The organism is Nitrospira sp. Vd2 (assembly GCF_979581665.1).
Map to the genome: position 1 here is coordinate 110,967 of NZ_CEFZSK010000039.1, position 57,463 is coordinate 168,429.

52 protein-coding genes, 1 tRNA gene and 5 pseudogenes (2 of these 58 only partly in view) are annotated in these 57,463 nt (G+C 63.1%); 3 read left to right on the forward strand and 55 right to left on the reverse strand.

Annotated features, from left to right (window positions below; all coding sequences use genetic code 11):
• The 11 genes from greA to AC1U7K_RS16265 form a co-directional block, all read right to left on the reverse strand.
• A protein-coding gene (greA, locus tag AC1U7K_RS16215; protein ID WP_480252636.1) for a transcription elongation factor GreA crosses the window boundary here: on the reverse strand, positions 1 to 153 show its start. 324 nt of this gene lie to the left of the window's left edge; 153 of the gene's 477 nt are visible here — the first part of the coding sequence; it begins with the start codon at positions 151 to 153; its stop codon lies beyond the left edge, outside the window.
• Positions 154 to 219: 66 nt separating this feature from the next.
• The gene (gene carB / locus AC1U7K_RS16220; protein ID WP_480252637.1) at positions 220 to 3,504 is read right to left on the reverse strand and encodes a carbamoyl-phosphate synthase large subunit; all 3,285 of its coding nucleotides are present in this window, start codon (positions 3,502 to 3,504) and stop codon (positions 220 to 222) included.
• A gap of 61 nt (positions 3,505 to 3,565) precedes the next feature.
• Positions 3,566 to 4,510, reverse strand: coding sequence for a M48 family metallopeptidase (locus tag AC1U7K_RS16225; RefSeq protein WP_480252638.1), 945 nt, complete (start codon positions 4,508 to 4,510; stop codon positions 3,566 to 3,568).
• Positions 4,511 to 4,539: 29 nt separating this feature from the next.
• Positions 4,540 to 5,502: a signal peptide peptidase SppA gene (gene sppA, locus AC1U7K_RS16230; RefSeq protein WP_480252640.1), complete on the reverse strand. Its 963-nt coding sequence runs from the start codon at positions 5,500 to 5,502 to the stop codon at positions 4,540 to 4,542.
• Complete coding sequence (gene carA, locus AC1U7K_RS16235; RefSeq protein ID WP_480252641.1) at positions 5,495 to 6,670, reverse strand: glutamine-hydrolyzing carbamoyl-phosphate synthase small subunit; 1,176 nt, start codon at positions 6,668 to 6,670, stop codon at positions 5,495 to 5,497. The genes sppA and carA overlap by 8 nt, the downstream gene beginning before the upstream one ends.
• Complete coding sequence (locus AC1U7K_RS16240) at positions 6,667 to 7,188, reverse strand: DUF4149 domain-containing protein (protein ID WP_480252642.1); 522 nt, start codon at positions 7,186 to 7,188, stop codon at positions 6,667 to 6,669. Before AC1U7K_RS16240 ends, carA begins: the two co-directional genes overlap by 4 nt.
• Position 7,189: 1 nt before the next feature.
• A complete protein-coding gene (locus AC1U7K_RS16245) occupies positions 7,190 to 8,482 on the reverse strand; it encodes a dihydroorotase (protein WP_480252644.1) in 1,293 nt (430 codons plus the stop codon).
• Between the two features lie 8 nt (positions 8,483 to 8,490).
• A complete protein-coding gene (locus AC1U7K_RS16250; protein WP_480252646.1) occupies positions 8,491 to 9,414 on the reverse strand; it encodes an aspartate carbamoyltransferase catalytic subunit in 924 nt (307 codons plus the stop codon).
• Positions 9,411 to 9,992: a bifunctional pyr operon transcriptional regulator/uracil phosphoribosyltransferase PyrR gene (gene pyrR, locus AC1U7K_RS16255; protein ID WP_480252774.1), complete on the reverse strand. Its 582-nt coding sequence runs from the start codon at positions 9,990 to 9,992 to the stop codon at positions 9,411 to 9,413. The genes AC1U7K_RS16250 and pyrR overlap by 4 nt, the downstream gene beginning before the upstream one ends.
• A gap of 221 nt (positions 9,993 to 10,213) precedes the next feature.
• A complete protein-coding gene (locus AC1U7K_RS16260) occupies positions 10,214 to 11,971 on the reverse strand; it encodes a hypothetical protein (RefSeq protein WP_480252647.1) in 1,758 nt (585 codons plus the stop codon).
• A gap of 157 nt (positions 11,972 to 12,128) precedes the next feature.
• Positions 12,129 to 13,385 carry a glutamate-5-semialdehyde dehydrogenase gene (locus AC1U7K_RS16265; protein ID WP_480252776.1) on the reverse strand — a complete coding sequence of 419 codons (1,257 nt, stop codon included), beginning with the start codon at positions 13,383 to 13,385 and terminating at the stop codon, positions 12,129 to 12,131.
• Between the two features lie 223 nt (positions 13,386 to 13,608).
• Here AC1U7K_RS16265 and AC1U7K_RS16270 point away from each other — a divergent pair, with 223 nt between their 5' ends.
• From AC1U7K_RS16270 to AC1U7K_RS16280, 3 genes are all read left to right on the forward strand, one after another.
• A complete protein-coding gene (locus AC1U7K_RS16270; protein WP_480252648.1) occupies positions 13,609 to 14,043 on the forward strand; it encodes an NfeD family protein in 435 nt (144 codons plus the stop codon).
• 14 nt (positions 14,044 to 14,057) lie between these two features.
• A complete protein-coding gene (locus AC1U7K_RS16275; protein WP_480252650.1) occupies positions 14,058 to 14,990 on the forward strand; it encodes an SPFH domain-containing protein in 933 nt (310 codons plus the stop codon).
• A gap of 173 nt (positions 14,991 to 15,163) precedes the next feature.
• A tRNA-Phe gene (locus AC1U7K_RS16280) sits at positions 15,164 to 15,239 on the forward strand.
• Between the two features lie 558 nt (positions 15,240 to 15,797).
• On the opposite strand, the gene AC1U7K_RS16285 is transcribed toward AC1U7K_RS16280, so the two are convergent.
• The 44 genes and pseudogenes from AC1U7K_RS16285 to AC1U7K_RS16500 all read right to left on the reverse strand — a co-directional run.
• The gene (locus tag AC1U7K_RS16285; RefSeq protein WP_480252651.1) at positions 15,798 to 17,342 is read right to left on the reverse strand and encodes a 1-acyl-sn-glycerol-3-phosphate acyltransferase; all 1,545 of its coding nucleotides are present in this window, start codon (positions 17,340 to 17,342) and stop codon (positions 15,798 to 15,800) included.
• Between the two features lie 64 nt (positions 17,343 to 17,406).
• Complete coding sequence (locus AC1U7K_RS16290; RefSeq protein ID WP_480252652.1) at positions 17,407 to 17,727, reverse strand: DUF4010 domain-containing protein; 321 nt, start codon at positions 17,725 to 17,727, stop codon at positions 17,407 to 17,409.
• Positions 17,714 to 18,646 carry an MgtC/SapB family protein gene (locus AC1U7K_RS16295; protein ID WP_480252654.1) on the reverse strand — a complete coding sequence of 311 codons (933 nt, stop codon included), beginning with the start codon at positions 18,644 to 18,646 and terminating at the stop codon, positions 17,714 to 17,716. The genes AC1U7K_RS16290 and AC1U7K_RS16295 overlap by 14 nt, the downstream gene beginning before the upstream one ends.
• 21 nt (positions 18,647 to 18,667) lie before the next feature.
• Positions 18,668 to 19,117, reverse strand: coding sequence for a cupredoxin domain-containing protein (locus AC1U7K_RS16300; RefSeq protein ID WP_480252655.1), 450 nt, complete (start codon positions 19,115 to 19,117; stop codon positions 18,668 to 18,670).
• Positions 19,118 to 19,385: 268 nt separating this feature from the next.
• On the reverse strand, positions 19,386 to 20,441 hold the full coding sequence (gene hypE, locus AC1U7K_RS16305) for a hydrogenase expression/formation protein HypE (RefSeq protein ID WP_480252657.1): 1,056 nt from the start codon (positions 20,439 to 20,441) through the stop codon (positions 19,386 to 19,388).
• Between the two features lie 147 nt (positions 20,442 to 20,588).
• Positions 20,589 to 21,700 (reverse strand): annotated as a pseudogene (gene hypD, locus AC1U7K_RS16310) (hydrogenase formation protein HypD).
• 171 nt (positions 21,701 to 21,871) lie between these two features.
• A pseudogene (locus tag AC1U7K_RS16315) lies at positions 21,872 to 22,333 on the reverse strand (restriction endonuclease); the annotation flags it as partial.
• Between the two features lie 59 nt (positions 22,334 to 22,392).
• Positions 22,393 to 22,605 (reverse strand): DUF2283 domain-containing protein, encoded by a 213-nt coding sequence (locus AC1U7K_RS16320; RefSeq protein WP_480252658.1) that lies wholly within the window; start codon positions 22,603 to 22,605, stop codon positions 22,393 to 22,395.
• A complete protein-coding gene (locus tag AC1U7K_RS16325; RefSeq protein WP_480252660.1) occupies positions 22,602 to 25,172 on the reverse strand; it encodes a DEAD/DEAH box helicase family protein in 2,571 nt (856 codons plus the stop codon). The genes AC1U7K_RS16320 and AC1U7K_RS16325 overlap by 4 nt, the downstream gene beginning before the upstream one ends.
• The gene (locus AC1U7K_RS16330) at positions 25,165 to 26,373 is read right to left on the reverse strand and encodes a PDDEXK nuclease domain-containing protein (RefSeq protein WP_480252661.1); all 1,209 of its coding nucleotides are present in this window, start codon (positions 26,371 to 26,373) and stop codon (positions 25,165 to 25,167) included. Before AC1U7K_RS16330 ends, AC1U7K_RS16325 begins: the two co-directional genes overlap by 8 nt.
• Complete coding sequence (locus tag AC1U7K_RS16335; protein ID WP_480252778.1) at positions 26,370 to 26,540, reverse strand: hypothetical protein; 171 nt, start codon at positions 26,538 to 26,540, stop codon at positions 26,370 to 26,372. Before AC1U7K_RS16335 ends, AC1U7K_RS16330 begins: the two co-directional genes overlap by 4 nt.
• Positions 26,533 to 28,137 (reverse strand): Eco57I restriction-modification methylase domain-containing protein, encoded by a 1,605-nt coding sequence (locus AC1U7K_RS16340; protein WP_480252663.1) that lies wholly within the window; start codon positions 28,135 to 28,137, stop codon positions 26,533 to 26,535. Before AC1U7K_RS16340 ends, AC1U7K_RS16335 begins: the two co-directional genes overlap by 8 nt.
• Positions 28,134 to 28,628, reverse strand: a complete 495-nt coding sequence (locus AC1U7K_RS16345) for a DUF4411 family protein (protein ID WP_480252665.1) — start codon at positions 28,626 to 28,628, stop codon at positions 28,134 to 28,136. The genes AC1U7K_RS16340 and AC1U7K_RS16345 overlap by 4 nt, the downstream gene beginning before the upstream one ends.
• Positions 28,625 to 29,776 (reverse strand): ImmA/IrrE family metallo-endopeptidase, encoded by a 1,152-nt coding sequence (locus tag AC1U7K_RS16350; RefSeq protein WP_480252667.1) that lies wholly within the window; start codon positions 29,774 to 29,776, stop codon positions 28,625 to 28,627. The genes AC1U7K_RS16345 and AC1U7K_RS16350 overlap by 4 nt, the downstream gene beginning before the upstream one ends.
• Positions 29,773 to 30,441, reverse strand: coding sequence for a DNA methyltransferase (locus AC1U7K_RS16355; RefSeq protein ID WP_480252668.1), 669 nt, complete (start codon positions 30,439 to 30,441; stop codon positions 29,773 to 29,775). The genes AC1U7K_RS16350 and AC1U7K_RS16355 overlap by 4 nt, the downstream gene beginning before the upstream one ends.
• A pseudogene (locus AC1U7K_RS16360) lies at positions 30,441 to 30,689 on the reverse strand (hypothetical protein); the annotation flags it as partial. The gene AC1U7K_RS16355 and the pseudogene AC1U7K_RS16360, both read right to left, overlap by 1 nt.
• A gap of 541 nt (positions 30,690 to 31,230) precedes the next feature.
• Positions 31,231 to 31,470, reverse strand: a complete 240-nt coding sequence (locus AC1U7K_RS16365; RefSeq protein WP_480252670.1) for a HypC/HybG/HupF family hydrogenase formation chaperone — start codon at positions 31,468 to 31,470, stop codon at positions 31,231 to 31,233.
• 95 nt (positions 31,471 to 31,565) lie between these two features.
• A complete protein-coding gene (locus AC1U7K_RS16370; protein ID WP_480252672.1) occupies positions 31,566 to 33,296 on the reverse strand; it encodes an HAD-IIB family hydrolase in 1,731 nt (576 codons plus the stop codon).
• Between the two features lie 3 nt (positions 33,297 to 33,299).
• Positions 33,300 to 35,049 (reverse strand): annotated as a pseudogene (gene hypF / locus AC1U7K_RS16375) (carbamoyltransferase HypF).
• Positions 34,947 to 35,627, reverse strand: coding sequence for an acylphosphatase (locus tag AC1U7K_RS16380; RefSeq protein ID WP_480252673.1), 681 nt, complete (start codon positions 35,625 to 35,627; stop codon positions 34,947 to 34,949). Before AC1U7K_RS16380 ends, hypF begins: the two are co-directional and overlap by 103 nt.
• The gene (locus AC1U7K_RS16385) at positions 35,624 to 35,977 is read right to left on the reverse strand and encodes a hydrogenase/urease maturation nickel metallochaperone HypA (protein WP_480252675.1); all 354 of its coding nucleotides are present in this window, start codon (positions 35,975 to 35,977) and stop codon (positions 35,624 to 35,626) included. The genes AC1U7K_RS16380 and AC1U7K_RS16385 overlap by 4 nt, the downstream gene beginning before the upstream one ends.
• A 333-nt stretch (positions 35,978 to 36,310) precedes the next feature.
• A complete protein-coding gene (locus AC1U7K_RS16390; protein ID WP_480252677.1) occupies positions 36,311 to 36,706 on the reverse strand; it encodes a type II toxin-antitoxin system VapC family toxin in 396 nt (131 codons plus the stop codon).
• 3 nt (positions 36,707 to 36,709) lie between these two features.
• Complete coding sequence (locus tag AC1U7K_RS16395) at positions 36,710 to 36,928, reverse strand: hypothetical protein (RefSeq protein WP_480252679.1); 219 nt, start codon at positions 36,926 to 36,928, stop codon at positions 36,710 to 36,712.
• Positions 36,929 to 37,124: 196 nt separating this feature from the next.
• Positions 37,125 to 37,616 carry a hydrogenase maturation protease gene (locus AC1U7K_RS16400; RefSeq protein ID WP_480252681.1) on the reverse strand — a complete coding sequence of 164 codons (492 nt, stop codon included), beginning with the start codon at positions 37,614 to 37,616 and terminating at the stop codon, positions 37,125 to 37,127.
• A complete protein-coding gene (locus tag AC1U7K_RS16405) occupies positions 37,613 to 38,923 on the reverse strand; it encodes a Ni/Fe hydrogenase subunit alpha (RefSeq protein WP_480252682.1) in 1,311 nt (436 codons plus the stop codon). Before AC1U7K_RS16405 ends, AC1U7K_RS16400 begins: the two co-directional genes overlap by 4 nt.
• A 5-nt stretch (positions 38,924 to 38,928) precedes the next feature.
• Positions 38,929 to 39,758: pseudogene (locus tag AC1U7K_RS16410) on the reverse strand (NADH-quinone oxidoreductase subunit B family protein).
• Positions 39,759 to 39,792: 34 nt separating this feature from the next.
• Positions 39,793 to 40,008 carry an iron-sulfur cluster-binding protein gene (locus AC1U7K_RS16415; protein WP_480252684.1) on the reverse strand — a complete coding sequence of 72 codons (216 nt, stop codon included), beginning with the start codon at positions 40,006 to 40,008 and terminating at the stop codon, positions 39,793 to 39,795.
• Positions 39,995 to 40,435 carry a ferredoxin reductase domain-containing protein gene (locus tag AC1U7K_RS16420; RefSeq protein WP_480252685.1) on the reverse strand — a complete coding sequence of 147 codons (441 nt, stop codon included), beginning with the start codon at positions 40,433 to 40,435 and terminating at the stop codon, positions 39,995 to 39,997. The genes AC1U7K_RS16415 and AC1U7K_RS16420 overlap by 14 nt, the downstream gene beginning before the upstream one ends.
• The gene (locus AC1U7K_RS16425; protein ID WP_480252687.1) at positions 40,356 to 40,661 is read right to left on the reverse strand and encodes a hypothetical protein; all 306 of its coding nucleotides are present in this window, start codon (positions 40,659 to 40,661) and stop codon (positions 40,356 to 40,358) included. The genes AC1U7K_RS16420 and AC1U7K_RS16425 overlap by 80 nt, the downstream gene beginning before the upstream one ends.
• Positions 40,662 to 40,688: 27 nt before the next feature.
• On the reverse strand, positions 40,689 to 42,077 hold the full coding sequence (locus AC1U7K_RS16430; protein WP_480252689.1) for an NAD(P)(+) transhydrogenase (Re/Si-specific) subunit beta: 1,389 nt from the start codon (positions 42,075 to 42,077) through the stop codon (positions 40,689 to 40,691).
• Positions 42,074 to 42,367 (reverse strand): NAD(P) transhydrogenase subunit alpha part 2, encoded by a 294-nt coding sequence (locus AC1U7K_RS16435; protein ID WP_480252691.1) that lies wholly within the window; start codon positions 42,365 to 42,367, stop codon positions 42,074 to 42,076. The genes AC1U7K_RS16430 and AC1U7K_RS16435 overlap by 4 nt, the downstream gene beginning before the upstream one ends.
• Positions 42,367 to 42,753, reverse strand: a complete 387-nt coding sequence (locus tag AC1U7K_RS16440; RefSeq protein WP_480252693.1) for a hypothetical protein — start codon at positions 42,751 to 42,753, stop codon at positions 42,367 to 42,369. Before AC1U7K_RS16440 ends, AC1U7K_RS16435 begins: the two co-directional genes overlap by 1 nt.
• Positions 42,726 to 43,562 carry a Rossmann-fold NAD(P)-binding domain-containing protein gene (locus AC1U7K_RS16445; RefSeq protein WP_480252695.1) on the reverse strand — a complete coding sequence of 279 codons (837 nt, stop codon included), beginning with the start codon at positions 43,560 to 43,562 and terminating at the stop codon, positions 42,726 to 42,728. Before AC1U7K_RS16445 ends, AC1U7K_RS16440 begins: the two co-directional genes overlap by 28 nt.
• A 28-nt stretch (positions 43,563 to 43,590) precedes the next feature.
• On the reverse strand, positions 43,591 to 44,742 hold the full coding sequence (locus AC1U7K_RS16450) for a 4Fe-4S dicluster domain-containing protein (RefSeq protein WP_480252696.1): 1,152 nt from the start codon (positions 44,740 to 44,742) through the stop codon (positions 43,591 to 43,593).
• 824 nt (positions 44,743 to 45,566) lie between these two features.
• Positions 45,567 to 45,968 (reverse strand): response regulator, encoded by a 402-nt coding sequence (locus tag AC1U7K_RS16455; protein WP_480252698.1) that lies wholly within the window; start codon positions 45,966 to 45,968, stop codon positions 45,567 to 45,569.
• 204 nt (positions 45,969 to 46,172) lie between these two features.
• Complete coding sequence (locus AC1U7K_RS16460; protein ID WP_480252700.1) at positions 46,173 to 47,192, reverse strand: L-threonylcarbamoyladenylate synthase; 1,020 nt, start codon at positions 47,190 to 47,192, stop codon at positions 46,173 to 46,175.
• A 38-nt stretch (positions 47,193 to 47,230) separates the two neighbouring features.
• Positions 47,231 to 48,610: a bifunctional folylpolyglutamate synthase/dihydrofolate synthase gene (locus tag AC1U7K_RS16465; RefSeq protein ID WP_480252702.1), complete on the reverse strand. Its 1,380-nt coding sequence runs from the start codon at positions 48,608 to 48,610 to the stop codon at positions 47,231 to 47,233.
• A complete protein-coding gene (locus tag AC1U7K_RS16470; protein WP_480252704.1) occupies positions 48,594 to 48,809 on the reverse strand; it encodes a DUF2934 domain-containing protein in 216 nt (71 codons plus the stop codon). Before AC1U7K_RS16470 ends, AC1U7K_RS16465 begins: the two co-directional genes overlap by 17 nt.
• 756 nt (positions 48,810 to 49,565) lie before the next feature.
• The gene (locus tag AC1U7K_RS16475) at positions 49,566 to 49,922 is read right to left on the reverse strand and encodes an isocitrate dehydrogenase (RefSeq protein WP_480252706.1); all 357 of its coding nucleotides are present in this window, start codon (positions 49,920 to 49,922) and stop codon (positions 49,566 to 49,568) included.
• A gap of 11 nt (positions 49,923 to 49,933) precedes the next feature.
• Complete coding sequence (locus AC1U7K_RS16480; protein WP_480252708.1) at positions 49,934 to 50,950, reverse strand: isocitrate/isopropylmalate dehydrogenase family protein; 1,017 nt, start codon at positions 50,948 to 50,950, stop codon at positions 49,934 to 49,936.
• A 255-nt stretch (positions 50,951 to 51,205) separates the two neighbouring features.
• Positions 51,206 to 52,609 (reverse strand): bifunctional folylpolyglutamate synthase/dihydrofolate synthase, encoded by a 1,404-nt coding sequence (locus AC1U7K_RS16485; protein WP_480252710.1) that lies wholly within the window; start codon positions 52,607 to 52,609, stop codon positions 51,206 to 51,208.
• A 51-nt stretch (positions 52,610 to 52,660) separates the two neighbouring features.
• Positions 52,661 to 55,948, reverse strand: coding sequence for a DUF2309 domain-containing protein (locus tag AC1U7K_RS16490; RefSeq protein ID WP_480252712.1), 3,288 nt, complete (start codon positions 55,946 to 55,948; stop codon positions 52,661 to 52,663).
• A gap of 289 nt (positions 55,949 to 56,237) precedes the next feature.
• Positions 56,238 to 57,035, reverse strand: coding sequence for a sulfate adenylyltransferase subunit CysD (gene cysD / locus AC1U7K_RS16495; protein ID WP_480252714.1), 798 nt, complete (start codon positions 57,033 to 57,035; stop codon positions 56,238 to 56,240).
• A 26-nt stretch (positions 57,036 to 57,061) separates the two neighbouring features.
• A protein-coding gene (locus tag AC1U7K_RS16500; protein WP_480252716.1) for a hypothetical protein crosses the window boundary here: on the reverse strand, positions 57,062 to 57,463 show its end. The gene runs 693 nt beyond the window's last position; 402 of the gene's 1,095 nt are visible here — the last part of the coding sequence; the start codon falls outside the window, past its right edge; the stop codon is at positions 57,062 to 57,064.

The following is a 57,463-nucleotide window of genomic DNA, read 5'->3' on the forward strand; positions in this document are numbered from 1 at the left end:
CTTGGCGGCGTCGTATTCCGCGTTCTCGCTCAAATCGCCGTGCGCGCGGGCCTCGGCGATGGCTTCGATGACCTTCGGGCGCTCCACTTTCCGCAATCGATCCAGCTCGGCTTTCAAGGCCTCATACCCTTTACGCGTAATCGGTGTCGGCATAGTCTCTCCACACCAGCAACAGTCGATGAACGTAACTGATGGTTGGACAACTGACGGACGCGAACATCATCGGGCCCGATGATGTTCTTGCAGCGATCGAATGCTCAAGCCTTTTTTTTGTTGTGCCTCGATCCCCATGACGGCGGCACGGGCGCCGCGCATCGTCGTGAAGTAGGAGACGCCTTGCTGCAGGGCTTCACGACGGATGGCGGCCGAATCGGCGTGTGAGGCTTCACTGCCGACCGTGTTCACGACCAGGCTGATCTCACCGTTCTTGACATGATCGACGATATGCGGCCGACCCTCCTTCACCTTCTTGACCAACTCTACGGCCAACCCGTGCTCATGGAAGTACGTCGCGGTGCCGCGTGTCGCTTCGATGGCGAATCCCAGGCGAATCAGCCGTTGTGCCACTTCCAGGGCCGCCGGCTTGTCGTGATCCTTGACGCTGATGAAGGCCTTCCCGTTCGTCGGCAGCGGCGACCCGGCCGCGTCCTGCGATTTCGCGAAGGCCCAGCCGAAGTCCCCGTCGATCCCCATCACTTCACCCGTCGACTTCATCTCGGGACCCAACAGCACGTCGACCCCGGCGAACTTCGTGAACGGGAACACGGCTTCCTTTACCGCCACGTACGATGGGAACTGCACGTCGGTGAAGTGCAACTCATCCAACGTTCGGCCGAGCATCACCTTCATCGCGAGCTTGGCGAGCGGTGCACCGATGGCTTTGCTGACGAAGGGAACGGTCCGCGACGCGCGCGGATTCACCTCCAGCACGTACAGACATCCGTTCTTCACCGCAAATTGCGCATTCATCAGCCCCACCACGCCGAGTTCGAGCGCCAACGCGGTCATGTCCCGGCGGATCTGCTCGATCATCCCGCCGTTGAGCGTGTATGGCGGCAACGAGCAGGCCGAATCCCCGGAATGCACGCCCGCTTCTTCAATGTGCTCCATGATCCCGGCCACCACCACGCGGCGGCCGTCGGAAATCGCATCGACGTCGATCTCAATTGCGTCTTCCAAATACTTATCGATCAAGACGGGATGGTCAGGTGAAGCCTTGACCGCCGTCGCCATATAGGCCAGGAGTCCCGCTTCATCGTAGACGATCTGCATCGCCCGGCCACCGAGGACATACGACGGCCGCACCATCACCGGATAGCCGATGCTCGCCGCGACACGCACCGCCTCGCCTACCGAGCGCGCCATCCCGCTTGCCGCTTGCCGAAGGCCGAGCCGATCCAACAGATCGCGGAACCGCTCGCGGTCCTCGGCACGATCGATCGCGTCTGGACTGGTGCCCAAGATCTTCACGCCCGCGCGTTCGAGCGGCAAGGCGAGCTTGAGCGGGGTCTGCCCCCCGAACTGGACGACGACACCCATCGGACGCTCGCGCTCCACGATGTTGAGGACGTCTTCCTCGGTGAGCGGTTCGAAATAGAGCCGGTCGGACGTATCGTAGTCCGTGCTCACCGTCTCGGGATTGCAGTTCACCATGATCGTTTCGATCTGCTCCTCCCGAAGCGCGAACGCGGCGTGCACGCAGCAATAGTCGAACTCGATCCCTTGACCGATGCGGTTCGGACCGCCGCCCAGGATCATGACCTTTCGGCGCTCAGTGGGGCGAGCCTCGCACGTTCGTTCATACGTCGAGTAAAGGTACGGCGTCTTGGCTTCGAACTCCGCGGCACACGTATCGACCCGCTTGTACGTCACGCCCCACGGCTGCTCCCCATTCGCGGCTGCTTTCCGTCTGCGTTGCACCTCCCCTTGGCTAAGCCGGGTGAGCTGTGCGATCCGGCGATCGGAGAACCCGAGCCGTTTGGCTTCGCGGAGCCAGGAAGGTTCGAGATTCGAGGTTCGAGGTTCCTCGGAGGCCGGCCCTCCAGACAGGGACCTGAGCTGCATTTCAAATTCGACGATCTCGCGGAGCTGCTCGATGAACCAGGGATCGATATGCGTGAGCGCAAAGAGTTCCTCGCTTGACATGCCGAGCCGCAGCGCGTCGGCCATCTGCCAGAGGCGGTCGGCGTGGGGCACACGCAAGGCCTCTCGAATCCGCCCGCGAATCTGCTCCTGCTGAGCCGGATCCGGCAGGCCGTAATCCAGCCCGTGCAACGACACCAAGCCGTAGCGATCGACCTCCAGCGAGCGGATCACCTTCTGGAGCGCCTCTTTGAACGTCCGCCCCATCGCCATGGCCTCGCCGACCGATTTCATCTGCGTGGTCAGCGTCGTGTCCGCGCCGGGAAACTTTTGAAAGGCAAAGCGTGGCATCTTCACGACGACATAGTCGATCGTCGGCTCGAACGAGGCCTTCGTCACCTTCGTAATGTCATTGGTGATTTCATCGAGCGTGTAGCCGACCGCAAGCTTGGCGGCGATCTTCGCGATCGGGAAACCGGTCGCCTTCGAGGCGAGCGCGGAGCTACGCGAGACCCGCGGGTTCATCTCGATTACGACCATGTCGCCGTTCTTCGGATCGATCCCGAACTGGATGTTCGAGCCGCCGGTATCCACGCCGATCTCGCGGATGATCCGCACGGCCGCGTCGCGCATCACCTGGTATTCCTTGTCCGTCAGCGTCATGGCGGGCGCGACCGTGATGCTGTCACCCGTATGAATGCTCATCGGATCGACATTTTCGATCGGGCAGACGATCACGACGTTGTCTTTGAGGTCGCGCATGACCTCCAGTTCGAATTCCTTCCACCCGATGACCGACTGCTCGATCAGCACTTGATGCACGGGGCTCATGGTCAAGCCCCATTCGACATGGTGTTTGAACTCCTCCACGTTGTACGCGATGTTGCCGCCGGTCCCGCCCAGCGTAAAGGACGGCCGGACGATCGCCGGAAAGCCGATCCGTTCGATCTGCCGTTCGGCCTCGCCAAGTGACGTCGCGATCCCGCTGTCCGGTGTCTTCAATCCAATCCGCCACATGGCACGGCGGAACGCGTCGCGATCCTCGGCCTTGTGGATCGCTTCCTCGGAGGCGCCGATCAACTGCACCTTGTATTTGGCGAGCGTCCCGCGCTTGGCCAACCCCATCGCGGTATTGAGCGCCGTCTGGCCGCCCATCGTCGGCAGAATCGCATCCGGCCGCTCCCGTTCGATGACCCGCTCCACGACGTCGAGCGTAATCGGCTCGATATACGTGCGGTCGGCAAGTTCGGGATCGGTCATGATGGTCGCCGGGTTGCTGTTGATGAGGATGACGCGGTAGCCCTCCTCCTTCAGCGCCTTGCAGGCCTGCGCCCCGGAGTAATCGAACTCGCACGCCTGCCCGATGACGATCGGCCCCGAGCCGATCAACAAGATGCTTTGGAGATCCGTCCGTTTTGGCATAGCCCTCGGTTCACTGTTACGCGTCCAAGCCCAACATCAATTGACAGACGCGGTTCATGATTCATCCCGTTCTGGGCACCGGACCGATGATCGGCGGCAGCGGCGGCGCAGGTGGCGGCGTCGTCGCATTGGCCGGTCGATAATATTGCATGGCGTCCGGAAGCCATGCTTCGATTTGATTGATACGCGTGATATCGGATGGGTGCGTTGAAAGAAATTCCGGGATCGCGGTCTGCGAGCGAAAGCACAGTTTGCCGATGAGCTGACGCGGGCAGCCGCTCATCCGCTCCCAGAAGGGCACCGCCTCCCGCGGATCGTAGCCCGCCTCCGCCATGAGCCGCAGTCCGATGTAGTCGGCCTCAGACTCTTGCCGGCGGTTGAATGGTAGTGAGACGCCGATCCCGTACGCGCTCATTGCGCCCATCGCCACGCCCGGATCGACGCGTCCCGCCGCTGCTCCCGCGATCGCCCCGATCTGCGCAATGGACTCGAGCACGCTTCGGCTCATGCGCTCTGCCCCGTGGCGCTGAAGGGCGTGTGCCACCTCGTGTCCCATCACGGTCGCGAGCCCGGCTTCATTCTTGGTGACCTTCAGCAAGCCGGTGAAGACCGCCACCTTTCCACCGGGCAAGGCAAACGCGTTGATCACCTTGTCGTCCTGAATCACGGCGAACTCCCAGTGGTACTCGGGCTTGTTGGCCACGGCCGCAATCCGCTCGCCGACGCGGTGGACCATTTCGTTGATCTCCGGGTTCTCGTTGAGCCGGGCTTGGCGGAGGACTTCGTGAAACGCCTTCACCCCCATCGCGATTTCTTTTTCTTCCGAGATGAAGATGAGCTGGTCGCGGGCAGTGCCCGGCGCGCGATAACAGCCACTCAGGAACTGGAGCAGCGAGCCGGCCGTCGAGACGGCGAACAGGCCCTGCAACGCCAGGGAAAGCGCGCTTCGCCGGGTGACCGGCCTCAGCCACCACTCACTCCGACGTCCGCTCCGGTCGATCTCCACGGTCGGCCTCTCGCACGATGACTCACAGGTCAAGGCGCCCACAGGTACATGAACTGCGGCGTGCCGCCACGGAACAGCGCCATCACATCCAGATTCGCAAGCGCCGCGAACCCGGCTTCCCCGCCCAGAAATTTCGAATAGATGTTATTGCGATACTCGCCGGGGCGGCGGTACGTGACGATCCGCGCTTCGGTCAACCCCGCCTCCCGCTTTGCCACATCGATCGCATCGTCCAGATACCCCACCGCATCGGTCAATCCCAACGCCGTCGCCTGTTCGCCGGTGTAGACCCGGCCGTCCGCGAGCTTGCGAATCTCCTCCGGCGTGAGATTCCGGCGACCCTCGTGGATGACCGTTAAGAAACGCTCATAAAAAGCCGTGATCAGCTTCTGGAAAATCACGCGCTCTTCGTCCGTCATCGCCCGAAACGGAGACCCCATGTCCTTGTTCGGGCCGGACTTCACGGTGGTGGCCTCCACACCGATCTTCTCGAGCAAGCCCCGCGCGTTCATCGTCATCATGATCACCCCGAGACTGCCGGTCACCGACGAGGGATGCACGACGACCTTGTCCGCACCCATCGCGACGTAATAGCCACCGGACGCGCCGACATCCATGATCGAGGCGATGATTGGAATTTTTCGCTTCTGCTTAAAAGCCCGCAGCTCATGATAGATGATGTCCGACGCCGTGACCGTCCCGCCAGGGCTATTGATCCGGAGCACGACCGCTTTCACCTTCTTATCTTCCGCGGCGCGGGTGAGCTGCTCCTTGATGGTCGCCACCATGTTTGGCCGCTCGATGAGCCCCTCGGAGTCGGCCGAGCTGATGACGCCGGACAGGTCGACGAGCAGCACTTTCTGGCTGCCGCTGCCGCTCAACTCTTCCTCCTTCATCGGTCCCGGCGGCGGCGGCAGATTGATCGTAATACAGCCGAACATCGTTAAGGCGAACGACATAGACAGCGCGCCAAACAACCATCGCTTACGCATGCGTCTTCTCCATCATCTGAGCGAATTGCTCGAACACATACGCCGAGTCGTGAGGGCCCGGCGAAGCTTCCGGGTGGTATTGGATCGAGAGCACGGGCGCATCGAGCGCGACCATCCCTTCCACCGATGCGTCGTTCAGGCTCATGTGGCTGATCATTACCCTGCCATACGGGGTCTGCACGACCGGCGGCTTCGGAGCGGATGCCGTCACGCCGGGAATCTGGACCGCGAAGTTGTGGTTCTGCGACGTGATCTCCACTTTTCGGGTGCGCAAGTCCATCACAGGATGATTCGCGGCGTGGTGCCCGAACGTCAACTTATAGGTCTTCAGTCCCATCGCGAGGCCGAGGATTTGATGCCCCAGGCAAATGCCGAGAATCGGCTTCTTGCCGATCAGTTCCTGAACGGCCTTAATCGCATACGGCACACCTTCCGGATCGCCGGGGCCATTGGAGAGCATGATCCCGTCCGGCTGCATCGTCAGCACACGGTCGGCAGGGGTCGAAGCGGGGACGACGGTCACGTCGCAGCCCACATCGACAAGGCGCCGCAACATGTTCTGCTTGACGCCGAAGTCATACGCGACGACCTTCCATCGAGGCGACCCCTTGCCATGGGACCCCTGCCCGTTGAACGATGGCAACCAGGGGCCGGACCCTTCCGTCCACTGATAAGGCTCTCGACATGTCACCTCTGCCGCGAGATCCCGCCCCACGATCGAAGGAGCCTGCCGCGCCTTTTCGATGAGTCGCTTCGGGTCCAAATCGACGTGCGAGATGACACCGGTCTGCGAGCCATGATCGCGGAGATGCCGGGTCAACTCTCGGGTATCGATTCCTTCGATGCCCACGACCTTCGCCTCACGCAAATAGTCATCGAGCGCCTGCTCCGCCCGCCAATTGCTTGGCCGCCGGCTCGATTCCTTCACGATGAAGCCGTCCGCCCACACACGTCGGGATTCGTTGTCTGCGCGCGCAATCCCATAATTGCCGATGTGCGGGCACGTCATCGTCACGATCTGTCCTTTATAAGAGGGATCGGTCAAGATTTCCTGATAGCCGGTCATCGCCGTGTTGAAGACGACCTCCCCGACCGTCTCCCCTTCGAACCCCAAGGGACGGCCTTCGAAGGTCGTCCCATCCGCCAATGCCAAGAGCGCGCGTGTCACCTGGTTGCCCCTTTCACGTTCATCCAGTACTTCAACTTGATCGGAATCAGCGCCACGGCGAGCGCCAGTATCACCACATACAGTGCACGGACAAGGTTGTGGCTTTTGAAAAAGGCCGCATACGCCGCCTTCCGCGCCGCTTCATCCTTGACCGCAAAAGCCTCCTCTTGGAGCTTCACCGAGTTCGGTTCGAGCACGAACACGATCAGGCCGGCCACAGCGACCATGACGAGGGTGACCACCAACTCGGCCCGTCCCACGCGTGCAACGCCTTTGAGCATCGGAACAAGATGCCGCAGGAGCAGCGTGACGAGCAAGGCGCCGGCGGCAACCACCAGCAGCCGGTTGTAGCCCTGGAACACGCGGGTCAGGAACCGCCCGCCCGGTTCCATGCCAAACGAGTTGAAGACCGCCGGAATCACGGACGCCACGATCACGATCAATCCCCCGATCCACACCGCCAACGCGACGAACTCAACCGTGGACATCACGATCCCCCATCGGCTCCCCGGCGCCATCTCAGGCGACTGCTTGATACACGAGGTCGCCCTCGACGATCGTCACGTGCACGCGACCTTTCACCTTCCACCCAGTGAACGGCGTATTACGGCTCTTGGAGCGAAACTTTGCCGGATCGATTTCCCACGTCTCATGCTGATCGACGATCACCACATCGGCCGGCGCACCGGGCTTGAGCGTCCCCGCATCCAGGCCGAAGGCAGCCGCAGGACCGGTGGTGAGCTTTGCGATCGCGGCTTCGAGCGTGAGGACACCTTCATCGACAAGAGCCAGCGTCAGGGGCAGCGCGGTTTCCAACCCGATGATGCCGTTGGGCGCCGATGCAAATTCGTGCTGCTTCTCCTGAATGGCATGCGGCGCGTGATCCGTCGCGATGACATCAATCGTGCCATCGCGCAACCCGTCCTTGATCGCCTGCACGTCGTCCCACGTTCGAAGCGGCGGGTTCATTTTCGCCATCGTGTTGAATCCGCGCACCGCCTCCTCGGTTAACGTGAAGTGGTGCGGGCAGGCCTCCGCCGTCACGCGAATGCCCCGCGCCTTGGCATCGCGAACCATCCGGACGGAATTCGCCGTGCTGACGTGCGCCAGATGCAGCCGGGCCCCGGTCAACTCCGCCAATGCGAGGTTCCTTGCCACCATCACGTCTTCGGCCGCGGCCGGAATCCCCTGTAAGCCGAGCTGCGTCGAGACGAAGCCTTCGTTCATGCACCCGCCTTCGGAAAGATGGAGGTCCTCACAGTGATCGATGACAGGCAGGTCGAACGCCCGCGCATACTCCATCGCGCGCCGCATGATCAAGCTGTTCATCACCGGACGGCCGTCGTCGGAGATCGCCACGCATCCCACTCGGCGCAGATCGCCGATTTCGGAGAGCTCCTTGCCTTCGGAGCCTTTCGTAATCGCCCCGATCGGTAGCACCCGCGCCTGCTTGGCCGCCCGCGCCTGCTCGAGAATGAATTCCGTCACCGCCTGATTGTCATTCACGGGATTCGTGTTGGGCATGCAACAGACCGAGGTAAACCCACCCGCGACCGCGGCCGCCGTCCCCGTCCGGATCGTTTCCTTATACTCGTAGCCCGGCTCACGGAGATGGACATGGAGGTCCACAAAGCCCGGCAGGACCAGCTTGCCGGTTGCGTCGATGATCGTGGCGTCGTTCCGGCCGGCTTTCGACTGGCTGCTCAGGTTCGGACCCACCGCCACGATCTTCCCCTGATCGATCAACACGTCGGCCATCATATTGGTCCGTCCCGGATCGAGCACATGTCCGCCGCGAATCAGAATCGCCATAGTGCCTCTTACGCGTTCCCGCCGCTGAGAAGGTAGAGAATGCCCATCCGCACCGCGACGCCGTTCGTGACTTGATCCAGGATCGCGGATGAAAAGCTGTCGGCGACTTCCGGCGAAATCTCCACGCCTCGATTGATCGGGCCCGGATGCATGATCACCACTCCTTGCTTGGCAAGTCGGACGCGTTCGGGCGTCAGGCAGTACAGCCGCGAATACTCCCGAATCGTGGGAAACAGGGCCTTGCCCTGTCGTTCGAGCTGCAGCCGAAGCATGATGATGACGTCGACATCGCGCAGCGCAGCATCGAGATCATAGAACACCTTGACGCCAAGCCGATCGATCGCGGCCGGCATCATAGTGGGCGGCCCCACCACTCGAACCTCCGCCCCCAGCTTGGTCAACGCGTATATATCCGATCGCGCCACGCGGCTATGCGCGATGTCCCCGACGATCGCGACCCTAAGCCCATTGAACTCCAACTTTTTCTCGCGCAGCGTGAAGAGGTCGAGCAGGGCCTGGCTGGGATGCTCATGCCAGCCGTCGCCCGCGTTGATCACGGACGCTTTCACGCCACGGGCAAGCGTCTCCGCCGCGCCGGCCGACGAATGCCGCAGCACGATGATGTCTGCCCGCATCGCTTCGATATTGAGCGCGGTATCGAGCAGCGTCTCGCCCTTGACCACACTGCTGGATGACGGTGAGAAGTTGATGACGTCGGCGCTCAAGCGTTTCGCGGCCAACTCGAACGAGGTGCGCGTTCTCGTGCTCGGCTCGAAGAAGAGGTTGACGACGGTTCGACCGCGGAGCGCCGGCACTTTCTTGATCTCGCGTCCGGTCACCTCCTTGAAGGAGTCGGCGGTCTCGAGGATCAACATGATCTCATCGGCGGTGAGAGAGGCGATGCTGGTCAAATCTTTATGTTTGAAGCTCATGGCGCGCCTCCCGATGGATGCGTGGTGTCCTTCAGAATGACGACCCGATCCTCTTCCCCTTCCTCCTCCAAAAAGACCTGCACGATTTCATCCCGCGAGGTCGGCACGTTCTTCCCGATGTAATTCGCACGAATCGGCAGCTGGCGGTGTCCTCGATCGACGAGCACGGCAAGCTGAATTTCCGCCGGCCGGCCCAAATCCATCAGTCCGTCCATCGCGGCCCGCACCGTCCGGCCCGTAAAGAAGACATCGTCGACGAGCACGATCCGAAGGTCCGAGATATCGAACGGGATGCTGGTCTTGCGTAGCACCGGTTGATCCTTTCGGATGGCGAGATCATCGCGATAGAGCGTAATGTCCAAATCCCCGATCGGAATCTTCACATGCTCGATTTCTTCCAACCGCTTGGCCAGCCGATGCGCGAGATACACGCCTCCCGTACGAATCCCGACCAACGCCAACGAGTCCGTGCCCTTGTTGCGCTCCAGAATCTCATGCGCGATGCGGGTCAAGGCGCGACCGATGTCGTTCGCGTCCATGACCAGCTTTTCACGATGTTTGTCGGTTGATGGCAGCATCACGACACGCTCGGTTCGTTGCGTCCGTTTTGTCCGTTCTGCGCGCGCGGACCAGACAGACCTATTTCGTTTTTGGGCATAAAAAAACCTTCTTCCCGATGAAGGAAGAAGGTCGAGGATGAGGACGACGGACTCTGTCCGCTGGGCATTGCACGCTCCTTGCTCACCTCACCGGATGAGCGTTAAAGGCGATCGCATCTTATCGGCTGAAACGAAGCGTGTCAAGACGGACCGACACGGGTTTTCGCGAGATGAAAGAGCGTGAGACCGGCCTTGAGACGAGCGTTCCGCAGGATACTGCGGTGCATCTGAAATGTCGGCAACTCCTCGACTCGGTTCGATCCAATCACAGAGAAACCGGCTTCGGCGCAAGAGCGAGCCATTGCTGCAGGACCGACCATAAAGGCGAGACCGCCGGGTCGAAGGGCACGGGCCGCGGCAGTGACTATCGAGCACACAGCTCCTGAATTGTCGTAATCGGCGAACGGGATCCATTGATAGAGCACGTCTACTGATTCCTCCGTTTTGGCGCGCGAAGCCTGGCGGCACCTGATCTTTGTCAGCGTTGGTAGTGCGCCTTGCTTCGCTGCTCGGTTCCATAATTGTTGGACCTGCCGCTGAACGAGGTTGGCGCGGTGGTACAAGACCGAGTACTGCGCCGGCTGATCGAGACGGACGAGCGCACCGAGCGCCGCATCGAAGTTGTCGAGCCGAATTGATCGGGCGCGGCGAATCGCGCCCCGCACCTCCGGCTGCTCCTCTGTAAGGTCATCGAGATAATCGGCCACGAACGGCTGGCTCGCGGATTCCTCGATCTCGGCATCATCGTCGGGATACAACAAGACGGCGGAAAACGCGTCGGCCGGTTGAACGTCCGGCGGCCCGTCGACAAACAGCGCCGTCCAGTGGAGCGGCGCCACTGAGGCCGGTCCCTTCGCCCGCCGAATCGAGCCCCATCGTGCGTCGATCGGCACTTCCCTCATGATCGCTCCGTCATGAAGGCGCAGCACGCCCTCCTCGATGCTGAGCCACCGATTGTAGGGCGCGAAGGGCATCCTGTCCGCATTCGTGAATGGCAATCCCGTCCGATCGTCCGCCAACGTCACCTTCTCAATCGTCTCGCCTCGGATCGTAATGCACGCCGATGTCCGTGGGTCGACATACCGTCGCGGCGGATCAGGCGCGGGCAGCCAGGTCACTTGGTGCGAGCGCGACGGGTCCATGAAGACGGGCAGCGAGTCCCGGCCGCTCGGTGCCGTTGGCATGAAGCACGTGCTGAAGAGTTGAAACGCCGCTTCCGAGGGATAGGTCGGGATGCCGCGGTAGCGGAGCGGCACGGACGCCAGCCGCCCTTCATTCTGATCGTCGTAAAGCCCCCGGATCAGCTCGAATGCCGCCGAGCCGGTGCCGGACAGGAGCGACTGGAACAATTCGACGACGGGCAGGAAATCGATCGCCTCCCAGTGCATCGCACCCATGCACGCCATGAAGCGTGCGCGATCAAACGTACCGTCCTCCAACACGTAGAACGCGTCCTTGCGATGCCGGATCGTCGCACGACCTCGGTGGTCGATCTTCAAATCATCATCCGTATAGAAAAACCGGATCTCGTCGAGCGGCACCCGTAACGCCTGGGCGGCCATCCGGCGGAGGTCATCGGCTCGTACCCGTTCCCATCCCGGCTTGCGGGACAGATCGAGCACCGTAGTACTGACCAGCCCGCTCGGCTTGATCCCAACCCATTGCCCCCAATCGAGCCGGATGCGAGCACGGACGAGGTACGTCGTGCCATCATCCCGAAGACTCCACTCGCATTCATGCAGTGGATGACCGTCTGGATCGGTCAGGAGGACACGGCGACCATGCGTGCCGTAAACGATACGGTGCTCGGATCGCGTGATGACGACCCGTGCGCCAGCCGTCGTGGGGTCGTGGTAACGAAGGTTCGCAGGGAAGACGAAACTACCGGAAGGGATCAAAACTGTGATGGATGCCTCCGAGCTTGAGATTGGGAGGCTGCTCAAAAAGGTCCGCCAACGAGGCCGCAGGTGAGTCAAAACCGGAGGCGTACCCTTTGCGGTACGTTGAGGATTTTGACGATCCGAGAACGAAGTTGGAGGCCTTTTTCAGCAGCCTCTACTCTCTTATCTGGCCGCTACCGAACACGACGAACTTCGAGCTCGTCAACTCTTCCAAGCCCATCGGGCCACGTGCGTGGATGCGCGTGGTACTGATGCCGATCTCCGCACCGAGACCGAACTGATTGCCATCGTTCAGTCGCGTCGACGCATTGACCATCACCGCGCTCGCATCGACTTCTCGCAGAAAGCGCAGGGCGCGGCCGTAATCGTTGGTCACGATCGCCTCCGTGTGCCGGGAGCCATGCTGCGCGATGTGTTCCATCGCTTCATCCATGTGCTTGACGACCTTGACGGCCAACGTCAGGGACAAGAACTCCTGTCCGAAATCGCTCTCCGCGGCGGGCTTCACGTCCGGGCAGATCTGCAACGTCTTGGGACATCCACGCACGTCGACGCCCGCCTTGATCAGTTCATCGACGAGGTCGGGCAGCACGGTGCGCGCCGCCATCTGATGGACGAGCAACGTCTCCATCGCGTTGCAGGTCGAGGGGCGCTGAACCTTGGCGTTCACGGCAATCTTCTTCGCCATCGCCGGATCCACGTCGGCGTCTATATAAATGTGGCAGACGCCCTTGTCGTGCTTGATGACCGGGATGCGGGATTCGGAGGTCACGGTTCGCATAAGGGAATCGCCGCCCCGAGGAATGATCAAATCGACAAACGTGTCCTGCTTCAGGAGTTCCGTGACGATCTCCCGCTCCGTGCGATCGATGAAGCTGACGGCCCCAGCCGGCAAGCCCGCCTCTGTGATCGCCTCGCAAAGCACGCCGGCAATTGCTGTATTCGAGTGAATGGCCTCGGAGCCGCCGCGGAGCACGCAGGCGTTTCCGGACTTCAGACACAACGCGGCAGAATCCGCCGTGACGTTCGGGCGCGACTCATAAATAATGCCGATCACGCCGATGGGCACGCGGACCTTCCCGACCTGCATGCCATTCGGCCGCCGCCACATCTTCATGGTCTGGCCGACCGGGTCCGGCAGCTCGGCAATCTCGCGGAGAGCCGCCGCCATCTCGGTGATACGACCCGGAGTCAGGCGAAGACGATCGGCGACTGCTTCCTTTCCCTTGGCCGATTCAAAGGCCTCGAGGTCTTCGGCATTGGCGGTCAGGATCTCCTCGGATTTGGCTTCAAGCCCGTCGGCCATCGCCCGCAGCGCGAGATTTTTGGCAGCCGTTGGAACCACCGCGAGCTTGCCCGCCGCGGCCCGGGCCTCGCGAACCAGCTTGCCGACATATTCGGATGGAGACAGGGGTTCGCCCGGCTCGGATTCGCTCGCCTGCTCCTCGGCGTTGTGAACGTCGTCCACCATCGGTATTCGTTCCTCAAGCAGCGAGTCGAGCATACCGTTCGCTGAACGAACGCGTCAAGCGCGCGGGAGTCGGTTCCCATATGAACTCCGTAGCCTGGTGATCCCCACGTTATCCTTGACACGATAGGTACTCCCTTTTACGCTTGACCCAGGAGAGATCACGATGACCTGGTGGTACTGGATGTTCTTGGGGTTGGCGTTGCTTGGTGGCGAACTGCTCACGCCCGGGGGCTTTTACATTTTGTTCTTCGGCCTCGCCGCTCTGATGATTGGCACGCTCGGAGGCCTCGGCATCGTGACCACCGACTGGCTCCAATGGCTGCTCTTTTCGCTCTTGTCGGTGGTGTCGCTTCTCCTCTTTCGCGGTCGCGTCCTGGAATGGACGAAGCGCGGTGAGCCGGCCGCCGAGGACGTCGATTCGCTGGTGGGGGAAGTCGCCGTCCTGCTCGAGGATATCGCCCCGCACGCGCTGGGCAAAGCGGAACTACGCGGGTCGACCTGGTCGGCGCGAAACAGCGGAGCCGCCGCGTTAGCCAAAGGCCAACGGGCACGGGTCGACCGTGTCCAAGGGCTCACACTATGGCTGATTCCTGAATAATGGAGGAGGCAACTATGTCCGGCGGCCTGTTCGTGGTGCTCGTCCTCGCGGTGCTCGTGCTCATCGTGATCGCGAAAACCGCCCGAGTCGTGCCCCAGCAAAGTGCGTTTGTGGTGGAGCGCTTGGGGAAGTACCACACGACCTTGAACGCCGGCTTTCACATCCTGTTTCCGTTCCTCGACGTCGTGCGCTACAAGCATTCGCTCAAAGAAACGGCCATCGACATTCCTGAGCAGATTTGCATCACGCGGGATAACGTTCAGGTGGCGGTCGACGGTGTCCTGTATTTGAAAGTCCTTGACCCGCACCGCGCGTCCTACGGCATCTCGGACTATGCATTCGCCATCACGCAGCTCGCCCAAACGACGCTGCGCAGCGAGATCGGCAAGATCGACCTCGACAAGACGTTCGAAGAGCGGACGAACATCAACATTCAAGTGGTGAACGAACTCGACAAAGCCTCCGAGCCATGGGGCATCAAGGTGTTGCGCTACGAGATCAAGAACATCACGCCGCCCAAAGACGTGCTCGCGGCGATGGAAAAGCAGATGCGCGCCGAACGGGAAAAGCGCGCGCTGATCTTGACGTCGGAAGGCGAGCGGGACGCCGCGATCAATCAGGCCGAAGGACAGAAACAACAGGTGATCAAAGCGTCGGAAGCCAAGCGGCAGCAGCAGGTCAACGAAGCCGAAGGCGCGGCCGCCGCAATTACCGCGATCGCGACGGCCACGGCGGAGGGGATTCGGAAAGTCGCGGAAGCGATCCGCATCGAAGGGGGCTATGAGGCCGTGCAGCTCCGCGTCGCCGAGCAGTATATTGGAAAGTTTGGAGAACTCGCGAAGGCGAGCAATACGCTGGTCCTTCCCGCGACCGTCTCCGACGTCGGCTCGATGATTGCGCTGGCCATGAACGTGATCGGCAAGACCGACGGCGCGACGAAGAAATAATCTTCACTCAGTCAATCCAGCAAACCATACACGCCACCGATACCAATGATTCATGATCATAGAGGTGTGGCAAAGGGCCGAGTCATTTGGTAAGATGCCGCCCCAGTTATTCGGAAACGCCATGCGGTCCGACTCAGGCGTTTTCTCGATCCTTCCTTCTCAGCGTTCGGCGTGCCGAGGTAGCTCAGTTGGCAGAGCACAGCCCTGAAAAGGCTGGTGTCGACAGTTCGATTCTGTCCCTCGGCACCACAACCCCTTCAAAATCTTCAGAACTCCCGCGCCAGTTGCGGCAATGCGCGAGGGGTCGTTTTTGAGCCTTTTGGGGGTCTTTCGAAAAAGTGGTTGTCCAAACGGTTGTCCAAGACGGACCGGCTGTAAATGGTAAAGACGAGCCACTCGTGGTGGCTGACTCCTGGGGATATGGGGGCGTTGCATTGAGCGTTGAGCGCCTTCTAACACCATTCATCCTCAGGTTCTCAGTCTCCATACAGGACAGAGCAGCGGACTCATAAGCCGCGTCTCGCTTTTCCCCTTAACCCGCAACACTCCACATTCCTCAATAGGATCGAGGCTCCCAGCGCGGTCCCCAGTTTCACGACATCCGATCTCCTCCTGCCCGAACCGACCAGTTCCGGCCTCTTGGTGAACAGCTGGTGAACACTCAAAGGCAGACATAAGGGACTGGATCGATCCCCTGCGCGATTTCAAGCGTCAGCCGACTTTGGGCACTACCACACGCACGGCGCCGTCTGGATCCTGAGACAGCGGACCGTATTGGCTGCACAAAGACGGCCGTTCATGGCTTGTTCAGTCTTCGTGGGCTGGGTCGCCCTGCTTGTGCGAGGCAGGGGCGAGCGTCGTCACCGCCGCGCGCACGAGATCCGTCGCTGCTCGATAGGGATCGCGGCCATCCTGTCGCCATCGCTCAATCTGCGCCGTGGAGATAGTGACCGGCGAACCGAACGCGAGCGTGACCGGATGCGGTCTAGGCCAACGCGCGCCGACCGGCCAGGCCTCGTAGGTACCGCTAATCCATACCGGCACGACCGGGAGGCCGAGTTCACAGGCAAGAATGCCGACCCCAAGCCGAAACGGTTTCACTTCGCCGTTCACGGCCCGTTGGCCTTCCGGAAAGATCAACACAATCTGTCCTTGTCGCAACACCAAACTCACCGCGCGGAGCGCCGTCACAAGTGAGGCCTCCATACCCACCGGGATGATACGCCCGACCTCAGCCACCCAGGCGGTAAAACGGTTGCGGAAGTAGGCTTGCCAGCCGATGAAGTGCAGGTGCGCAAAGATGTCAAACGGCACAGCGGCCACAATCGCGAACGGATCGAGATAGCTCGTATGATTGGCCGCCAGGAGAAACGGCCCGGTTCGCGGCAGGTACTCCAATCCCGTCACGCGGAGTCGAAAGATGCCGCGAAAGATGAGCTGCAGCAGAGTTCGTGTGAGCGAGGCCACGATCTGCTCATGGAACCGGCGTGGTCTCAGCAGCAATTTGCTCACGTCGGGCGGCGGCTCGACCTTCAACAGATCGCTCCAGGATTGTGCACCTGTTTCTTCCGTGATCATCCCCTGAGTCAGATGGGCCAGTCTCTCGATCAGCTCTCGAACCGTCATCACCTCGAACGCCAGGGTCTCGGGTAACGGACACTGTCCCCGTTCGAGGGAGGCCAGCAGTTCCACACGGCGGAGCGAATCGAACCCGAGGTCCAAGTCGAGATGGTCGTCGAGGGCGATACGCCGGCCCTTCTCGACAAAGGGCGCCAGCGCCGCGATGGCGAGACGCCCGGCGTCGCTATCTATCAGCGCCTGGTCGGCTTCCGACAGCAGCGTAACTGGCCTGGTCTCGGCGGCTGTTTGATCGAGCATCGCCGCGACCCGATATCGTTGGATCTTGCCCAGCCTGGTGCGAGGGAGCGGAGTAGTCACGATCGAGAGCCCCGAGATACGCTTGTACGGCGGGAGCGTCAGCCCGACCCGTGTCAGTTCATCCTTCACCAGTTGGCGCACATCCACGAGCTTCTGTTCCTTGACGTACTCGAAGTTCGGCACCACCACGGCGTGAAGCCCTTCGCCGCCTTCCCCGAGCCGCTTCACGCCGACAATGCACAGTTCCGCAATCGCCGGACTCGCGAGATACCGGGCTTCCAGTTCCTCCGGCACGATGTTCTTCCCGCCCGCCGTGACGATCAACTCCTTGGCCCGCCCGGTGATAAACAGATAGCCGTCTTGATCGAGGTAGCCAAGGTCCCCCGTAAAAAACCACCCGTTGCGAATCGCCTCGGCCGTGGCTTGAGGATTCGCGTCATAGCCCTTCATAACGGCGACGTGCAGTGCGACCATGAATCCCTGCCTTGCCCTCTACGCTACGCGATGAAGATCAGCGTCAGGGCGCCGCCGGCCAACGTCACCGCCAAGCCCAGGCAACACGCGCAGCCAGTCTCCAGCCGCCGAACCAGGCGGCCAGACCGGCTTTGACGATGGTGTTCGTCATCGCCGCCGCCGTGATCGCGCCAGCCGCAGTCCGGGCCTCCAGTCCCTCCAAGTGAAACCGAGCCACGGAGAGCGTGATGGCGTCCACATCGGTCGTCCCGGCCAGCACACTGGAAGCGTAGAGCCCCCGGTCGCCGAGGAAGGTTTGCGCGCCTTTTGCCACGGCGATCACGACGGCATAGAAGAGGCCGAACTTCGACGCCGTGCCCAGTTCGAGCGGATTACGATAGGACACAGGGGGCACCTCGTGGAGCGCCTGGCCGCGACCGCAGGTAGAGCATCACCGCCGTGCCATAGCCGCCGAGCGCCATGATCCCCAGTGGCCAGGCCAAGGCCGGCAGCAGATGGGGATCGACGACTCCAATCACCATGAGGATTCGGAGAAACATGGTGCTGGAGGCTAACACCGTGGCCATCGCAGCGAGCGTGACCACTGCCGACGACTCTCGTGCGCGCGTCGCCAGGCTGACGGTCACGGCGGTCGACGACACGATTCCTCCCAGGATGCCCGTTGCCAACAGGCCGTGACGCGGGCCGGCAATCCGGGTCGCGATGTATCCGAGGAAACTGATGCCCGCGATGAGCACGACCATCATGGCTACATTGAATGGATTCAGGACATTGAAGGGACCATAGGTGCGGTTGGGAAGGAGCGGCAGGACGACCAGGGCCAGCACGACGAACTTTGCCGTCGCGTAGAGATCGGCATCGGAGATGCGGGCCACGGCTTGATGCAGCGGTTCCTTGAACGACAACAGGGCCATCACCACGCCGGCGAAGGCGACGATCAGGAGATACCGATCCCTGGCGGCCAGAGGCAGGTCTGGAACAAGTGCCAGGACCCCCAGGAGAAAGGTGATGAGGGCCGCCACTTGCGTGGTAATCCCCGGGTCCGCGCTCCGGCTCCACTCTTGATACTGCGAGACGGCCAGGAAGGCGCCGATCATCACCATGGCGCCCAGCATGGGCCACATCCCCATCGTGTGCGCGATGAACGCCGACAGCGCGCCGGCTAGGGCAATCAAGGGAAAGGTCCGGACACCGCCCACGCCGGGGCCTTGCTCCTCGCCCCTGGACTGCTGGCGTTGCAGGCCGATGAGCGCCCCTGCGCCCAGGGCGATCAGAAAGCCCCAGAAGATCTCCTCAAACACCATCGGTGCGATCCTTCCTGCGGGCTAGACCGCCGGGACATCCAGCATGAGGAATTCTCCCTTCATCTGCGGGTGCAGATCGCAGCGAAAGTTGTAACTGCCGGGGCGTTCCGTCGTGAAGCGGATCACGAGCGTCTTCTTAGGATCGACATAGAATCCTTCGACGCCCTTGCCATAAGAGGCGACCCCCTCGCCTTCGCCTTGAACCAGCAATCCAAACAACATCGGCGCGGTGAATCCATGCCTGATGATGTCTTCATTGCGCAGCACGATCACCGTGGACAACCCCAGGCGAATCGGGGCTGGCTTGGTCAGCAAGAACTGAGAATCCCGGATCACGATCTCGATCCGTTGCTCTTGCGCCACCTCGATGGAGTCACCGGCCCTGACTGGACCGGCCAGGAATACGGCCAGGCATGCGAACGCGATTAGTCCGCAGCTAAAGCCTGCGATCGGATATCTTCGTTGGGCCATGCATCACTTCCTCATCCTGTGTCTGTGAAGTCAATCGAACAGGGGTTCACTGGGCGGTCCTCTGCCGTTGCCTTGGTCTCTCCGCTGACTCTCCCCGGACTGACAAAGCTACCGCGGTTTCTTCCGCCCTTTGTAAAGGACATAAAGTCCCACCAGGCCGATGAGGACCGCCAGCAGGGCCAGAAGGCCCAATCCCTCCATGATGGTCCCTTTCTCGCGAGCGTCTTCAGTTGCGCCCGCCACGTTTCATGAGACTGTTCGCCGCACCTTAACAAATGCGCGGCAATTGCTCGCCCGACAACAGATCGAGGATGCGATGCGTGCCCACCACCGTCCGGAGCACGACCAACGACGGATTCTCCTCCGTGACGGCGCCGATACGAATCGCCTGGTGCGCCACGCTGTGCCGGCGCATCACCGCCAGCGCAACCTCGACATGCGGTTCGGGAACCATCGCGACGAACCGCCCTTCATTGGCCACATACAGGGGATCGAGTCCCAACAGCTCGCAGGCGCCGCGCACGGTCTCGCGGACCGGAATGGCCGATTCGTCGATGACCATGCCGACCTTCGCCGCAACCGCGATTTCGTTCAGCGCGCTGGCGAGCCCCCCGCGCGTGAGGTCGCGCAAGCAATGGACCTCGACCCCGCTCTCGATCAGCTCGGCGACGACGCGATGCAGCGGCGCCGAATCGCTTTCCACACCGCCCGCGAACCTCAGGCTTTCGCGCACGCTCAGGACCGCGATACCGTGGGCACCGAGATCGCCGCTGAGCAGCACGGCATCGCCCGGCCGAACCAACTCAGGCAAGACACGGAGCCCCGCCGGCACCAGCCCGACCCCCGCCGTGTTGATGAAGATGCCGTCGCCCTTTCCGCGATCCACCACCTTGGTATCCCCCGTCACGATCGGCACCCCTGCGGCTTGCGCGGCCTTGGCCATGGAGTCCACCACCCGGCGTAGCGTGTCCAGATCCAAGCCCTCTTCGAGAATGAATCCCGCGCTGAGGCACAGGGGCTTCGCCCCGAACATCGCCAGGTCATTGATCGTGCCGTGCACGGCCAGGCTCCCGATATCCCCTCCGGGAAAGAACAGCGGACGCACCACGTAGGAATCGGTGGTGAATGCGAGGGTCCCCTTGTCCACGGACCAGGTGGCGCCGTCGTGCAGTTGCGCGAGCAGCGGGTTGTCGAACGCGCGGACGAATACCTCCCGGATCAACTGCTGCATGAGACGTCCGCCGCCGCCGTGCGCGAGCTGCACCGTCTTCTGCTCGAACGCCGGCACCGGACAGACCAGCTCCACGGATTCGTCGTGGCTCACAGAACCTCCCTGCATCTCGTCGCTCGTGAATTGAATGCGAGACAAGCGAGACAGGCGCGACAGGCGCGACTCACGAAGATGAAACTTCCGACCAGTCCCGCTTTTCTCGCATGCCCCGCGAGTCCCGCGCGAATAACGAGATACGCTTCACGCCTCACGCCTCATATGGTTCCGGTACCGGTAATACGCGGCGCAGGCGCCCTCGCTCGACACCATCGGCGCCCCTAGCGGGGTGTCCGGCGTACAGCGCGTGGCGAAGGCCGGGCAGTCCGGCGGCTTGAGCAGGCCCTGCAGCACCAGACCGCTCCGGCATTCTGGATCTTCTGCCCCCACTGAACCGGATCGAAAGAGTGCGTCACGGAATCGCACCGCCGCATCGAAGTCCGCATAGGCCGGTCGGAGCCGCAGCCCGCTGTGGGCGATCTCCCCGATGCCGCGCCAGGCGCGCGTCACCGGTTCGAAGACCTCCTCGACAACGGCCCTCGCCTGCCGGTTCCCTTCCCGGCGGACGGATCGCGCATATTGGTTCTCGACTTCGGATCGCCCCTCCTCCAATTGGCGCACGAGCAGCGCAAGGCCTTCCAGAATATCGAGCGGCTCGAATCCGGTCACGACGATCGGCACCCGATAGTGCGCCGCGATGGCTTCGTAGTCTTCGTAGCCCATCACCGTGCAGACATGGCCCGCGGCGAGAAACCCTTGGACCCGATTCCGAGGCGACGACAGGATCGCCTCCATCGCCGGGGGCACCAACACATGGGCGGCCAGCAGACTGAAGTTGGTGAGTCCCGATTCTTTCGCTTGGATCACGGCCATGGCCCAGGCCGGCGCGGTCGTCTCGAATCCCACGGCGAAACAGACGACCTCGCGATCTGGATGTTGGCGGGCGAGCTCGAGCGCATCCAGGGGCGAATAGACGATCCGGACATCCCCGCCCGCGGCCTTCACGCGAACAAGTCCCCGCTCGAGCCAGGCACTCGCAGCATGTCCCCAAACGAGCAGAAGATCACCCGCGGCAGCGACGCGAGTTGGAGCGCCTGGTCGATGAGGCCGATCGGCGTGACACAGACCGGACAGCCCGGCCCGTGCACCAAGGTCAGGCTCGGCGGCAGCAAAGCATCGAGGCCGAACCGCACGATGGCATGGGTCTGTCCACCGCAGACTTCCATGATCGTCCAGGGTCTGGTGAGCCGGCGTCGAATGTCTGCTGCCAGCGCCTCTGCCGCGACCCGATCCCGATATTCGTCCACGTACTTCACGGCCCCTCTCCTTCATAGCCCGGACCGGCGACCACCTTACGGCCTACCCTCTCTCCGTATGGGCATCCACCAGCATACGCCATCGGTCCTCCGACTCTCCCACTGGGCTCCCGTCCGCGTGCGAGGGACGGCACCCGGCCAATTCGCTCAACCCAGGCGTGACACTCCGGCTCACGTGTGTTCAGCGTGCATCAGGATGTCCCGTATCTTGCCGGGGGTCTTCGCCACGGCCGACCGCCACCGCCCGAACCCACCGTGCGCGTTGACAGCCTGCATCCATTCCTCGAGATAGCGGCGCTCGACCTGATTCTGCTCGCTGTCCTGCCCCTTGGTTTCGAGCACAAGCATGTCGCCGCTCTTCAGCCGCACCAGAAAGTCGGGCCGGTACTTCCGCACGACGCCGCGATACACGTACAAGACCTCGAACCCCAGGTGGTCGTTCTTTACCCACGCGGCCACCGCGTCGCTGTCGTCGAGCACGAAGGCGTCCGATGCCTCCCATGTGCTGTCGTACACGCAGACATTGATGTGCGACCGGCGCGTGCGCTCGCACGGCTTGCCCGTGTACCAGGTGCGCATCTGCCACGTTGAGCGGATCGGGTGGTCGCGGTCGAACACGTCCCGCGCCGTCTCGAAGATGATGCGCTGAGTGCGAAACTCCCGCGCCAGCCACGCCAGCCTTCGTTCCCGCTTCAGCTTGCTTGCGGTACCGATTCGAACAGCAGCCGCCGGAGGTCGATCTCCGGCGCCCGCTTCGAGAGGGACAGCATTTCGATACCGACGACGCGATCCTGCTCGTCGTAATCCACGAGCACGCCCGGCGAGACCTCATCGGTACGGCTCGCAGGCGTTTCGCTCAACGTCAGGTAGAGCGCATCGGCCTGTTGGTCCACTTTGAGCTTCATGGTTGGCCTGCAGTCTCGTATGGCGGCGTGTTCTCTCTCGCCACCACGGTGTCGTACAGCCCGTAATGGGTGAGTCCCGGGTGGCTCTCGATGCCGGTGTAACGGAGCGACGCGTCTTCGTAGCGGCGGAAGGCGAACACCGCCTGGTTCATTTGCTCGGTGTTGAACACCTTGAGTTGCACGAGAAGGTGAAAGTACTTCACCGTCAAGCCGGTGACCGCCAGGAACAAATCCGGCTCAAGCTTGGTGATCACGTCCTGCAGGGTGTTCTCGCGGAAGTCGGTCAGGTACATGAAGGCCGGGATGCGGGTGGCGAACTTGATCAGCTTCTCCTGCACCAGCTTGCGCTTGGACTTGTACTCCTTCTCCTCCTCGGTGAGCTGCTTCTTCTGCTTCTCCGTCAGATCCTTGTCTTTGGCCTTGTTCTTGAGTTCCTTGACCTTCTCGCTCTTGTTGATGATCGTCTCGATAATGTTGTCACCCAAGGCGCGCCAGCCCTCGATGCGCTCCACGGCAGCCATCGCCTCGGGGTTGTCGAGGATTCGGCGCAGGGTGTCGTTGTCCACGTTCACGAGCAGCGCGCTCTCCCACTTGCGCGCCAGCAGCGTGGCCGAGGTACCCGCCATCGCGATGTCGAGAATGCCGCCCGCGTCAATCTGCGTCATGTTCGCGCCGTCGTAAGCCAGCACGGGCAGGAACGACACCAGCTCCTTCACCGCGTTTTCCGGGTTGGTCTCGTGGGGCGCGAGACCGATCCCGTAGTCGGAAAGCTGCCGCAGCGCGCGGGTGGGCGCAAAGTCGAAGACGAAGCAGACCGGCTTGAGGATTTCCTCCGCGCGCGGGTCGTCGCCATTGGGGTTCTTGATGGACCATGGCGACTGCACGCGGAACGCCGCCTGAAAATAGGTCTCCGGCGACTTGAGATTGCGCAGCATCAGGATGGAGGACCACTGCGGCACCGTCACACCGGTGGTGAGCTTGCCGCACGAAAGCGTGATGGTCTTGGTCTCGAATCCGCTCCCGATGGCCTTGCGCACGGGCGGCAGCGCGTCCAGCCCGATGCCCGCCGACGCACCGGCCGCAACGACCACCTCGTAGTCATGCCAGAAGGTGTTGTGCTTCTCGGCCAGCAGGTTCGCCATCGCGTGACAGGCCGCGACGTCGGGCAGGAACCAGAACGAGTGTTGGAGATACGGCAGCAGGCGCACGTCGGAATACGGAAACGGCGGCCGCGTGCCGGTCTTCAGATGCTCGACCGACTTGGGCGCATACCCGCCGCGGATGATGTCCAGCCACTTCTGCACGTCGCCCTTGTGCTTGAATTGCGCATGGGCGCCCGTGCCCGAGGCATCGAAGAAGGCATTGAGGTCGAACTCGTCGAACTCCCCCGCGCTTGCGATCGCCAGCAGCTCATCCGGCATCTGGTAGGTCAGCAGGCGCATCTGCGGCAACGCACCGTAGGGGTTCCACCGACCGGGGTGCTTCGCGGCGTATTCTTCCTTGGCGCGCTGCTCGTCGGTGTAGGTCCAGTTGAAGATCTGCTCCTCGATGAACTCGCCCGTGGCCAGCGCCCTGAACGGCGTGCCCGAAAGGTAGAGATAGGCCTTGGTCGTGATGGGCAGGAACTCGGTCTCTTTCTCCGAGAGCACGGTGAGGTCTTCGTTCACGTCCTCCAGGCCAACCCCGTATTCGACCTTCGCTTCCTTCCTGGCGACCGCTTCTTCTTCGCCCTCGAAGAGTTCCCTGGCCGTCTCGCGCCATGCGCCGAAGTGGTACTCGTCGAAGACCACGAGGTCCCACTTCACCTTGTGGAGCCATTCGTTCTTGGGCTTGATGTTCCCCGCCGCATCGCGGCCGAGCAGGTCCTGGAAGGAGCCGAAATAGACGACCGGTTTGCGCGGGCTGATCTTCCTCGGATCGCCGTCGGAGGTGCGGGAGAGGTACTGCCAGCCATCGAAGTCCACGTGACTCTCCAGATCGGTCTGCCACGCATCCTCGACAGCCGGCTTGAACGTCACCACCAGCACGCGTTTGGCACCGAGCTTCCTGGCGAGCTGGTAGGTGGTGAAGGTCTTGCCGAAACGCATCTTCGCGTTCCAGAGGAAGCGCGGAACGGCGTGCATGTCCTCCTTCCAGATGGAGTGGAAGTAGGCGTGGGTCTTCTCCACCGCCGCGCGCTGCTCGGCGCGCATCGTGAACGTCTCGTGATGCGTGCCGGTGAAGCGCCGGCCGGTGCGCAGCTCGGTGAGCACGGTCTTCACGTCCTTGACCGAGCAGCGCATCCATTCCAGGTCGACGTTCTCGAAGCCCTTGCGCTCAAGGGCCGCGCGCACCTCGAAGTCGCTGAAGATCGTGCCATCCTCGCGTTCGGCGGGCTCGTCGAGCTCGATCCGGTAGTTCTTGATGGCGGCCGTCTTGAGCTGCTCGGCGACGCGCTGCTTCACGTCGCGCGTGGTCTGCCCGATCTTCAAAAGCCCTGCGTGGGCCGCGTCGGCAATCGAGTAAGCGTAGATGCGCGGGCGGGCCAGGGGCTTTTCGGCGAGGATTTCTTCGATGGGTTTAGGCATCGTCGCGGTCCTTCAGCTGGGCCTCGATCAGCCGCCGTTCGCGCTCGATCTCCAGCCGGAGCTGCTCCTCCGTCGGCAGGCAGAGCATGTACTTGGAGGCGAAAATCTGCCTGCGATCGTTCAGCACCGAGTAGCGGGCCACGGTGTCGTTCTTTTCGGTGCAGAGAATGAGCCCGATCGTCGGGTTGTCATCGGGCGCCGTGAACAGCCCGTCATACATCCGCACGTAGCCGTCCATCTGGCCGACATCCGCATGGGTCAGTTCGCCCACCTTGAGGTCGATGAGCAGGTAGAACTTCAGGCGACAGTGGTAGAACACCAGGTCAATGTAGCGATCCTGTTCCTCGATGCGGACCTGCTTCTGACGCGCCACAAAGGCGAACCCGTTGCCCAGCTCCAGCAGAAAGCGTTGCAGGTGGGTGATGATCGCCCGCTCCAGATCCGACTCGTGAAACGCCGCCCGATCCGGCAGCCCCAGAAACTCCAGCACATAGGGATGCTTCAGCGCCTCGGCGGCCGGCACGGCGGCGACCGGAAGCCGCCGCCCCTCGGCCAGCACCTTCTCCGGTTTGCGGCTCTTCAAGACCCGCTCGTAGTAGAAGGACTGGATCTGCCGCTCCAGCGTGCGCTTGTCCCAGGCGCCGGCGACGGCCTCCCGCTCGTAGAAATCGCGGGCCTTGGCATCCCTCACCCGCATCAGGGCCCGGTAATGCGACCAGGAAAGCTGCGGCGAGAAGCCTTGCGGCAATGGGCTACCCATTGGGGAGCTTTTCTGCGTGGGAACCGATTCTATTCCCAATGGGGAGGGAATTTCCGCCGCCGGAGATTCTGCGCCCATGGGGTGGGGAATTGCCGGTTTCGAAGATTCTCCACCCGCTGGGTGGGGAGTTTGGAGCCGGTTGGGATAGGCATGGTAAAACTGCTTGAAATACCAAAGATTGGTGACGGAAAACCCCTGCCCGTAGCGCTCCGTCAGCCGGGCGGACAATTCTTCGACGACCCGCTCGCCATATCTGGCCCGCTTCCCGCCGCCCTGCAATTCCAGAACGATCTCCCGCCCGATCAGCCAGTAGGCCGTGACCATGCCGGTATTCACCGCCCGGACGACCGTGCCCCGCGCCTCTTCGAGGATCGCAACGACGCGCCCAAAGAGCGCGTCCGGCGCCTTCACCGCGGCGGTCCGATTCCTCGTTTTGGTCATCCGTTGCCTCCGGTCGCAAGCGGCTCGGCGACGCGCCATTTTACATCGCGTGTCGTTTGCCCCGCCTTGAGCAGGCCCACGTGCGCCGCATCGGCAATCGAATAGGCGTAGATGTGCGGCCGGACTTGGGGCCTGGGGGCGAGGATTTCTTCGATGGGCTTACTCATCGTTATCGTCGGAGGCTGCCGCGTCGAACAACTCGCTGTCGTGCTCCGCGACCTGCGATTCGATGAAGGCGATTTCCTCCTCAGTCAGTCCGTAGCGCTTATAGAGCTTGGCGTCCGTCCACTCCTGGTTCAGCGGCAGGTCCGGCACGAAGGCATACACGTCGCGCGTGGCGTGCTGCGTGGCCTTCCGAAGAGACACGAGAAAGCGGACGAAACGTGTGCGGAGGTACTGCGCGTAGTTGGCTGCCTCCGTTTCACTGTCGAAGCGACCGGCGACGAGATATGTCTCGGTACACGCCGTACCCGGCTCAGCGATGATTGGCTTGCTGAGGAACTTCGTCTCGACTGCCGCGCTCGTGCCCTGCACGGCCGTCATCAATACCTTCCACTTGTCAATCCATTCGGTGTTCACGGCAATGCTCTTGCGCTCGACCCAGCCAATCCGTTGGTTCTCGAAGAGCTTGACCGGATTCTTCAAACCCGCTTTCGATGGCTTCCCTTTGAAGTTCGTCGGCAGGCCGAACGGCTTTCGACTCGACACCCGCGCATCGAGTGTCGGTTCACCCTTGGCCCTGACCTTCTCCAGAATCGGCACCGCCTCGTTGCGCCGGACCAGAACGTCGTAGGCATCGAGATGGCGCGCCACCGCCGGGCCCGTGGGCTGGCCGTCCCAGATCGTCTGCACTTCACACGGGCCGTGGTACTCCCGGTCCCACAGGAAGTAGGAGATTCCGCCGCGGATCTTCACGCCCGGAAAACCCTCGTAGAGCTTCGGGTAGTCCACGATGCGCCGCATTCGCTCGTCGGAGAGCATGCGCGCGCGGTACTTGTCGAGCCCCTTGCCGCCCGCCATCCACCGCGACGGGGTCACGAACACGGCGTAGCGCGGATCGAGGTCCAGCGCCTTCTCCACGAACAAGTGGTAAATCGGCGCGGCGCTTGTACCATAGCCGCCATCGTCCAACTGATACGGCGGGTTCCCAATCACGACGTCGAATTGCATGTTGCCTCCAAAAATCTCGGCGAGCCGAGCCTTGATGTCGTCGGTGTGGATGAATGCGTACGCGTGGGTCTCAAGCCCTTCGCCACGGTCGAGCGCCTTCTTGCTCGCGCCGCAATACCTGCATTTCTCGCCTTCCCAGGTGTGCTCGGTGCGCTCAAACCAGATGTTGCCGTGGTCGCTATCGAAGCTCCTGGCAATCGAGTGCTTGCCGTTGGCGTGCTTCGAGCAATACACGCTCCGACGCGCCAGCAGGCTGGTGAGATGCGTGATGCCGATGCCGAACACCTGCCGGGTCAGGATGTGGTCCACGCGCTGCTGAAGGTCGGGGATTTCCCTTTCCAAACCCTTGACGAGACGGCGGGTGATCTCGCGCAGGAAGACCCCGCTCTTGGTGCAGGGGTCCAGAAAGCGCACCGTCTTGTCCGCCCAAAGGTTCGCGCCGCCGTGATCGGCCGCCCACGCCTCGGTCAGCGTATCCAGCATGCGGTTGGCGAACTGCGGCGGGGTGAACACCTCGTCGTTGGAGAGATTGGCGATGCACGAGAGCACATCCGGGTTGCGGCCACGGAGCGAAAAGCTTGCCTGACCGTTCATGCATGCGTCCCCAGTACGAAGCGTGCTTGTTCTGTGCGCAGCATCTGATAGGGCGTCATGAACCGCACGCCCAGGCCCACGCATGCGTTCGGTATCTTGATCCGCCCCGGCGAGGTGGAAGGAACCTCGTGGGTCACGACCACATGATGGCCGGCCAGCGCATGGGCGATCAGATAGAAGTCGGCGGCCTGCAGGAAGGTGTTGATGGCGGCCGGCGTGTACTGCTGCCCAGTGGCCCATGTGCTGACCTGGGTGAACTGCGGCGCCAGTGCCGGTGGCGTGCGTCGAAAGAGTGCTCGGCCGTGGTTTCTGGCCCAGTCCGACAATTCGTCCTGACCGGCTTCGATTTCATCGGCGACCTTGTCGATGCTGAATACTTTGCCGGTATTACCGTTGTGCACCAGCCAATCCCAGAACGCCGGGCAGAAGTCCAGACCGTAGTGCAGATTCTTCGCTCGAATGAACACGTCCGCATCCAGCAGATAGCTCACGCCGTCACCCCCAGTTCGCGGGCCGCTTCGTAGAACGTGGCCGTCTTGCGCACGCCCAGCATGCGAAAGGCGTCCGGGAACGAGGTCAAGCCTTCCAGCGTGCTGGCGACAATGGCGCGGGCAAAGCGCTTGCCGGTGCGTGCGCTCAAGGAGCGGTAGAAGTCGCCGCCACCACTGCCGCGTTCCTTCAGCGTGCGGAGGCGCTCCTGTTCTTCGCGATAGTGCCGCCACAAGGCAGCCTGGGTGATGAAACCCGCGTCGAACAGGCGACGCAAGGCGACCAGTGTGCTGACCTTGAACTCGCGCGCCAGCCGCTGGATTTCGTCCGGAATCGGCACATGGCGCAGGTAGCTTGCGCGCAGCTCCTCCATGGGCATCAGGAGTTCTGCCGCTACCTGGTTGCACCAGCGCTCCGTTTCCTGCTCGGGCACTTGTCCCGCCTGCGTGTCCGATACGCCCGAGGCACCCAGCCACACATGGGCCAGCTCGTGCGCCAGCGTGAACATCTGCGCGGCCTTGCTGTCGGCACCATTCAGAAAGATCAGCGGCGCGAGCTCATCCACGAGGGCGAAGCCGCGAAACTCGCCCACGTCGAGCTTGCGATGGCTGTTGCTGCCCACTACGGAACTCACCATCACCATCACCCCGGCATCTTCGGCCCTGGCGATCAACTGGCGCAGTGCCTCAGTCCAGGTGGGCAGTTGCCGACGCGCTTCAGCAGACAAACCCAGTGTCTCGCGTAGGCGTTGCGCTACCACCTCCGATGCTTCCTGCAAGCTGGCGCTGCCAACGAATGGCACGGCCGGCAAGCCGTGCATGCGGGCATGGTCGCGGTACCAGTCCTGCCGCTGCTGGCAGAGGTAGAGGGTGTCCAGCAAGTCGCTGCTGGGTTCGGCGAGCGCCTCGTCGCGCAGGGTGCGAAAGTCCGGCACCGGCAGTGCCAGCGCGGGTGGCTGGGGCAGAAAAAAGTAGCCGATGGCCGTGTGCGTGAGGCGCGCGAAGTCTTCCAGTTGCTTGAGCGTGGGCTGAGCCTCGCCGCTGAGCCACAAGGGCCACTTGTTGAAGCGCGCCGTCAGATCGTCGTCGTGCAGGCGCGCGCGTTGTGCCGCCCAGCGAAGCACGGGGACGGAAGCAGCCACGGTGGTCATGCCTCCTCCTTGGACAATGGTGCAAGCGCATCTTGTGTAAACCCGGCAGCCAGCTCGCTCACCGTCATTGGCGGGTAGGTCTTGGTCGGCATAAAGATTTCATGTTTTCCGAGGCTAGCGAAGAGGTCTCCCTCCGCACTGTAGGCCGACGCCTGCGTGAGTATGTCTAAGCGAAAATCTCGCCGCTGAAACTTGCCCTTGCCGAGGTAGCCCCACTCGGCAAAGGTGATCGCCTGTCCGTCGTGGGTGCGCATCGTGAGCGCGTCGCCGTGCACGAGGTTCAGCGAGAGGACGTAGGACGCCGCGCGATAGAGTTCGTCCGAGGCGTCCACGCCCAGGTACTCGGCGAAGATCTCCAGCAGGTTCGCACGGCACTCGGCGATGTTGTCCGCTAAGAGCTCAATCCCGTAAGTGCACATCAGAGCGAGAAGGGCATAGTGCTGCTTCTCGAAGTCGGACTTCTCGAACTTGAGTTCGACGGCGGCGAGCTTGCGCCGCAGGATCTGCACAAGGAAGTTGCCGCTGCCGCACGCCGGCTCCAGGAAGCGGGAGTCGATGCGCTCCGTCTCGCCCTTCACCAGGTCGAGCATCGCCTCGACCAGCCACGGAGGAGTGAACACCTCCCCGTGGTCGGCGACGCGCTGCTTGGACTTGACGTAGTTCATGGATCGATCCGCTCGTGAACGTGCAGCGACACCGTCGGCACCTCGAAGGAGGTGTGCTCGGCCTTGCCCGCCCAGACCAGTTGCGGGTCCAGGTGCGGGTCGTAGGCGTAGGTTTTCTTTTTCTGCCCCGCGTCCGGGTCGGTCTCCGGCGTCACCAGCCCCGCGGGCGGGTTGTTGGCGCGCCGCTTGTCCCGATGTTCGTAGGATTCGACCTGCCTGCCGCCTGCCTGTGCGTCGCACGCAGACAGGCGCTCTGCTTGGCGCAGGCGGGTCTGGCGTTTGGTCCCGGTTGTCTTCTTTCGTGCCATGGCATTCCTCAGCGAGCCGCGCGATCGCCGACGCCACGCGCCTGCGCCGGTTCGGCGCCAGCCAGCTCCGGCGCACTCCGCAGCCGACGACGACTGGCGACGCTCCTCCCCGGTGGCGTGTCGGCCGGCCTCGATCCGTCTCGACGCCTGGGCTCTATCGTCCAGGGGCACACCATGATAGGCCACCGCCACGGGCGAGGCCAACACGTCGCCACCCGATCCGGTTCGCCGCGGCACCCGAGCCGGTCCTGCGTTCCTTCGCCTGGCATCCGCGCTCCGCTCGCCCTTCCTAGCCCGCATTAGTCATGAGCGCTTCTGCTGCAATCGCCGATTCGCTGCTACGACGAGCCTTCGGCCGGCGGGCTCGCCCCTCGGACCCTCAACGTACTGCGCGAGTACGCCTTGGGTCCTCACGGCTCCGCGCGCCGGTCTCGCAACGCGACTCGTCGATTTCGCGACGAACCGTCATGAATAATGCGGGCTAGCCGGGCTCGCCCGCTCGTCTCGCCATCTCCGCGTAGGTCGCCAGCGCCCGTCGTGCCGCTTCCTCGTCCAGCTTGCTGATGGCAAAGCCGACATGGACGATGACATAGTCGCCGACACCGGCCTCCGGCACCAGGACCAAGGACACGTCCTTGGTGATCCCACCGAATGACACAGTGGCCATTCGCAGGGCATCCTCGTGCATGCTGATGACTTTACCGGGAACCGCCAAACACATGCCTGTCACCTCACCACGGCATCCAACCTCTATGCCAACGCGTCAACCGGCGAGGAGAGCAGGCATGACTCCTACGACCTTGTAAACGTGACAGGTCAGCGGAGCGCATTCAGTTCCTCGTACCGCACCGCCACCGTCTGCCGGAGGGCCTCCCGGAGCGTCTTCCCTTCGAGCTGCCGATGGGCCAGCTTGCGGAGCCGCGCGGCCAGCTCCGCATCGCCCAGGGCTCCCTCGGCCCACCGGGCGAAATCCTCTCGACGGTCGTGATACTCCAGACTCGCCAGCGGCACCGTCGGGATGAGCTGTAAGAACTCATACAGGCTGGCCGCTTCCTGTCCCACACCCGCCTGCGCATCCCGAAACCAGAAGCGCTTGCCGGGCGGGAGCGGCACATCGAGGTACTTGTAGAAGTGCCTGATATGCGGGACCCGGCGGAGGGCCGGTCGCAAGCGGGCCACCTGGCCCCCGCACAAGAGGATCTCGCCCGGAGGGATCTCCGCAAAGTTCACGTCTCGAGTCCCGCACGCTCCACAATACTCTTGCACCGCCCGGACCGCTTCCGGCTCACTCAGCCTAGTCGTCAGGCAATGGTGTACTGAACGGAGCACGATCGGATCCAGACGATCGGGTCGATACGAGACAAAGGCCCACCCACCATTTTCCAACAGAGGGACCACGGCGGCCGCCACCTCTCCCCCATTGAATGGAAGCAGTTGCTGGGCTTCATCCAAGACAATCCAATGGGGCCGGTACTTGCGCTCCCGCAACGGACGGAGCGCGCGCGCCAACTCAGCCACGTATGAGATGCGCAAGGTGATTGGATAGCGGCTGAGATCCAACACCACCGACATACCCACGGTTTCCAACAAGGCCACCACGGCCGAAGGCGCCGGCATGGACAACCGGTCTCCCTCCAGCGCCACAAACCGCGGTAGCGCCCGCAGACCGCGGAAGTCCCCTTCCGGGTCCACCAGCAGGACCTGATACTCCTCGTGGTGCAGCCCTTCGGCCAACAGCCCCACCACCCAGGACTTGCCGGTGCCTGAGTCCCCGAACACCCCAAGGTTCCGCCCGGCGAGACGAGACCCCGGTACCGACACCTCAATATTGGCCTTATCCCGCCCGATTACAATGCGCCGCTCACGGCGCAGGGGAATATCGAGATACTGGCCGGCCAAGGGGTAGCGGTTCAGAATGTCCAGCACGCCCGCCGGCCCCGGATGAACCGCGACCACATCGGCCATTTCCCGAACCGCCGGCACGGCATCCCCCACGGCCACGGCGATTTCGGCCAGTCTGAGCATCGAACCATCGTTCTCCGCGTCGCCGAACGCCGCCAGGTTGTGCACCGAGAACCCGCAGATCGTGAGGAGCCGCTCCAAGCCTGTCCCCTTCGCCGCTCCAGACGGCAACACCATCACCGCGCCTTTGTTGTACTCGACCGACGCGCCGCCGCCGTGAGCGCTGAGCACTTGCCAGACCACGCGGTCATGCGGCACCCAGGTCGCCGCAATGGCCAGCCCGCGTTCGAAGGGAATCGCAGCTTCCTCGAGCGCGTTCACCAGGCGCTCATCGAGCTGCCCGAACGGCAGATAGACCTCACCGGTGGCGCTGTGCACCAACACCGCGCCGTTCTCCCACACCACGCCGGTGAATAGATCGCCCAGGCGGCCGAGCGAGACGGTCTCAAAACGCCGGCCCGTGACAAGAAACAGCGCATGGCCGACGGCGCGACATCGCTCGAGGGCGCACTCGAGTTCGCGAGGCACCACTCCATCCACCGCGAGCGTTCCGTCGAAGTCAAACGCCATTACACGACGGTACATGGTTCATCTTTCGCGCTGTCCACGCATGGCCGCCACGACGGCTTGGCCAAGAGCGAGTCCTCCATCGTTCGGAGGGATCTCACAGTGCGTATAGACCGTGAAGCCGGCCTGTGCCAACCGCCGCCGCGCAAGCGATAACAACAGCCCGTTCTGAAAACAGCCCCCGGTCAGGACGACGCGCGGCAGGCCGGCGGCCTGGGCCACACGCAGGATCACGTCCGCCAACCCAGCGTGAAACCGCGCCGCCACCAGTTCGGCCCCACATCCCGCGCGAAGATCGTCCATGATGGCGCTCACCATGGGCCGCCAATCGACGACCCAGCCGCCGGCAGTGGACGGACTCGGACTGAGGTCCATGGGGTAGCCGTCTGCTGGGTCTCGCCCTCGCTGAGTCCCGCGCTCCGCCGCAAACTCGACCGCCATGGCTGCTTGTTCTTCGAACGACGCCCTATGGCACAGGCCGGTGAGCGACGCCACCGCGTCGAACAGCCGGCCCATGCTCGTCGTCCACGGGGAGGCGACACCGCTTCTCAGGATGGCGGCAAGCCGCTCGCGCTGCTCCGGCGGAATCTCCCAACAAGGGATCTGGTCCGTCAGCATCTGCGCGCCCAGGAGATCCCACAGCAGGGCTGCGGCCAGACGGCTCGGTTCCCGCATCGCCGCCTCCCCCCGGGCAACCGGAACGGTCGGAGGTGCGCGAATCGGGTGAAGCCCTCATAGCGCGCGATCAGAAATTCTCCACCCCAGAGCTGCCCGTCCGGCCCATAGCCCGCTCCGTCCCACGCGATCCCCAGCACCTTGCCGTCAAGCCCATGTTCCGCCAGACAGGAGGCGACATGCGCATGGTGGTGCTGCACGGGAACGAGCGGAACGGACAGCGCAGTGGCCAACTCGCGCGCGACGACCGACGACCGATAATCGGGATGCAGGTCGCAGGCAATGGTCTGAGGTGTGACGTGGAGCAGCCGCTGGAGATCCTCGATCGCCTGCCGGAACGCCGTGACCGCTTCCACGGTGGACAGATCGCCGAGGTGTTGACTGAGCACGACGCGATCCCCACACAACAGCGCGACCGTGTTCTTGAGATGCCCGCCCACGGCCAGGATTGGACCGCTCCTTTTCACCCTGCGCAGGTCCTCGCGCAAGCGGATCGCCTGGGGCACATAGCCTCGCGCCCGCCGCAGGATCAGCGGCCCAGCGGGAAGCACCCGCACCACCGAATCGTCCACCGGCCTGGCGATCGGCCGATCATGCACGAGAAACGCGTCGGCGATCCCCTTCAGCCGAATGAGCGCCTCTCGCTCATCAATCGCAATCGGCTCTTCGGATCGATTGCCGCTCGTGGCCACCACCGGCCGTTGCAGTTCTTCATCAACAGATGCTGCAGCGGCGTCGCCGGCAACATTGCGCCGACGTAGGGATTGCCCGGCGCGACGGCCTCGGCCAGGGCTGCCCCTGGGCGCTTGCGCACGATCGGTGCAGCCGGCGAACACAGGAGGGCCTCCTCCTCCGGCGACACCAGACAGTCGGTTCGGACCGCATCGCGCGAAGCGAACAGGACTGCAAAGGGTTTGTGCGGCCGCCCCTTGCGGTCGCGCAGCCGGCGGACCGCCATATCCGAGCCGGCATCGACCCAGAGCTGAAAGCCGCCTAATCCTTTGACGGCGATGATGCGTCCCTCACGGACCAAGGCCGCGGCCTGAAGCACCGCTTCATCGCCGCTGGCAACGTCACGCCCCTCTTCATTCCACACAGGATGACGCGCGGCCCGCAGGCCGGGCATGCGATCGGCTCCGCGTGGAAGCGCCGATCGGCTTCGTCCTCGTACTCAGCCCGGCACGCGGCACAGAGTTCAAACCCGGCCATCGTCGTATTGGCCCGGTCGTAGGGCATGGCCGTGAGCAGGCTGAATCGCGGGCCGCATTGTGTACAGGTAAGAAAGGGATACCGAAACCGGCGGTCGGTGGGATCGGCGAGCTCGCGCCGGCAGTCGAGGCACGTCGCCAAATCGGGCGGGATGACAAGGGTGCGCTGACCGGATGCCCTGCTGGCACGGATGGCAAACGACGCTTCATCCTGCACCGGGATGACGGCGGCCTTCAGTGCCACCACGCGAGCCGATGCCGGCGCGTCGGTCTCCAATTGGCGGAGAAAGGTCTCGACGACGCCGGAGGGCCCTTCGATCTCGATCAGCACACCGTCTGGGGTGTTGCTGACCCACCCTCCCAGGTCCAATTCACGTGCGAGGCGAGCGACAAACGGGCGGAACCCGACGCCTTGCACTGTCCCCTCCACCTCAACGCGAACGCGATGCGCAATGGTCTCCCTCATTCCTCCACCACCAACTCATGCACCACCACCTCCGGCACATCATCTCCCGCGATCGTCAGTCCTCCGCAGGTTGGGCAGATCCCATCACGTCGCGCAACCGCAACGCGTGCCTGGCAGCGCGGGCACCGGGCCTCACCGGATACCGGGATGATCTCCAACGTTGCGCCTTCGGCCACCGTACCGCGGGCGGCCAGCGCAAAGGCCGCGTGAAGTGCGGACTGATCATGAACCCACAGATGCGAGCCGGCCTTGACCTTGAGTCGCACCACCACCGGTCTGGCGCTCGGGACCGCTCGCAACCCAGCCTCCACGGCTTTCACGACCTGCGCCATTAGATGGAATTCGTGCATGCCAGCGCCTCGCTCTCGTCGAGGATACGGTCCCCCCCGGCTCGACTTCACAGCCTGCTTCGCAGGCTGTGATCGTTACGCGCCGATCGTACAGCTTCTTGCCTTTCGCCGGTGAAACCTCGACCTTCGCCTGCCCGCGCAGCAGGGCTGCGGTCATTGCTTGACCTTGCACTGGGGATACAAAAGGGGTTGGGAGCCGTTGGGGCCGTCCGCGAGTGCCACAAGACCAGGAGCCTTGCCTCTTTCAGAGGCGAGACGCATGCTCACGCACAGTCGCACGAGAGAGGCCTGGGCGAGGGGAGCCTCCTTCAGGCTTTCTTAGAGTGGCGCCTCTCAACTCACCCAATCTTCCAATGCAAGCCCAGGAATGTGTTGAAAATGCCTGATGTTATGCGTGACAAGTGTAGCGCCGTGGTGAAGGGCGACCGCGGCGATGAGCGCATCCTTCTCGCCCGTCGGACGGCCAATGCGGAGCAACTCGGCACAAATTCCCCCGTACACCCGAGCCACCTCGGCATCAAACGGGACGACCGTCACCGCCGCTACGAACTCGTTCAGGGTTTCAAGGTTTCTTTCCACGCGCTGAGACCGGAGAGCGCCGCAATACAATTCCCCCAGGACAACAGCGCTGATGGAGAGTTCGTTCGCATGGACACGCATCCGGTCCTGCACGATCGCAAGCCCTTTCATCGCGGCGGCGCAGATGTTCGTGTCCAGGTGATACGGCACGGCTCAGATCTCGCTCACCCGTGCCTCATGCCGTTCCCGATCAATCTGCTCCAGCGCCCGCTCCAGATCCGGATCGTCTCGCCACCCACCAAATGCGCGTTCGAGATGGATGAGCCGGTGCACGCGGACCTCTACTTCCACCTCCGTGCCATCAGGCAGAGACGGATCCCCTTCCAACTCAATTGTCCTCCCGTGAATCTTTCCCTTGAGCACGTTGGTCATCGGTATTGCCCCCTTCGACCCGCAATCATATCGGACTTCGCTGGTCCCGGCAAATGCGGAAATGGTCCCCGCCACCCACTACGGGGTCAACAAAAGGAGTCGGGACCGCCCGCGAGTGCCACAAGACCAGGAGCCTTGTTTCTTTCAGAGGCGAGACGCATGCTCACATGAAGTCGCAGGAAAGAGGAAGTAGCGTTCAGATGGAGCTCGTGCATGCCAGCGCCTCGCTCTCTTGAAGCACGCGTTCCACGACTTCATCCAGCGCCCGGGTTACGTGGGGAGACAGGGGCCGTCCGGCGTGCGTGTCGCCGGCTTCAATCCCGTAGACGATCACCCTCGGCGGGAGGAGGCCCAATGCGCGGGCCAGCTCCACGGCCTCCAGTGCGCTCACGGCGTGACTGGAATGAGGAAATATGCGTGTACTGATCGGGCCGGCCGAGGCATCGAGCCGGTGAATCGTTCCCGGACGCTGCCCGCTCCGTGCCGCATCGATGAGAATCACGGCCCGCGCGCCTTCCATCAACTCCAGAATCTCAACGCCGGCCATTTCCGCTTCGACCACCTCCGTCCGGTCGCCCACTCGTGCGCAAAGCCGGCGAGCCGCCAGGAGGCCCACGGCGTCGTCGCCTCTCAGGACATTGCCGAGCCCGATGATCCGGATGGGCTTCCCCTGCCTGTTACTCGTCACTCAGCGCCCTCACGGCTTATGTCTAACTTCAAGAAATGCGTCGCGCAGGAGATGCAGGGATCGTAGCAACGGATGACCCGTTCGCAGGCGAGCGCGGCTTCCTTGTTGGACAGGTTCAACACGCGCGGCATGAACAGGCGCAGATCTTGCTCGATCCGGCCCTGGTTCCGCGACGTCGGCGGAACGATCTTGGCTTCACGGACGACCCCGTCAGCATCCACCCGATACCGATGATACAGAATGCCGCGTGGCGCTTCGGTGCAGGCCATGCCGGTACCCGGTCGAACGACGACCGGCACGGCCGGAGCGGGCGGCGGCTCATACAACTCGATCAGGCGCAACGATTCCTCCAGCGCGTAGAGGATTTCGACCGAGCGGGCGATAATTCCATGAAAGGGATTGCGCAAGGGCAGCGAGAGTCCCGTCTCCGCCAGGACCTGCTGGGCCAACGACGAGAGATGATCGTGATTGAGATTCACGCGCGCCAACGGCCCGACCAGATAGGGCGATCCCTGCAACGTACAGTGCAAGGCATTGGAATAGGATGCTTGCTGTTCGGAAAAATGCCGTTCGAACTCGGTCGCCGGGATCTGCAAGCCGTTGTCGGAGACGATCTGCCCCTCGTTAAAGGGGTACTCCTCCGGATGTTGGAGCGCCACGAAGGAGTAGTCCGGCGCGAAATCAGGATACCGGAACCCGCTCACCCAGCGGACCGTCTCCACCGCCGCATCGCGCGCCCAGAGCAGCTCGTCTTTGAGCTGGTCCAGCTCGCCGCGCCGTGGCACCCGCGAGAAACCGCCGACCTTCACCGAGACCGGATGCACAGAGCGGCCGCCCAGCACCGTCATGATCGCATTGCCGGCTTTCTTGAGACGCAGGCCACGGGTCACCAGATCCGGATGGTCTTGGGCCATGGCGATGGCACTCTCGTAGCCGAGGAAATCCGGCGCCTGCAGCATGTACACGTGCAACGCGTGGCTCTCGATCCACTCGCCGCAATAGATCAGCCGCCGCAGATCGCGCAAGGGGCCCGTCACCTGGATTCCGAAAATCTGCTCCAACGCGTGCACCGCGCTCATTTGGTAGGCGATCGGGCAGATGCCGCAGATGCGCGCCACGATGTCCGGGACCTCGTCGTAATGCCGGCCTTGCAAGAACGCCTCGAAGAATCGAGGCGGTTCGAAGATCCGCAGTTCGACGTCCTGCACGACGCCGTCTTTCACCGTGACTCGGAGCGCGCCTTCCCCTTCCACCCGGGCGATGGTGTCGATCGTAATGGTCCGTGTTTTCCGTTTCTCCTTCGCCACCCTGCTCACTCCTCACGCTTCTCGTATTCCCAGGCCTGGCTTTCCTCCCGGAACGGCTTGACGTAGCCATTGATCCCGCGAAACCGCCGCAGCACCTCGACCGGAATGAGCTGAAGCCCGTCATGAAACTGCTTCGCGAGCGAGGCCGTATTCGGAGGAAGGCCCGGTCCTTGGATGGAACCCTCCGCCGGTCCGAAGCAGCCGTAACAGTCCCGCCCCATGCTCGGGCAAATCGCGCCGCACCCGGTGCGGGTGACGGGTCCCAGGCAAGGCATTCCCTTCGCAGTTTACACTCCAGACAGACGCTATCGGCCGGCACGCGCGGCTGCACGCCTGCCAGCAGATCCGTGATGACGCGCAGCAATTGCGCCTTATCGATCGGACAGCCCCAGAGCTCGAAGTCCACGCGCACATGTTCCGAGATCGGCGTCGAGGTGCTGAGGCTCTGGATATATTGTGGACTGGGATAGACCACGCGCTTGAACGCTTCCACATCCGCCCAGTTGCGCAGCGCCTGAATGCCGCCGGCCGTGGCGCAGGCTCCGATCGTGATCAACACCTTGGTCTGTTCCCGCACGGACAAAATCCGATGCGCATCCTCCGGCGTCGTGATCGACCCTTCGACCAGCGCGATGTCGTACGGACCGGCTCGCATCTCGCTCGCGGCCTCGGGGAAGTAGGCGATGTCCAAGGCCTGCCCCAAGGCGAGCAGGTCATCTTCCAAATTCAAGATGCTGAGCTGGCAGCCGTCGCAGGAGGCGAACTTGAAGACGCCGAGCTTGGGCCGCGCGGCCTTCTTGGCCACCCCTCCATGCTGGACGAATCGATCACCCATGTGATCCGACGCCCTCCTTACGTCCCGCCTTGCCTCACACCCCCGTCCGCCCCAACCACGCGGCCACGCGGTCGTATCGCATGACCGGCCCATCTTTGCACAGAAAGAAGGGGCCCAATTGACAATGGCCGCACAAGCCGATCCCACACTCCATGTGCCGTTCCAACGACACGTAGATCGCCCTTGCCGGAATTCCGCGTCGCATCAAAATCGGCACGCCCAGGCGCATCATGATTTCAGGCCCGCACATCAAAACGATGCTCTTGGCCGGGTCCATCGACACCTGCTCGAACAGTTCCGTCACCACGCCGACGTGAATAGCGCCACGTCTTGTCCGGTTGATCGCTGGTCAACAAGACCTCGGTATCGGGATGTCGCCGCCAGGCATCGAACCGTTCGCGATAGAGCAGATCGTGCGGCGTCTTGACCCCGTGCAGAATCTTCACGGCTCCATACTGGGCGCGCCGCCGGAAGATGTATTCGATGGCGCCCACCACCGGCGCGCAGCCAAGCCCGCCGGTCACGATCACCACATCTTTCCCTTGCGCTTCGTCCAGCGGCCACCCGACGCCGAACGGGCCGCGAATGCCCAGGACATCACCCGGCTTCAGATGCGCGATCGCCTTGGTGACTCGCCCCGCGACTCGGATCGTGTGGTCCAGGTGCTCCGGGCTCATCCGGGTCGGACACGATCGAAATCGGCACCTCGCCGACCCCGAAGCGATAGACCATGTTGAACTGCCCGGCCTGGAAGCGGAAGCTCCGCCGCACCGGCTCCTCGGCGAAGCGCAACCGATAGGTCTCGATGCCCTCGGCCTCCCGGATCTTCGCCACGATGGTGGCCGGGTGGATCCGATACGGGTTCGTCCCCGGATGGTTGGCGGTCTGCGAGGATGACATCATGGCTCCCTGTCTACCGGACCGGCCTCGTCACTGTTCCGTCAACACCTTCATCACCGCTTGCACCATCTCGCGGCCGTCGCCGAACAGCATGATCGTCTTGTCGGCGGCGAACAGCGGATTGGGGATCCCAGCGAACCCCGGGCTCAGGCTTCGTTTGATCACGACGACCGTCCGGGCCTTGTCCACATCGAGAATCGGCATGCCCGCGATGGGACTCGCGGGATCGGTTCTCGCGAGCGGATTGACCACATCGTTGGCCCCGATGACGAGCGCCACATCCGTGTGCTCGAAGGCCGGATTGCTCTCGTCGAGATCTTTCAGCAGTTCGTAGGGGACGTTCGCCTCCGCGAGCAGCACGTTCATGTGCCCCGGCATGCGACCGGCCACGGGATGGATGGCGAACTCGACCTCGATGCCGCACGAGCGCAACAGTTCGGCCAGATGCGCCACGCTGTGCTGGGCCTGGGAGACGGCCATGCCGAAGCCGGGCACGATCACCACCCGGCGCGCGGCATCGAGCAGCACGGCGACCTCTTCGGGCGAACCGGCCTTCACCCGCCCCGCATAGATGTCCGCCCCTGCCCTATCTTGTGCCGCTGTCGGAGCGCCTCCGATCATCACGTCTAGAAGCGATCGGTTCATGGCCCGGCACATGATCTGGGTCAGAATGAAACCCGAGGCGCCCACCAGCGAACCGGCGATAATGAGGATGTGGTTCGTCAGCACGAACCCTGTCGCGGCAGCGGCCAGGCCGGAGAACGAATTGAGCAGCGCGATCACCACGGGCATATCGGCCCCGCCCACCGGCAGCACGAGCAACAGACCGAGCAACGACGACACCGCGACCACGACCCAGTAGAACTCATGGGAAGAGGGTGTCAGCCACAGCCACAGTCCGAGCCCTCCGGCGACGGACGCCAGCCCGGCATTGACAGCCTGTTGACCGGGGAACCGAATCGCGTCGTCCGTGATGAGTGCTTGCAACTTGGCGAACGCCACGAGACTGCCCCAGAACGTGACTGCACCGATCACGCCGGAGGTGATCGCGGCAATGGTGAAGTGGCTAAGCGCCGGCACGGCCGCATCCCTGCGCTCCAGCAACCCGGCTCCGGCCACCAGGACGGAGGCGCCGCCGCCCAACCCATTCAAGAGCGCGACCATCTGGGGCATGGCGGTCATGTGGATCTTCAGGGCCAGCGTGGCCCCGATGACCGATCCCATGAGCAGCGCCACGGCGATCGTCTGGAAGCCCAGGATGCGCCGGTCGAGCAGCGTCAGCGCGACGGCCACGAACATGCCCAGCGAGCCCAGCAGATTCCCGCGCATCGCCGTGCGCGGATGCGCGAGCCCCTTCAGCCCCACCACGAAGAGGGCCGACGCGCCCAAGTAACCGAGATTGATCAAAGCGGCGCTCATCGCTTCCTCTTCGGACGCTGTCCGAACATGGCCAGCATCCGATGCGTCACGAGGAACCCGCCCACCACGTTGATCGTGGCGAACACCACAGCGACAAACCCCAGCGCGCTCAAGAGCAGATCCTGTTCGGACCCGGCAGCCAGCAAGGCCCCGACCAGCGTGATGCCCGAGATGGCATTGGCACCGGACATGAGCGGCGTATGGAGCGTGGGCGGTACCTTCGTGACGATCTCGAATCCGGCAAAGAGGGCCAGGACGAAAATCGTCAAGCCGATGACGGCGGTCTCCATCACCCGGTCCTTTCTTCGACGACGATCCGATGTTCCACACCGAGCAGCGCGCGGACCCGCGGGTGCACCACCGTTCCGCCTCGCGCCACCAGAGTTTCGCGCGTGATCTCGTCCTCCAGATCCACCCGCAGGGAGCCGTCTCTGTAGAGGTGGAGGAGAAAATTCGCCAGGTTCCTTCCATACAGCTGGCTCGCATGCGCCGGCACGGTGCTCGGCAGATTGGTCGGTCCCAGCACGGTGACGCCGTGATGCGCAATGACCTCGTTGGGACGAGTCAGTTCACAGTTGCCGCCCCGGTCGGCGGCCACATCCACAATGACCGAGCCGCGCGCCATGCGCGCGGCCATATCGGCCGTGATCAAGAGCGGCGCAGGCCGGCCCGGCACCGCGCCGCGGTGGTGATGACGACGTCGCTCGCGGCCACGACAGGCGCCAGCCGTTCACGCTGCCGCCGGGAGAGGTCTTCGCCCAACGGCTTGGCATAGCCGCTGGTCTCTTCGACCTCGCCGGCCTCAACCGGCGCTTCGACGACCTTCGCTCCCACACTCTGGATCTGCTCCTTCACGGACGGACGCACGTCGTAGGCCGACACCGCCGCCCCCAAGCGGCGCGCCGTCGCAATCGCCTGCAACCCCGCCACCCCGGCGCCGATCACGAACACCCGCGCCGGTGGAATGGTCCCCGCCGCTGTCGCCAGCATGGGAAACAGCTTCGGCAGCCTGGTCGCCGCCAGGAGCGCGGCCTTGTAGCCCACGATCGTCGCGAGCGAGGACAGCACATCCATACTTTGCGCGCGGGCGATCCGGGGCATCAACTCCAGGGCAAACGAGGTCACGCCCCGATCGGCCAACTCCCTCGCCGCCTGAGGCCGTCCCAACGGATCGGCCAGTCCGATGAGCACCTGGTCGGGACGGAGCCGCGGCAGATCGTCACGGCCTCGATCGGGATTGGCGCCCAGCGTTCTGACCTGGAGCAGAATGTCCGCCGAGCCGAACAGCTCCGCGCGATTGGCCGCCACTTGCGCGCCGTTCGCCCGATAGGCTTCATCCTCGAATCCCGCTGCGTCCCCCGCGCCGGATTCGACCAGCACGTGCAGGCCTATCTTCGTGAGCGCCGGCACGTGCGATGGCGCCAGCGCGACGAGCGTTTCTCCCGGATAGGTTTCTTTCGGCACGCCGACTTGCAGGCCACTCATCGAATCCAGCTTTCTCTGACCACGGCCATCAGCCATCAGCCGTTTGCTGTCGGCTGAAACCTGACTGCTGATCGCTCGGCTTCAACAACGCCGGCAACTCCTCTGTCAGGTCAATTCCGACTGGGCACCAGGTGATGCAGCGCCCGCACCCGACGCAGCCGGACGTGCCAAACTGATCGATCCAGGAGCCCAGCTTATGCGTGAGCCACATGCGGTACCGATCCTTGATCGTCGGACGAATGTTCTTGCCGTGAATAGAGCCGTGCTCCTGCGTGAAACAGGAATCCCATACTCTCGTGTGCTCGGCGCGTTGCTGTGTAAGGTCCGGGACCTCCTCGACCTGGTGACAGAAACAGGTCGGGCAGACCATCGTGCAATTCCCGCAGGCCAGGCAGCGCGCCGCCACGTCGTCCCAGCGCGGATGTTCATGCGCGTCATAGAGCGCCTGGGGAAGGCCTGCGCGGCTCAGGCGGCGCGTCTGGCTCCTGGCGCAGGCCTCGATCGCCGTGTCCGCCTCAGCCGCCTGCGCCGGAGTCGCCTCGGCCAGCGGCACATCGGCCAGCACTTCCCGACCCACGTCGCTCCCGACCTCGACGAGAAAGCCCTCCCCAAGTTCCGTGAGCACCAGATCGAACCCGCTGATGGCGCGGGGACCGGTATCCATCGACGAACAAAAACAGGTCGCCAGCGCTCGCGTGCAGTTCACCGCGATCAAAAACAGTCCCTGGCGGCGGGCCGCATAGTAAGGGTCTCGGTAGGCGTCCTTGAGAAAAATATGATCCTGGATGGCCAGCCCGGCCAGATCGCAGGCGCGGGCGCCCAGCACGGCAACCTTCTCCTGTTGGGGAAGCATCGGGCGCGCAGAGAATCCGTCCTTCGTTCGTTCGATCTGGAGCAGCGGCTCGCGCGGCGCGAAGGTCACGGGCTTGAGCGATTGTGGCCCGTGCACGACACCGAAGATCTGCTGTGAGCCGGTGTCCTCCAACCGATAGCGTCCCGGTTCCTGGACATCGCGCCAGCCGATCGGCAGATCCGACACTTGCCGGATCGTGTCCCATACCACCGCGCCGTCGCGCACGGTGGGCCCGACTATGCGATACCCTTTCGCAGCCAGGGCCTCAAGCAGTCGTGGGAGGTCAGCTGTTGGGAGGACGCTGGGGGTCTCACAGACTATCGCCATGACACCGGTTCCCTTGTCTCTCGCCTGCCAGGGCAGCGCTTCGATTCGCCATGCTCAGGTGTCTTCCTTCCTCTTGCAAGAACGAGAATCCGTCAACGCTGTGGAACGCCACTCATTTCATTCGCCTTCCATCCCTGTCCGGTTCACCCCTGCGGCCTTCTTCCCCAGGAATCATCTCAGTCCTGAAAGTCACCGGCCTCCCGAGGCTCTGCTTTGCGGTTCTTGCAGTCAACAGCAAGACTGGCCATCAGCAAGAACAGTACCTTGAGAGTTTTCACGGCAACTCTCGACGATTCCCGCACAGCTCGTAAAGTGTACGGCCGTGCACGGCGCGCCCTAAGGGGAATTTGGCTACAGGCGGGAGGGGACTGAGAGGCAAAACCCCACAGCGTGGTCGACTGCGATCGTGAGACAAGAAAACGGTGGTGCGGTCAGCCGTGCGTCCCGGGATTCGAGGTTATGCTCAGATGCTCATTGCTGGAGGCATCAGTCCAGCTCAACTTCGCTCTCCTGTATTCCAGGATCCACGGTGTTGACGTGAACGGAGGTGAACCGTCCGAACCCCTTTCCCCCGATCGAGACGGTGGCTCCCGGCGGGGCCTGGTCCGGCAGGAGAGCCCCATGAGGAAGGGATGCCGCGAATCCTAACGAGACTCCCGCGAGGCTGAGTCCGGCCAGCACCGGCACCATGCTCCAGATGTTTCGCAGCGACTGTCCGACTCGATGCCCAAGTCTCTTATCATGTGCTTGAAGACGGCAACTCATGGTGTTCCCCCTTATGACTCAGAATGACTCAGAACCACGGCTTCCTGTTTCTGCGGCGCTCAGCTATCGGCAAACCCTGACGGAGCGGCCAGAGACAGGAGGACGACCGAGAGCGCGTCCTGTCGCACGGGCTTGTCGAGCCAGGCTTGTGCGCCCTCGTTGATCAACCGCCGTTCCAGTTCGGGAGTGCTGAGCGCGCCCATCATGATCACCGGAAGGGCTCGGTCGTGCTGTCTGATCTCGCGCAGCGTCTCTATCCCATCCATGGTCGGCATCACGAGGTTGAGCAACACGAGGTCCACGTCTCTCTGGCGCAAGATCTCCATGGCCTCCCAGCCAGAGGCGGCCTGCAGGGCTTCCACCCGTCGATACGCCAACAGGTCACAGACAAAGAGCCGGCTATCAGGATCATGATCGACCACCAACACTCGACGCCGAGGATTCCAGGATTTGCTTGCCATGACGTATTCTCCTTAGCCCGCATTAGTCATGACGGTTCGTCGCGACATCGACGAGGCGCGTTGCGAGACCGGCGCGCGGAGCCGTGAGGACCCAAGGCGTACTCGTGCAGTACGTTGAGGGGCCGAGGGGCGAGCCCGCCGGCCGAAGGCTTGTCGTAGCAGCGAATCGGCGATTGCAGCAGAAGCGCTCATGACTAATGCGGGTTAGGCTCCCTCAGGCACCAAGGGCGCGACGGGACACTGGACGGGAACCGCGCAACGCCGCAGGCGATCCATGATCGCGAGTCCAATGCCTCGCTCTTCGCACGGCTCGGCATACAGTCGATCGAGACCCAACGCGTCCAGCCGCCTGAGCGCCGCAAACAGCTGGCGCGCGGCTTCCCGCAGATCACCGGATGGCGAGAGTACTTCGATGGCGCAGAACCGGTCGTCCACGTGGCCCGGCGCTGACATCGCCAGCAACCCTGCCCGCTCCTGGCCTTGCACGACCGGTCGCGCCCCTCGAGCCGCTAAGATGGTCACCGGCGTGCGCGTCGCGTAGTGGCGGGCCGATTGCCCCGGTGCGAGCGGGGTTGAGTCGGTCGGTGCTGGTCGAACAACAGGACCGATGACCTCTCGAATCTCTGCCAGAGCAATACTGCCGGGCCGGAGCAATTCCGGCCACGTCCCCACCATCGAGACAATGGTGGACTCGACCCCAATCGGGCAAGGACCTCCGTCGAGAATCAGGTCCGCGTGATCGCCGAGCCCATCGAGCACATGCTGAGCCGTCGTCGGGCTGACATACCCGAAGGGATTCGCGCTGGGCGCTGCGATTGGCGTACCCGCCTCCCGGATCAAGGCCTGCGCCACCGGGTGGGCCGGCATTCTGACCGCCACGGTCGGCAACCCGGCCGTCACGAGATCCGGGACGACTGGGCGCTTCGGCAAGACGAGCGTCAGCGGCCCGGGCCAGAAAGCGTCCATGAGCTTGTGATCGCTCAGGGACACGTGTGGCACGAGGGTATCCACCGCCGGGTGATCGGCAATGTGCACGATCAGCGGATCGAACCAAGGACGCCGCTTGGCCTCGAAAATCCTGGCCGCTGCCTCTGAATTCAGCGCGTCACACCCGAGCCCATATACTGTTTCAGTTGGGAAGGCGACAAGCCCGCCGGCACGGATAATCTCCGCTGCCAGGCGCATGGCCTCCGGATGCCCGGCTGGTAGGATTGTTCCCTTCACGATGCTCCTGCTTTCAGTTCTTTCGAGAGAGGCTCCGATCACGCCGGCTGCTGTTCTCGATTCCGCACGAGAGGGCGGATCATCCCAGCAAGATGAATGGCCCCCGTCACCACCACCACCCCTTGCCCGCGAGCGAGTTCGACGGCCCGGCGGAAGGCGTCGTGAGGCTGCTCCACGACGAGACCGGCCGTGCCGGTTCGTTCCAGCCAGACCCGCGCCAACTCATCCGGCGGCGTCGCCCGCATGCCTGAATAGCGGGTGAAGATGGCCCGGCCGGCGCCGCACTCCGCCAACCGGTCGATGATCGTCTCCACATCCTTGTCGCGGGGCACACCGATGACGAGCACACGGTCGCGTCCCTCGAAGACGGTCCGGACGACGTCGGACAAGGCGGCGGCCGCCATCGCGTTATGCGCGCCGTCCACGACCACGGTGGGCCGGCCCGGGAATACTTCGCAGCAGGCGGGACAAGGCGTGGCGCCGAACGCGTCCCGCACCTGCGCTTCATCCAGGCGATGCACCAGGTCACACTCCACCAATGCCTCGAATGCGGCCAGCGCATGGGCTGCATTGCTGGCCATAAACCGGGCGGGCGTGGACAGCACCAGGTGCCGCCAGACCGCTTGTCCCACCCGCACAGAACAGACCCCGCGATACCCGGTGCGCAGGAACGCGGTGACCTCGTAATCCTGCTGATAGCGCCGCACGGGCACCCGCATCTCAGCCGCCCGTTCCGCAATAACCCGCCTCGGCCCCTCTTCTGTGACGCCACAGACCAGCGGCACGCCGGGCTTGATGATGCCGGCTTTTTCGAAGGCGATCTCCTCCAAGGTCTCACCGAGGATCTCCATGTGGTCATAGCCGATGGTGGTGATGACGCACACCTCCGGACTGATCACATTCGTCGCGTCGAGCCGGCCTCCGATCCCGACTTCGATCACCGCTACATCCACGCGAGCTTCCCGGAAGGCCCAGAAGGCGGCCGCCGTGAGCAGCTCGAACACGGTGAGCTCGCGGAACAGCCGATTGTCCAGATGAGCCAGGACGTTGAAGGCCGAGACCAGGTCGGCCTCGCTGATCGGCGATCCATCGACCGCGATTCGTTCCCGCAGGTGCTCGACGTGCGGGCTGGTGTAGAGGCCGACACGCAGCCCGGCGCGCCGCAGCAGCGCCGCGAGCAGACGGCTCGTGCTGCCCTTGCCTTTCGTCCCTGTCACATGGACCGTTCGATACGCCCGGTCCGACCGCCCCAACGCCTCCATGCAGCGTTCGATCCGGTCGAGAGTGAACAAACGGCCCGGCGATGTTCGCCGGTCGGTTTCGTAATTGACCCGGCTGTCCAACAAGGCCTGCACGTCCGCCAGCGACCGGAAGGGTTGCACCGGAGCCGTCCGCACCTGTTCACTCGCCACGGTCATGGATCTCCCTCATGACGATCGCTTCGGCCGCGAGCCAATCATCGATATCCTGTCCGTCCCGCCGGCCTCGTTGCTCGTAGAGTTCGTACGCCGTCTTGGCGATCCGTTCCCGAACGGCGGAGGAATACTTGGCCAATAACTCGGCCGCGTGGTTGGCTGCCCGCTCAGGCGTCCGGCGCCGCTCCGCAGATGGTTTCACCCTTTCCCTCCCTTCGCAGCCGAACGTGAGGGATTCACCGGGCCCGCAGTGTCTTCGTCCCGTCCTTTCCGAGCCACGAGGCCGCCGCGTGACGGATGCAGTCCAGCCTTGGAGTCACGCCGAAACACAGAGGAACGAATCTTCGCATCATCTCTTGTTCCTGGATGAGCCATCGCTCGGACCACTCTCGATAAGGTGAATGGACAATCCTGCCGCCTCGCCAGCAATCCCTCATAGTGGGTGTAGTGACAGGCAAGATAGCCCGTACGACGATCGTGCGCGATGCCTAACGCCGTCAGCAGATCGTCGACCGTCTTCCAAGTCGACGCGGGGGGATTTCGTCTCGACGGATGGGCGGAGCGTGCTGGCTTCGCCCAGGATGTTGTGTCGGACGAGACCGGGGACATCGACAAGAGTCAGGCTTTGGAGGAAATGAGAGAGCGTCCACTCGGCGCCGGTGCGATCGAGTCCGGTCCACGGCTCAAGCGCGCTCACCGGCCGCCTCACACGAAGCACTCCCGATTGATTCCCTTCGCAGCCAGGGATCATCTCTCGACCACCGTCCCACCTCCGCCAACACAACAGCGGCGTCATGAAACGGAAGGCCCGGGCGAGCGCGGGAAGGACACCCCTGTGGGTTTCCCCATGGGTGTTATCCGTCATGTCCCTGCTCCTTTCCCGGAAGGGATGGTACGTCGGGATGCACCCACAGTAGGGGTTGCCGATTCCCACCGGCAACCCCGCTCACGGACAGCCTCAGTAGGCTTTGCTGAATCCCGCCTCGCCGTCGTAGTTCCACAGCTTCTGCGCGGCGGACCACCACCAACCTTTCTTGGTCAGCGAGTCCAGAAACGCATTGACGTCCGTGTCCTGCACGTCGCGCGTCGCCATGAACCGGCAGCGATACCAGTTCACCATCAGCAGATCCGGACTCACGAATCCCGGCCAGACCTTGGTGCCGCGGTTCGAAATGAACTCGCACTTAAAGGGGCCGAATTCCCCGTCGGTAAACTTCGGGATGCCCCGCTCAGTGATGATGTACATGTCCACGCCCACGAGCTTGACGTCTTTCTTTTTCTTGGTTGCAATCGCTTCTTGGGTAAACGTCGGCATCGTTTCCTCCCTTACTTCTTCGCCGCATGCATTTTGTCGATGATCGCCCGCGCATATTCGTCGGTCTTGGCGGTGCCGCCAACGTCATAGGTGACCGTCTTTCCTTCGTCGAGCACCTGGTACATCGCTTTCTCGATTCGATCTGCTGCCTCCTTCTCATTCAACCAGCGCAGCATCATCACGCCGGAAATGAGCACGGCCGACGGGTTCACCTTCTTCATCCCGGCATATTTCGGCGCGGAGCCGTGCACCGCCTCGAAGATGGCGCAGTTGTCGCCGACGTTGGCGCCCGGCGCGAACCCGAGACCACCCATGAGGCCGGCGCAGAGATCGGTCAAGATGTCGCCGTACAGGTTGGGCAGGACCAAACAATCGAACTGGCCGGGATTGCGCACCAGCTGCATCGCGCAGTTATCGACAATGATGTCGCCGGTCTCGATGTCGGGATATTTCTTCGCGGCCGCCCGGAAGGCTTCCAGGAACAGGCCGTCGGTCATCTTCATGATGTTGGCTTTGTGAACGCAAAAGACTTTCTTGCGTCCGTTCTCCCGCGCCCACGTCAACGCGAAATCGGCGATGCGATAGGAGCCGGGCCAGGTGATGACTTTCAAACATTGCGCGACTTCATCGGACACCATGTGTTCGATGGCGGCGTAGGAGTCCTCCGTGTTCTCGCGGAAGTTGATGATGTCGAGCTTGTCCCAGGGCCGTTTCAGGGCGGGAATCAAACGCACCGGCCGCACGTTCGCATAGAGATCAAACACCTTGCGCAAAGTCACATTGGCGCTCTTATGCCCCGTTCCGATCGGAGTGGTCGTCGGGCCCTTCAGCGCCACCTTGTTCTTCGCAATCGACTGGATCGTCTTGTCCGGCAGCAGCGTGTTGTACTTCTCCAGACAATCGAGGCCGATGTCCTCGTACTCCCATGCGATGTCGACGCCGCTCGCGTCGATCACCATCCGTACCGCTTCGCAGATCTCCGGGCCGGTACCTTCCCCCGGAATCATCGTGACCACATGTTTTGCCATCCTGAACCTCCCTTAAGCAGCAAGGGCGATCGGACCATCCGCTCCCCTGTTCACCCAGCGCCACGATGCAAGTCAGATTCCAGATAGACGGAGCTGAGCGACAAAGGCCCGACCGACGGAACCAGCCGGAAATCGCGGCCGATTCGTTTGAGCTCGATCACGGCGGATGGGCGGCGTGCTTGTAGAGAGGACACCCGCCTCGTGTGCCGACACACGGACTACACGACTGGCCGTGCACCGGCGCTCGCCATATCGCTAAGAGCGCGCTGAGTGCTTTGCCGAAGTTCCCGCAGCGGCCTCGCTGGCCAGCGGCCGGCAATAGCCGCCGAGCTGAGTCGAGCCGGTGACGACGACGACTCCGTGAGAACCGGCCGCTTGGACCGCGCGATGAAACGCCGCCTCGGGATCGTCCACAATCTCCGCCGCCGCAGGAGTTCGGGATCGCCAGATGTCAGCCAGGATCTGAGGCGCAACAGCCCCCTCGGTCGGGTACCGGGTAAAGATCGCCCGGTTGGCCCCCGCATCGGCGAGATGGCAAACCATCTTGTCGAATTCCTTGTCACGGGTAAGGGACACGAGCAACACCGTGCGCCGCCCTTCGAAGGTGGTTCGGACGATCGTTGCCAGACGGGCCGCCGCCGGAGCATTGTGCGCGCTATCCACCACGACGGTCGGAGCGCCCGGCACCACTTCACAGCAGGCGGCAAGCTCGACCCGCTCGAACACCGTGCGGAGCTCGTCCTCACTGAGTCCCGGCACCGAGCCCCGGCGCCGCAACACGTCGTAGGCGGCCAGCGCATGGGCGGCGTTGCTCGCCACAAGGGGAGCCGGTGAATTGAGCGGCACCTTGCGCCACAACGTCGAACCGATCCGGAGCGAGCAGGTTCCCCTGTAGCCGGTGCGAGCGAAATCCAGCGCCTCGTAGTCCTCCCCGATCAGCAAGACCGGCGCGTTCAGTTCGGCGGCGCGGGACAGGACGACGGCGCGCGGCCCCTCGGGCATCGTGCCGCACACAATCGGGGTGAACGGCTTGATGATCCCGGCTTTCTCGGCGGCGATCTGCTCCAACGTGTCGCCGAGGAGATCCATGTGATCGTAATCGACGTTCGTGATGACCGAGACCTCCGGCGCGATGACATTGGTCGCGTCCTGCCGCCCGCCGATCCCCACCTCGATCACGGCATAGTCGACCTTGGCCGCCCGAAAGGCGAAGAAGGCCGCGGTCGTCAGGAACTCGAACGGGCTGAGCTCAACCCCCTCCCAATCCAGGTACGCCTTGACGTTGTTGCAGGCGTCGACGAGCTCCTGTTCGCTGATCGGGGATCCGTTGATCGCAATGCGTTCCCGAAAGTGCCGCAGATGGGGACTGGTATAGAGGCCCACCTTCATGCCGCCAGCCTGAATGAGCGCCGCGATCATCCGGCTGACGGTGGTCTTCCCGTTGGTGCCGGTGACATGAATCGACCGGTATTCCCGGTCCGGACGCTTGAGTCGATGCAGGCATCGCGAGACGGCTTCGAAACTCACGGTTCCGTCCGACGGCCGGCCGCGGAGAATGCAGGTGGTCTCGAGCTCCCGCAGGAAATCCGTCACATCCGCATAAGACGAAAAGGGGACGGCCCAGTAAGGCGGAAACTTGTTCGGTGGTGTGTCCGGCATGACGCTTCCTTCCCGCACGCGGCGGGTCGCGTACCGATGCTCAAGTCAGGGTCAGCCCTGAGGCGGCGCCACTGCCCCCGCCATGCCGCCGATTTCGGCGACGGCCCGCCAGCTTCCCGGGCTCTCGTAGCGATAGAATTGCCGCTCAGCTGGATCACAGGCGATCAGCAGAAGCCACTGATTGTTGAAGAGTCGCTCCAGGAGCGGTTGGCGCCGAATAATGGCCAGGATCCGATCGCGCGGGGCTTCGATCAGGGCCGTGAGGCGCATCGGCTCGTGATAGGGAGACCTGCCATTCATGACCGTCTGAACCGGCAGCCCCATGCGGAGATCGCTCTGGTTGCCCGTCATAACCCCGATGCGGCCGGTCACGTTGTGATAGACCTTGCTGCCGCTCCCATACACGTCGGGATCGGTGGTCGAAAAGTAGTATTCCATGTTGATCCACTGTGCGACGATCAGGGGCGCCGTCATGATGAATTCGAGCAGCTTGCCGTCTTCGTCCAAGGCGTGATCGTACGAGTGTAAGAACGAGCGTCCGCCCAGATCGGCGCCTTGGCTGAGCCGGCGGCTTCCGATGATGAACAGGCTGTTTCTCGCCAGCCCCCATTCCGGACGCACTTGCGCCCAATCGAGGCTGCGCTGCTCGACATCCCGTACGGATCTCCGAGGATCGGCTGGTGACACTGATCCGGACAAGGCCGCCCAGCGTTCGGCCGTCGCCGCCACGCCGGCCTCCTGTAGGTCGTCCAGAATGTGCGCCAACTCCTTGCGGTGAGTCGAGGGCACATCCTCCAGATCCGCGATCCGGACCCGGTCCGTGGTCGTGTCGTGCAGGGCCGGGAGAAAATAGGTATCCGGAGGGATCGCGAGTCCCCGCCGCGTCAGCACCTCACGCACCTGGGGCCGATTGGCAAGCATGGCGAACGCCCGCGCGTTCGGCAATCCATGACTGCCCCCGCAGGCGCCGCAGTCCAAGGCCGATTCGTAGGGGTTGTTTTGCGAGGTGCTGCCGTGGCCGCAGAGCACCACGAGGCGGGCAAACGATCCGGTCAGGCCCATCAGCCGCAACGACGTTTCCACATAGTAGGCCTGTTCGTTGAGCGTCAAGCCCGTTTGCGTGATGCGATCGAGGCGGGCCCGGGTCCCCCGGGGCGTCAGGCGGCAATCCCGGCGAAGTTCTTCGATCAACGCCTCTTCCTGTGTCGTCGTGAGGGCGAACAGGCGGCCAAGCGCTCCCGCCTCCGCCGGCCGCTCTTGCACTAGCCCTAGCGCCTCCAGCCGGATGCGTTCCAGCACATCGGCCGTCATCCTGCCGTCCGCCACCTGACCGCGTCCCCGCAGCCAACGCGCGATCTGCAGCCGCTGTTCGGCCGCGACCATGTCTTCGGCTTCTTTGGCCTCAAGCTTATCGACCGTCAGCGTGGTGGCCACCGGAGGAATCAGACCCTGCTGCAACCACGCCGCCAGGCGATGGTACCAGCGCGCGCACAGCGTCTTTCCCAGGAAGGGCAGCGCGAAAAACCAGCCGATGGCCTCGACCATGACATAGGGCGTGATCACATTGTGCTTGAGGTCCTGGAGCAGGTCATGCCCGGCCTTGACGAGGTGCGCGCGCGTCTTGTGCCGCTGGACGCGCGCGGCCTGATAGGTTCTCGGCACTTCCCGGATCAGATGTTTCGGCTTCAAGAGGACGGGGCAAAGCTCGCAGTCATACGGCTCATCCAGCGACCGATACGACACGGGCAATCCGAAGAATCCGGCAAACCCGAAGGTCTCATGGCCGCCGCGTTGTTCGAGATGCCGCCGGAACACCTCGGACCGCACGTCGATGCAGAAGACGAACTGCGCCGGCGGACGCACAGCGTGCCGACGCGGTTCCGCAGGGAGCACGTGTCGCGCGGCGAGCGAGTCGAGCTTCCCCAAGACCTCCTGCTGGTGTCCCAGTTCATAGGCCTCCAGCCACTTCTGGCTACGCTGTCGTTCGGGAAACGCACGGAGCCAATTCAACAGCGTCGTCAGATCGCCGGGCGCCGTCGAAGGGACCAGGTCCGGACGGATCTCCAAGACCTTCGCCAGCCGCACGAGGACTTGAGCCCAGTCCGTGAGAAATTCCTGCAGGCGAACCTGTTGCCGCTCTTGATGCCAGCGCCGGCCGAGCTCCTCCCACGCCTGGGCGTCGGCGGCTCTCCACCAACGCCGCAACCGTGCCGCCTCTGCCCTCGCCTTCTTCGTCAGGTCTCCCTTCAGAAGGCTCCGACTGAACCAGACCGCATGGGGAAACCGCCCGGCATACTCCTGAACGGCCTCGACCGTCCCCGCGCAGTTCAATGCGTCCCGGCACGCCGTGGCGACCAGTTCGCGTTCATAGAACAGACGGACTGCGAGATATTTCACCAGATCGATCCGATAGGCCTCCTGCCAGGGATAGGCAGTCTGTTCTGCGCGCCATTTGATGAAGCCCGCCCACCCCGGCAACGCCGCCAGATGAAGGGAGAGATAGTCCTGCCAGGCCGGCTTCGGCACGGTGAGCCTGTCAAGCGATTCGAGCAGCGCTTCTTCGGGACGGTCGGACAAGTCCTGAATCTTGCGCGACGCCCCTTCGATCCCTAACCAACGAAGACTGAGGTCATGCTGCGCCGCCGCTTTCCAGGCCCGAAAGAAGGTGTCTTCCCGATTCGGCATCGCCCACGCCGCCTCTCCTTCATCGCAGAAGGCGGCGCACCATGTGATCATCTGACGGTTGATCCGGTCGGTGAGGTCGGTCCCAAGCGTGCGATCGCACCAAGTCGCCAGCGTTTCTTGATAAGGCAAGGGCTCCGGTTCGCATGGCAGGGGATGTGCCGTCTTGCTCCATGCGCCGGAAGGCAGAATCTGCGCGAGCCATTGCGCGATGCGCTCGACAATGACTCGATCCTCCTCCCGCACGACTGTGCGGGTCGGGACTGTGCCGTCCGGATGCGCGAGCGCGAGCCCCTGCACCATCGCCGCACGGAGCACGTCCAACTGGGATACCCGGCGATCGCCGAACAGGATGTCTTTGTCGGACCCCAGCGCCTGCAACACGGTATCCACATGCCGGATGCGGATCCGGCCCATCCGGAACGCATCACGGAATACCTCGTCAGCGAGATATCCCGTGGCACCAAAGAGTTGCTCGCCCCGCTTCACCGCCGCGTCGAAGCTCATCTCCTCGAGTCCCTGCAGAGGATTGCGAGAGATGAAGGTCCGCATCGGCCAGAGCCGGGGGATGACCTCGCCGGCCAGGTTCACGTGGGACCGCAGTTCCATCCGCTGCGTTTCGGTATAGGTCGTCGCCATGCCGGTTGTTTCTCTCATGTGGTGTTACTCCCCCTGTGGTTACTTCACCGAGCAAGAAGAGGGCCGCACCTCATCGCTCCGCGCCGGATACGTCAAACTCACGGACGCAGAAGGAGAAACACCTCAAACTCCATGCGCAGTGGCTGCCTGGGGAGAATCTTGCCCAACGGGAAGTTGGTGCGGGGACACACGTTCGTGCGTGCTCGCACATAGCGAGAAGAACGCATGGAGTGCAAAGACGAGTCGCCGGACTTCACGTCGGCGGAGAAGAACGATCGGTAGAGGGAACTACGGGAAACGCGGGCCGTTACATATGACCGAGTTTGCGCAGGGTCTCCATGCCGCGCCCTTCATCTTGCGCGCGCCCGGATCGCTCGGCGGTCGTGGTCGTCCGCAATTCCGTAATGATCTGCGGGATGGTGGTGGCACAGGACGGAACCGTGCCGGTGCAGGGCACGCAACCCAGACTGCGATAGCGGGTGCCGTTGCCTCGGTCGAAGTACAGCTCCGGCAAGGGGATCTGTTCGAGCTCGAGGTACTCCCAGATATTCAGTTCGGTCCAATCGAGCAGCGGGTGGACACGGACATGCGAGCCGGCAGGAAACGTCGTTTTGTACTGGTCCCAGAGTTCGGGCGGCTGATCGCGGAAATCCCACTCACCGTGTTTATCACGCAGCGAGAAGTACCGTTCCTTCGCCCGTGTGCCCTCTTCATCCGCACGTATGCCGAGAATGACCGCGGTCCAGCCATGCTTGGTGATGGTGTGCTTGAGTGCCTCAATCTTCATGGCCGTGCAACAGGTCACGCGCCCCTGTTCGGGCCCCATCCCGGCGGCGAGCGCGTCTTTGTTCTGGCCGACGACGAGAGTGAGCCGCCATTCCCGGCAGAGCCGGTCCCGATACTCGATCAACTCGGGCATTTCGTAACCCGTATCGATGTAGACTAACGGGAACGGCACATGGCCAAAGAAAGCCTTGCGCGCGAGCCACAGGAGAACGGTCGAATCCTTCCCCATCGACCAGAGCATGGCAAGATCGTCGAAATGATGATAGGCCTCGCGCAGAATGTAGACGCTCTGATCTTCCAATGTTCGCAGATGCTGCATGACACCTCCCCGAGAGCACGACCTGGTCAATAGGCCGCTGGTCCGGAGAACGTCCGATTGGACACCAGATCCAGCACGTGCAGGCCGTCAAACTTGGCGGCCGTCTGGCCGATCGTAATCAGCCCGATGCGCCCCTCCGAAGGCAGAACGGCATCCTCGACCGCCGCCACTTGCGCGCCGTCGATGAAGACGCCCAGCCGTCCCTTGTCCACATGGAGAAAATTGATGCGTTGCACACGAAGCGTATGCCAGGGACGGGCCGCCAGTTTGACCGATACTTGCCCCAGTACCGTGGTCTGCCCGTTGCTCACTCTCCGGGTCGTGACGAGACCGGCGGCGGGCTTGAGTGTCACGGCATAAAATGTCCCGCTGTCGAGAACGGCCAGCGCGATGCCGGCTTCGCCCTGACCGTCCGGGGACACGTCTTG

Excerpts from the sequence above, each read along its gene's own strand:
- carB (WP_480252637.1), bottom strand. The coding sequence starts at position 3,504 with ATGCCAAAACGGACGGATCTCCAAAGCATCTTGTTGATCGGCTCGGGG.
- sppA (WP_480252640.1), bottom strand. The coding sequence starts at position 5,502 with ATGCGTAAGCGATGGTTGTTTGGCGCGCTGTCTATGTCGTTCGCCTTA.
- AC1U7K_RS16240 (WP_480252642.1), bottom strand. The coding sequence starts at position 7,188 with ATGGCGCCGGGGAGCCGATGGGGGATCGTGATGTCCACGGTTGAGTTC.
- AC1U7K_RS16245 (WP_480252644.1), bottom strand. The coding sequence starts at position 8,482 with ATGGCGATTCTGATTCGCGGCGGACATGTGCTCGATCCGGGACGGACC.
- AC1U7K_RS16250 (WP_480252646.1), bottom strand. The coding sequence starts at position 9,414 with ATGAGCTTCAAACATAAAGATTTGACCAGCATCGCCTCTCTCACCGCC.
- pyrR (WP_480252774.1), bottom strand. The coding sequence starts at position 9,992 with ATGCTGCCATCAACCGACAAACATCGTGAAAAGCTGGTCATGGACGCG.
- AC1U7K_RS16270 (WP_480252648.1), top strand. The coding sequence starts at position 13,609 with ATGACCTGGTGGTACTGGATGTTCTTGGGGTTGGCGTTGCTTGGTGGC.
- AC1U7K_RS16275 (WP_480252650.1), top strand. The coding sequence starts at position 14,058 with ATGTCCGGCGGCCTGTTCGTGGTGCTCGTCCTCGCGGTGCTCGTGCTC.
- AC1U7K_RS16285 (WP_480252651.1), bottom strand. The coding sequence starts at position 17,342 with ATGGTCGCACTGCACGTCGCCGTTATGAAGGGCTATGACGCGAATCCT.
- AC1U7K_RS16295 (WP_480252654.1), bottom strand. The coding sequence starts at position 18,646 with ATGGTGTTTGAGGAGATCTTCTGGGGCTTTCTGATCGCCCTGGGCGCA.
- AC1U7K_RS16300 (WP_480252655.1), bottom strand. The coding sequence starts at position 19,117 with ATGGCCCAACGAAGATATCCGATCGCAGGCTTTAGCTGCGGACTAATC.
- AC1U7K_RS16320 (WP_480252658.1), bottom strand. The coding sequence starts at position 22,605 with ATGAAGCTCAAAGTGGACCAACAGGCCGATGCGCTCTACCTGACGTTG.
- AC1U7K_RS16325 (WP_480252660.1), bottom strand. The coding sequence starts at position 25,172 with ATGCCTAAACCCATCGAAGAAATCCTCGCCGAAAAGCCCCTGGCCCGC.
- AC1U7K_RS16330 (WP_480252661.1), bottom strand. The coding sequence starts at position 26,373 with ATGACCAAAACGAGGAATCGGACCGCCGCGGTGAAGGCGCCGGACGCG.
- AC1U7K_RS16335 (WP_480252778.1), bottom strand. The coding sequence starts at position 26,540 with ATGAGTAAGCCCATCGAAGAAATCCTCGCCCCCAGGCCCCAAGTCCGG.
- AC1U7K_RS16340 (WP_480252663.1), bottom strand. The coding sequence starts at position 28,137 with ATGAACGGTCAGGCAAGCTTTTCGCTCCGTGGCCGCAACCCGGATGTG.
- AC1U7K_RS16350 (WP_480252667.1), bottom strand. The coding sequence starts at position 29,776 with ATGACCACCGTGGCTGCTTCCGTCCCCGTGCTTCGCTGGGCGGCACAA.
- AC1U7K_RS16355 (WP_480252668.1), bottom strand. The coding sequence starts at position 30,441 with ATGAACTACGTCAAGTCCAAGCAGCGCGTCGCCGACCACGGGGAGGTG.
- AC1U7K_RS16365 (WP_480252670.1), bottom strand. The coding sequence starts at position 31,470 with ATGTGTTTGGCGGTTCCCGGTAAAGTCATCAGCATGCACGAGGATGCC.
- AC1U7K_RS16370 (WP_480252672.1), bottom strand. The coding sequence starts at position 33,296 with ATGTACCGTCGTGTAATGGCGTTTGACTTCGACGGAACGCTCGCGGTG.
- AC1U7K_RS16380 (WP_480252673.1), bottom strand. The coding sequence starts at position 35,627 with ATGAGGGAGACCATTGCGCATCGCGTTCGCGTTGAGGTGGAGGGGACA.
- AC1U7K_RS16385 (WP_480252675.1), bottom strand. The coding sequence starts at position 35,977 with ATGCACGAATTCCATCTAATGGCGCAGGTCGTGAAAGCCGTGGAGGCT.
- AC1U7K_RS16395 (WP_480252679.1), bottom strand. The coding sequence starts at position 36,928 with ATGACCAACGTGCTCAAGGGAAAGATTCACGGGAGGACAATTGAGTTG.
- AC1U7K_RS16415 (WP_480252684.1), bottom strand. The coding sequence starts at position 40,008 with ATGTGCGGGCCTGAAATCATGATGCGCCTGGGCGTGCCGATTTTGATG.
- AC1U7K_RS16420 (WP_480252685.1), bottom strand. The coding sequence starts at position 40,435 with ATGAGCCCGGAGCACCTGGACCACACGATCCGAGTCGCGGGGCGAGTC.
- AC1U7K_RS16425 (WP_480252687.1), bottom strand. The coding sequence starts at position 40,661 with ATGATGTCATCCTCGCAGACCGCCAACCATCCGGGGACGAACCCGTAT.
- AC1U7K_RS16430 (WP_480252689.1), bottom strand. The coding sequence starts at position 42,077 with ATGAGCGCCGCTTTGATCAATCTCGGTTACTTGGGCGCGTCGGCCCTC.
- AC1U7K_RS16435 (WP_480252691.1), bottom strand. The coding sequence starts at position 42,367 with ATGGAGACCGCCGTCATCGGCTTGACGATTTTCGTCCTGGCCCTCTTT.
- AC1U7K_RS16445 (WP_480252695.1), bottom strand. The coding sequence starts at position 43,562 with ATGAGTGGCCTGCAAGTCGGCGTGCCGAAAGAAACCTATCCGGGAGAA.
- AC1U7K_RS16450 (WP_480252696.1), bottom strand. The coding sequence starts at position 44,742 with ATGGCGATAGTCTGTGAGACCCCCAGCGTCCTCCCAACAGCTGACCTC.
- AC1U7K_RS16455 (WP_480252698.1), bottom strand. The coding sequence starts at position 45,968 with ATGGCAAGCAAATCCTGGAATCCTCGGCGTCGAGTGTTGGTGGTCGAT.
- AC1U7K_RS16465 (WP_480252702.1), bottom strand. The coding sequence starts at position 48,610 with ATGACCGTGGCGAGTGAACAGGTGCGGACGGCTCCGGTGCAACCCTTC.
- AC1U7K_RS16475 (WP_480252706.1), bottom strand. The coding sequence starts at position 49,922 with ATGCCGACGTTTACCCAAGAAGCGATTGCAACCAAGAAAAAGAAAGAC.
- AC1U7K_RS16480 (WP_480252708.1), bottom strand. The coding sequence starts at position 50,950 with ATGGCAAAACATGTGGTCACGATGATTCCGGGGGAAGGTACCGGCCCG.
- AC1U7K_RS16485 (WP_480252710.1), bottom strand. The coding sequence starts at position 52,609 with ATGCCGGACACACCACCGAACAAGTTTCCGCCTTACTGGGCCGTCCCC.
- AC1U7K_RS16490 (WP_480252712.1), bottom strand. The coding sequence starts at position 55,948 with ATGAGAGAAACAACCGGCATGGCGACGACCTATACCGAAACGCAGCGG.
- cysD (WP_480252714.1), bottom strand. The coding sequence starts at position 57,035 with ATGCAGCATCTGCGAACATTGGAAGATCAGAGCGTCTACATTCTGCGC.